Here is a 53,675-nt window from a genome sequence, read left to right as displayed (position 1 = left end):
GCTCCGGCGCTGCTCTGGATACACGGAGGCGGACTGATCTTCGGCGCACCCGAGCAGGACGACCGTACGAACATTGCCTTCGCCCGCGAGCTCGGCATCACCGTCGCCGCGGTTCGTTATCGACTGGGGCCGGACCATCCCGCGCCCGCCGCGGTCGAGGACGCCTACGCCGCGCTGCGTGGACTGGCCGAGCGCGCGGGCGACCTGCACATCGACATCGATCGCATCGCGATCGGCGGTGCCAGCGCGGGCGGCGGAATCGCCGCGGCCCTCGCGCTGCTCGCCCACGACCGGGCCGAGATCCGCCCAGTGTTCCAACTGCTCCTCTACCCCATGCTGGACGACCGCACGACGACGAGAACCGACCTGGACACCCTCAAGGTGCGCGTCTGGACGCCCAAGAGCAACCGATACGGCTGGTCGTCCTACCTCGGCGACGCCGTCGCGGGCCCGGACGTCTCCCCGTACGCGGCCGCAGCCCGCCGCGAGGATCTCACCGGTCTTCCTCCGGCCTGGATCGGCGTCGGCACCCTCGATCTCTTCCACGACGAAGACGTCGAGTACGCGCGCCGGCTGAGTGACAGCGGCGTCCCCTGCGACCTCGACGTCATCCCCGGCGCTTTCCACGGCTTCGACCTGGTATTTCCTAAGGCCGAGGTCTCGCGGGAGTTCTGGCGCCGGCAGGCACGAGCGCTGAAGGGCGCACTGTGAGGCCGACCGAAAGTGAAGGCAGATGGACATGCAGATCGCAGCGAAGGGAGGGGCGGTGCCGTTCCGAGACCCGCTGCAGTGCCGGGTCGGGACGGCCTAATATCGCCCTCACCAGCGAAGACGCAGTAGATCAAGCCGGTCGGATCAGACTCGCCCGCTCCTCAACCGCGCGCGGAGCTCGCCAACTCAGGCGCACATCCGCAGCGGCTCCATCTAGGGTTTTCTGAGGCGGCTCTCACCTGGGGCTCTGTCGGGCGGCGGAGGCGGGCGGGAAGAACAAGACTGTTGTCCGCGGATTTTTTCGTGCACGGTTGTCGGCGTCTCCACCCATGCCGATAGGAGTTCCAGCATGTCCGAAACCGTGCCTCTGCACCTCGCGGGCAACAACGCGCCGGTCGCCGAGGAGGTGACCCTGGAGCCGTCCAAGGTCGTCGGCGAGATCCCGGCCGAGCTGAGCGGGCAGTTCTTCCGCAACGGGCCCAACCCGCGTACCGGCTGGTCGCCGCACTCCTTTGCGGGCGACGGAATGATCCACACCATCGCGCTGGAGGGCGGCAGGGCCCGCTGGTACCGCAACCGGTACGTGCGCACGCCGCTGTACGAGCACCCCGGCCAGTCCCGCTTCGCCCTCGCCTTCGACCAGGAGACAGGCCGGATCGACTACCGGGTGACCACGGCCAACACCCACCTGATCGCGCACGCGGGCCGGCTGTTCGCCCTGGAAGAGGGCGGCTTCCCGTACGAGGTGACGCCGGACCTCGCCACGATCGGGGTGCACACCTTCGACGGGGTCCTGCAGACCCCGATGACCGCGCACCCGAAGACCTGCCCGATCACGGGTGAGCTGTTGTTCTTCGGCTATCAGCTGCGTCCGCCGTACCTGACCTGCTACCGCGTCTCGGCCGTCGGCGAGGTGGTGCAGACGCGGGTCGTGGACGTGCCGCGCGCGACGATGATGCACGACTTCGCCATCACCCGCAACCACGTGATCTTCATGGATCTGCCGGTCGTCTTCGACTACGTCCAGGCCGCGGCGGGCGGGCCGCCGTGGCGCTGGGATGACGCGCACCGCGCCCGGTTCGGCGTGCTGGCGCGTACGGCCGGCGACGACGCGCCCGTACGCTGGTTCGACGTCGCCCCGTGCTACGTGTGGCACACCATGAACGCTTTCGAGGACCCGCAGGGCGACACGATCACCGTCACCGGCACCCGCGTCCCCACGCTGTGGCGCGGCGGCGCCGACGACCTGGAGGGCGGGCTTCCGGTCGTGTACCGCTGGACGCTGGACCTGAGGTCGGGCGTGGTCGCCGAGGAACCGCTCGACGACGCGCCCAGCGAATACCCCCGTGTGGCCGACTCGATGCTCGGGCTGCCCCACCGTTACGGCTACACGACGAGCTTCTCCTTGGACGCCGAGCCTGAGCGGTCGGAGATCTACGCCTACGACCTCACCGGCGGCGGTGAACGGGTGGTGCACCGCCTCCCTCCAGGCCACACCTGCGGTGAGGCCGTCTTCGTACCCCGGGCCGGGACCGGTGAGAACGAGGGCTTCCTGATGACGTTCGCCCACGACCGCGGCGCCGGTACGAGCTACCTGGCCATCCTGGACGCCGCCGACCTGGCCGCGCCCCCGCTCGCCGAGATACACGTCCTGGTGCGCATCCCCACGGGCTTCCACGGCAACTGGATCCCGGTCTGAGCATCGAGGAAACCAGACCTGGTGCTCGTCCCCGTCCTGGCAAGTGATCCTGCCGATCTCACGGACAGCAGCGGGTGGTCAGCTGATTCCGATGACAAGAGCGTCGCGGGCGGCGTCGATGACCTCGAAGGTGATCGCGGAACGTGGTGGCGTCGAAGGCCGGAGCCTGGTCGAGGTCTTCTGCCGGAGCGACCTCGACCAGGTGGCAAGCAACCTCCAGTCCCCCTCACTGGCCGCACCGAGCGCGGCGCCGATGACTCGAATCATTTCCGTGGTCTGTGCTCGCCGCTTGCTAGGCATTGGTTCGCTACTTTGTGGTACCGTATAGTGGTACTCGGTGCTACAAAGTACCAGGAGATCGAAGAGGACCCACGATGGACGACCTGACGGAGATGCTGAAGGGCACGCTTGAGGGCTGCGTGCTGGAAATCATCGGCAGCGAGGAGACCTACGGGTACGCCATCACGCGTCGGCTGAACGAACTCGGCTTCGCCGACGTCGTCGAGGGGACGGTTTACACCATCCTGCTGCGACTGGAGAAGAACGGGCTCGTCCAGGTGACGAAACGACCGTCCGGGCTGGGCCCGCCGCGCAAGTTCTATGCGCTCAACGACGCGGGGCGCGGAGAACTCGCGAGGTTCTGGGCGAAATGGGAGTACGTCACATCACGGATCGACAAGCTCAAGGAGGGCGGGAGATGAACTTCTGGGAGACCATTACCGGCAGCGATCTCACCAGGGAATGGAAGGCGTTCGAAGCTCGGGCCGAGGCATTGCCGGCCGACTACCGGGCGGCGTGGGGAGAGATCATAGGTCATCTTTTTCCCTACGGGGACTTCACCGGTCGAAACCTGATGCCGATTCTCGACGGTGCTCTGGGGCTGCTCGAAGAGACAGCGTCCGACGGGCAGAGCATTCACGAGGTGCTGGGTGACGACATCGGGGGCTTCTGCGCGGCGCTGGCCGGCGGAGAAGGGGCTCGGAGCCATCTCGACCGGTGGCGCGAGCAGTTGAACAGGAACGTCGCAAGGAAATTGGGCCGGCTAGGAGGCTGACGTGGGCATCCAAGACATCATCGAGGGCAAGAAGCAGTGGCGCGCGCACATGGCCCGGGTCAAGGCGCTCCCGCCGGACTACCAGATCGTCTACAAGGAGATTCAGAGGTACCTCTTCAAGGTCGGACCGATCGACTTGCTTGACGGGTCCCTGCTCTCAGGGATCGTCGATTTCTTCGAGGAGGGCGCTGCGGCCGGCAAGGGAGTCCTGGAACTCCTCGGCAACGACGTCGCTGCCTTCTGCGACGACCTGGTCAAGGACTCGCGCACCTACGCGGACATCTATCAGGAGTCCATCAGCGGGGAACCCGGCACGGCCGGGAAGTAACACCCGTCGTCGACCCAAGGCACCGGCGGGCGCTGGGCTGTGCAGTGGAGCAGTCGGACCGGTAGCTGCTGAAGTCGGACCTTGGTTCGCGCCGCGGGGGCGATCGTGGAGCTCGAGCAGCCCGATGGCCACTTGCGCGTCTTCTGCGAGTAGGCGCCGTTCCGTTGGACGGACCCCGATGCGGTGCTTGAACACCCTCCCAAGGCCGCGCTTGCCGGAGCAGACGCGGCGAACGGACCTCGATCTGCGAAGACGTCGGGGAGGATCCTGTGGACGCCGAACCGCCCCCTGGGAGGCGTGCCAGGCCGGCGGATGTCCCGGCGGTGAGCAAGCCTGCTGCGGTGTCGTGTCAGCGGCCGTGTCAGCACGGCAACGGCCCGGTATCAGCGCTTTCGGTCATGGTGGATGCCATGAACCGTTCAGCGATTGCGCACTCGTGGTCGCGGGCGCTCCCGCCTCGTCCGCGACGATCGAACTCTCCAGTGGGCCGACGGAGCCCGTCTCGGCCTGAGGGATGACGGACTCGCTCACGAACAGCGATCAGGCCGCCCGCACCCACACGCTCAAGCTTCCGCTTTGCACCTCAGCTATTCGGTGTTGCTAAGTACTAGTAGTCAGTGCTACTTTGTACTGGTAGTCAGCAACACCAAGTAGCCGAAAGGGAGGCGTCCCATGGGCAAGCTCGTGACGGAGATGCTCAAAGGAACGCTGGAGGGCATCGTCCTGGCGATCCTGTCCGGCCGGCCCGCATACGGCTACGAGATCACGGCGTGGCTGCGCGATCAGGGCTTCTCCGACATCGCCGAGGGCACCATCTACGCGCTACTGGTCAGGATCGAGCAGCGCGGCCTCGTCGACGTGGAGAAGGTCCCGTCGGAGAAGGGACCGCCGCGCAAGGTGTACTCCCTCAACGACCAGGGACGGGAGTACCTCGAAGAGTTCTGGCGGACCTGGAGCTTCCTGGCCGACCGGCTCGAACAGCTCCGCAAGGGAGGCAAGTCGACATGACCACAGGATCAAACGAGCCGAAGAGCCGCTACCTGCAGTACCTGGAGATCGTCACCGGATCGCTGGAGGAGAAGAAGCGCTACCGGCAGTACAAGGCACGCATCAAGCAGCTTCCCGAGAACTACCGCATCGCGGTCGAAGCGCTGGAGCGGTACCTGATGCACTTCGGGCCGGCCGACGGCGCCGGTGCGATGGCGATGTACGACGACCTTGCCGAGCTGTTCGAGCAGGGCGCGGCGGACGGCACCCCGATCCGCGACATCTTCGGCGAGGACCCGGTGGAGTTCGTCGAGGCGTTCATGGCCAACTACCCCCTCGGCCAATACAGGACCCGGGAACGCAACCGCTTCACCAGCGCCATCGAGCGCGCCGCCGGCGAGAACACCACGACAAAGGACAGGACGGACTGATGACGACACAGCAAGCTGCGGCGATCCAGGTGCAGGGCCTGGAGAAGGCGTACAAGGAGCTGCGGGTGCTGCGCGGCGTGGACTTCACCGTGGCGCGGGGCAGCATCTTCGCCCTGCTCGGCTCCAACGGGGCGGGCAAGACCACGGCCGTGAAGATCCTGTCCACGCTGCTCAAGGCCGACGCGGGGACGGCACGGGTGAACGGCTTCGACGTCGCCACCCAGGCCGCGGACGTACGCGAATCGATCAGCCTCACGGGGCAGTTCGCAGCCGTCGATGAGATCCTCACCGGGCGGGAGAACCTCGTGCTGGTCGCCCGGTTGCGGCATCTCAAGAACCCCGGCGAGATCGCCGATGATCTGCTCGCCCGCTTCTCGCTCACCGACGCGGGCGGACGAAAGGTCGCGACGTACTCCGGCGGCATGCGCCGCCGCCTGGACATCGCGATGAGCCTCATCGGGAACCCGCCGATCATCTTCCTCGACGAGCCGACCACCGGCCTGGACCCCCAGGCCCGCATCGAGGTCTGGCAGGCCGTCAAGGAACTCGCCGGCCGCGGCACAACGGTGCTGCTCACCACGCAGTACCTGGACGAGGCCGAACAACTCGCCGACCGGATCGCGATCCTCCACGAGGGCCGGATCATCGTCAACGGCACCCTGGACGAGCTCAAGCAACTGCTCCCACCCGCCAAGGTCGAATACATCGAAAAGCAGCCGACCCTCGAGGACGTCTTCCTCACCCTCGTCGGCACGAAGGCATAAGGAACAACGATGAGCAAGCATTTCTTCACCGACACCGCCGTCCTGCTGGGACGCTCCCTGCGCCACATCACGCGCAGCCCGGACACCATCATCACCACCGCGATCATGCCGATCGCCATGATGCTGATGTTCGTCTACGTGTTCGGCGGCGCGATCAGAACAGGGTCGGATTCGTATGTGAACTACATGCTGCCCGGCATCCTGCTCATCACGGTCGCCTCGGGCATCGCCTACACCGCGTACCGGCTGTTCATGGACATGAAGGGCGGCATCTTCGAGCGCTTCCAGTCCATGCCGACCGCGCGGTCGTCGGTGCTGTGGGCGCACGTGCTGACCTCGCTGGTCGCCAATCTGATCTCGCTCGTGGTCGTGACGCTCGTGGCCCTGCTCATGGGTTTCCGCTCCTCGGCGGGAGTGCTGGCGTGGCTGTCGGTGGCGGGCATCCTGATCCTGTTCACCCTGGCGTTGACCTGGATCGCCGTCATCCCCGGCCTGTCCGCCAAGACCATGGAAGGCGCGAGCGCGTTCTCCTACCCGCTCATCTTCCTGCCCTTCCTCAGCTCGGCCTTCGTGCCCACCGACACCATGCCCGGCCCGCTGCGCGTCTTCGCCGAGAACCAGCCGGTGACTTCCATCGTCAACGCCATCCGCGCCCTGTTCACCGAGCAGCCGGTCGGCACCGACATCTGGATCGCCCTGGCCTGGTGCGTCGGCATCCTCATCGTCGCCTACGCCTTCGCCATGAACACCTACCGCCGCAAGATCTCCTAGGGCGTATCGATCGGGCACGTCTTGATCCCGATGAGCGTGTCGGACAGGCAGATCGCGGCGCGGTTGCCCTGAACAGAACAGCACCCCCTCGGCTCGTCTCGCGCCGCCGAGCGGAGGCTTCCAGGAGATTTGCGCGAGATAAAAATCGGGTTGTGAGCGGACCGCTCGGAGCACGTGCGGCAGCCGCTGATCCTTGCCCGTGCGAGTGACGAACGGCCTCCACCGTGGCCAGAGCAGGTGGCTCGCTGCCATTCCTGGCACGCACCCTTCGAGCTCCACACAACACCTCCTATCGCGAGACAAGGAAAGATCATGACTGAATCCCTCCACACCGTCACGACGATGCCGACCGAGCGTCAGCCCGGCTGCCCCTTCGACCCGCCCAAGGAGCTCATCGAGGCCCGCGAGCACGGCCCGATCAGCCGCTTCCCCTTCCCCGACGGGCACCAGGGCTGGCTGATCACCGGCTACGACCTGGTCCGGTCGGTCCTGGCCGACCCTCGGTTCAGCTCACGCAAGGAGCTCATGCGCCACCACCCGCTGATCGACTACGGCGACATCGAGGTCCCTCCGGCGCCGCCCGGCGAGTTCCTGCTGATGGACGAGCCTCAGCACGGCCGCTACCGCAAACCGCTGGTGGGCAAGTTCACCGTACGGCGGATGCGCCTGCTCACCGAGCGCGTCGAGCAGGTCACCGCCGACCACCTGGACGCCATGGAGAAGGCCGGGCCGTCGGCGGACCTGGTGACCGCGTTCGCCAAGCCGATCCCCGCCATCGTGATCTGTGAGCTGCTGGGGGTGCCGTACGAGGACCGGGGCTTCTTTCAGGAGAACATCGACAAGTTCCTCGGCGGAGAGGTCAGCGACGAGGAGCTGATGGCGGCCTACATCGCGACCCAGCAGTACCTCGCGGAGCTGGTGGCCGCCAAGCGCGCGAACCCCACCGACGACGTGCTCAGCGACCTGCTCGACAGCGACCTGACCGACGAGGAGCTGCAGGGGATGGCCCTGATCCTGCTGTCGGCCGGGTTCGACACCACCGCGAACATGCTGGCGCTGGGCACCTTCGCGCTGCTGCAGAACCCGGACCAGCTCGCCGCGCTGCGCGCCGAGCCCACGCTCACCGACCAGGCCGTGGAAGAGCTGCTGCGCTACCTGAGCGTCGCCAAGCAGTTCCACAGGGTCGCTCTGGAGGACATCGAGCTGGGCGGCCACACCATCACGGCCGGTACGACGGTCATCCTGTCCCTCAACACCGCCAACCGCGACCCCGAACGCTTCCCCAACCCCCACGCGCTCAACCTGCACAGGCAGGACGGCGGCCACCTGGCCTTCAGCCACGGCATCCACCAGTGCCTGGGCCAGCAGCTCGCCCGCGTCGAAATGCGCGTCGCGCTCCCCGCCCTGATCAACCGCTTCCCCACCCTACGCCTGGCCGTACCGGCTGAAGAGGTTGCCCTGCGCCCGGAGACCGCGGATATCTACGGGGTCAAGAGCCTCCCGGTCACCTGGGACGCATGACCCCGAGCCAGTGACGGGGGCGCGTACGGCCGCCCGCCACTCGCTGTGGCGGCTCGCCTGCGGCGATCGCGTCCGCGGCCCATTTCTGCCCGTATCCCGGTGGCACCGGGACGAGGGCGTCTCGGTCAGCGAAGCCGCCACCCTCGGTGTCACTCCAGCGGGACGGTCGCGGATGACGCGGGCGGGCTCAGGTCCTCCTTGGCGGGAAAGTAGGCGAATAGAGTGCGCCTGGACACCTGGGCCGCCTCGGCCACGTGAGTGATCGACACCTGGTCGAAGCGCGGAAGGCTCATGGGCGACGAGCATGCCGACCTGCGCCGGATGACCGATCGCCAGGTGAAGCCCGATGACCCCAGTTCGCGCTCGTAGTGCAGGCGAACCGCTTGAGGCAAGGCTCAGCACCACTGCACTACCGAAGCGCCGTCCCCTTCCAGCATGATGTGGCTGAGGCAAAGTGACCTGTCAAGAATGCATCAGGACGCATGATTCTCCCGGCGGGGCTCAGATCTCTTGGACCTGCGCGACCACGACGCACGCGGATGGAGCGGCAAGCGACGACCGCTGGCCTCACTTGGACACAACCGCACGAACACCGGCTCCCGCATCACCACCCACGGAGCCTCGGGGAGCTCCTCCAGGCGGCGTATGTCTTCGGCGTCACCGACGATCTCGGCCCAGCCGCTCAGCAGGACGCTCCAGCCGCGTGCAGGGTGCACTCCGTATCGTCCACCTCAAATGACAACGGCATGCCGTGCTCGATGGCCCTGAACTTGCCGCCCGCGTGGTCCTGAACACCACGTCGTCGCCGTCGAGCACGAAGTTCGCCGGCACGATCTCCAACCGGCCGTCGGGCTCCACCAAGGCGACACGTAGGTCTGGCGTTGTCCAAGCCGCCGCGGTTCGCGCCGGGGACGGACCAGAACTACTCCAACACCAACTACACGCTGGCCCTGCTGCTGATCGAGAAGGTCACCGGCCGCACCTACGCCGAACAGCTGCAGCGGCGGATCCTACGGCCGCTCGGGATGTCGGGCACCAGGGCGGCGGGCACCCGGACGCAACTCCCCGGGCCGCACGCCCACGGCTACTACCGCTACCAGGACGACGGTCAGCAGAAGGTGGTCGACATCTCCCGCCAGAACCTGTCCCTGCTGGCCGGCGCCGGCGACCTGATCGCGACCACCCAGGACCTGGCCACGTTCTTCTCCGCGCTGAACGGCGGCAAGCTCGTGCCGGCCACGCTGCTGGCCGAGATGCGCAAGCCGCACACGAAGATGGGCTACGGCCTCGGGCTGTTCGTACAGGACCTGGGCCCGAGTTGCGGCACCGTCTACCAGCACAACGGCAGCCCCCCGCACGGCTACGGGGCGCTGATGTACAGCTCACCCGACGGCAGTAAGACCCTGACCGGCTCGGTGACCTGGGTGGACGAGGCCACCAGGGGCCCGGCAAAGCATTTCCAGAAGCTGCTGGACGGGCTCGTGAAGCAGGTGTTCTGCGGCGGGCAGGCCGCGGGCTGACGGGGTTCAAGCCGGCTCAGCCGGCAGGTGCCTCGGCGCTGCTGGACAACGTCACCACCGTGTTGCTGATCGCCCCGGTGACGTTCTTGGTGTGCGAGCGGCTGGCGCTGCCGGCGGCATTCTGGCAGTTCACCCGGTACGGCCTTGTGGTCGCCGTAGTGACCATCGCGTTGCTCTTTCTGGCAGCCGGATTCGTGCTCGGCGACGGCGTGCTCGGCGTCGTGTCCGTGCAACCCGGCGACGAGCTGGTGGGGACGCTGGCCGAGCTGGCGCTGTTCGCCGTGCTGTTCACCGACGGCATGCGGGTCGGCTGGAGGGAACTGCGCAGCGCGTGGCGGTTGCCGGGCCGCGCCCTGGGCTAGGGCCTGCCGCTCACCCTGGGCATCACCGCCGTCGGCGCGCACTACCTGCTCGGCCTGGGCTGGATCGAGTCGCTGCTGATCGGTGCGATCCTGGCCCCGACCGATCCGGTGTTCGCCGCCGCGCTGGTCGGCAATGAGAAAGTGCCGCCCCGGCTGCGCCAACTCCTCAACGTGGAGTCGGGCGTCAACGACGGGCTGGCGCTGCCGTTCGTCATGCTGTTCCTGGCGATTGCCGCCGGCTCTGAGGACCTGCACCTGGACGCGCTCGGTATGGAGCTGGGACTCGGCGTGCTGATCGGCGTCGCGGTGCCGTGGGCGGCGATCAAACTGGAGCGGACTCGCTGGTTCTCCGCCTCCGGCATCGCCGCCGCTCAGGAGGTCTTTCAGCTGGTCGCGGTCACCATCGTGCTGTCGATCCTGCTGCATTCGTCCACCGACATCGTCATCGCCCGTGGCTTCGATGACGAGCGTGAGGTCCCGGCATGGTTCGGCGCCGCGCGCCGGTTGCGCGGACGGTCTCAAGGGGATTCGGCATCATGAGGCTCCGTACCAGGTCCTTCGCCTTCTCTTGACCTGGATGGCGCCGCACGGGCGCTCGACGGTTCTTCAAGGGGCAGGCGCCGCGACGGCCGGTCACGGCGCCCGCGTGATCGCCACCAGCCGGGCGCCGCGGGGGCCGGCTACGACGGCTACCAGCCCTATAGCGACGAGGTGATGCCGATGATCAAGGCCGGGGGCGGCAGGCTCACCGGCGAGGGTCAGGTCCCGTTCTTCGGCTGGTTCGCCTTGCCAGGGGCGCCGTCCTCCGGCGACACGGTCACCGTGATCACCCTGGGCGGGTTCGCGGGCACCGGCGAGCCGGAGGACAGCGTGTTCGTCGGCCGGGTCAAGGACGAGAGCAACTACGTCGGCGCCTGGTACAACGACACCCGCAAGGAGATCGGCATCGACGTGCGGGTCAACGGCGAGTTCCGCCACGCACCCAACAGCGCCGGCCTGTCGCTCGAGCCCGGAGACCGCCTCGCCCTGGTGCTGTCGGGCGGCACCACGATCACCTCGTACGCCGAGACCGGCGGCGTCTGGCGGCGCCTGACCACCGCAGACCTCGGCCTGGCGGCCACGCCGCAGGAGCAGACGCGGTGGCGCCACGGGTTCGCCCTGCGCGCCACGACCGGCACGATCGCCCTGGACGCCGCCGAGGGACACAGCGCCGCCGGGTGATCCTCGGACGTTCACCGTGGTGAACGGCATGGAGGAGTCGGCGGGCAGGTCGCGCGCCGAAGGCGAGACCCCGGCACCGACCCACCACGCCCCTGGAACCGCGCGTTCTCCCCGCCCCTGCTCAGGCTTGTAGCCGTCCGAGTCCGTCCGTGCTGCGCATGTCCTGCGTGCCGATGACGGACAGCAGTTCCAGCTGGGCGGAGCCTTCGCTGCCGGGCGGGGCGGTGAACCACAGCAGGCGCTGGCGTCCGTCCTCGCTGAAGAGACTGTGACAAGCCACCTCGATGACGCCCAGGGCGGGGTGGACGATGCGTTTGTGGTCAGTTCGCCGGAGGGCGACGTCGTGGACGTCCCAGAGGGTGGCGAACTCCTCACTGCGACGCCGGAGTACGGCGACCATCCGGGTCACCTCGGTGTCGCTTCCGCGCCGGGCGGCGACCGCCTGGAGGTCGGCGACGAAGGCCCGGGACTGGTGGGGGTGGTCCTCTGGCGGATAGAGGGTCCGGGCCTCGGGGTCGGTGAACCAGCGGTAGACGAAGCTCGCTTCAAGGCCGCGCAGCACCGGGTGTCGGCCGACGAGCACGATGGCCAACGGGTTCTGGACGAGCGTCTCGTGCAGGTCGGTGATGACCTGGGCAGGGGTGGCGGTGAGCTGGTCCAGAAGGGCCAGCAGACCGGGCTGGACATGAGCGGTGGGGCCGTGCGCCACCGGGGGGATCTGCCGGTCGGAGAGGTGGAACAAACGGTTGACGGATCACAGCGTCCCCGCCGAATATGCAGACCATTTGCTCGACTTCTTCGTCGCCAGCCGTGCCGCCGAATTCGCCACCGTCGATGCCGCCCTGGCCACCTTGCTGGGCCACGAACCCACCCCGCTGAGCACCGTCCTGCGCAAGCAACTGCCCAACACCTGATCCGGCGGTGCGCACTGCCCGTTGGCCAGCGTCGAAATGCGGCCCCTCGACGAAGCGTTGGCCCGCGGACCGGCCGTGCCCGAAGCCGTACCGACCTGCAGTCTCCCCTACCAGTTGTTCACCTTCGGTGTCGACGGCCCGGACGAGGCCGACAGCCTGCGTGGCCATCTGGCGCGATTGGTCCCCGGCCTGCGGCCGTGGGCGCACGAGGCCGCCACGCTGAACTTCCTGTTTCCGGACAAGGCACGCACAACATCGAGCCTGCGTGACAGCCTTACCTGTGGGCGGCTAGGCGGTCGAGCCACTCGCCGAGGAGATGCTGCTCTGCCTCGCTGAGCGTGGTCTGCTGGGATAGTACGGCCCGGAGTGCTCGGGCTGCGCCCGCGGGGCCCGGGTCCCGTACGGCCGGCCTGTCGGTGGTGACGGCGGTGACCATGGACTCGCGCATGGTGGTCAGCAAGGCCGGGTCGCGCCGGTCCTCGGGGAGTGACAGCCAGGTGAGCACGGCGCCGCGCGCCGTGGCGTGGATGACGGCTGCGGCGAGCGGTTCGTCGACGCGTAGCCTGCCCGCGGCGGCGAGGCGGCGAATGCGCCCGAGGAGGACCTCCATGCCGGTCTTGAACGCGGCCGAGTCCGTGCCGCGCCGGGGCTCGCCGTACATCATCGCGTAGAGCGCGGGGTTGTCGAGCCCGAATTCGACGGCGAGGTCCCAGCCCGCTCGCAGATCCTCGACGGGGTCGTCCGGCGCAGGGACGGCGTGCTTGGCCTCGAGGAACTTGGCGTAGCCGTGCTCGGCCACCGCGTCCAGTAGCCCGTCCATGTCGTCGAAGTGACGGTAGATCGCGGGGGGCTGCACCCCGGCCGCGGCCGCGACCGCTCGGGTGGTGACCGCCTCACGCCCCTCGCGCGCCAGGAGGTCGGCCGCGGCCTCGATCACCCGCTGGCGGGTCAGCTCTCGCCCGCCGACCGCCCCCTCCAGCATGGAGGCGGAGGAGGTGTCCGCCCTTGTTCTCCTAGGCATAGAGGCAATGATACGGCCAACACCGTATCGGTGTGAGTATCACTGATATCTTCGGCCAGGGCTCAGGCTTACCAGGGCAAGGGTCCCTCCGCGTCGAAGTAGCCTCCAGTGGGGCCGTCGGGGCCGACCTGCGCCATGCGGACGATGATCTCGGCTCCCTGCTCGACCGTCTGGACGCCGGTGTTCCCGTTGAGGTCCGTCTTGGTGAAACCGGGCTCCACCGCGTTGATACGCATGTTCGGGACCGCCTTCGCGTACTGCACGGTGATCATGTTGACCGCGGTCTTCGACGCCGGGTACGCGACGCCGGGGTAGGCGTGGGTCGGGGTGCCGGCGGCCGTCAGCCGGGTGAGGGAGGCCAGGCCGCTGCTGAGGTTGACCACGGCCGGGGAAGCGGCCCGCTGCAGCAGCGGCAGGAACGCGTGGATGACCCGCACCATGCCGAAGACGTTGGTCTCAAACACCTCCCGCATCATGTCGGCGGTGACGTCCGCGGCGCCGATCACGCCGTTGTCCTCGGTCCGTCCTTCGATACCGGCGTTGTTGATCAGCACGTCCAGCCCACCGTCGGCCTCGATGGTCTTGGCCGCGGCGGCGACAGAGGCGTCGTCGGTGACATCGAGCTGCACGGTCCGCGCCCCCAACTGTTCGGCGGCCAAGCGGCCGCGCTCGGGGTCCCGGCTGCCGATGTAGACGGTGTGGCCCGCGGCGACGAGACGGCGGGCGGTCTCGAAGCCGAGACCCTTGTTCGCTCCGGTGATCAGTGTTGTCGTCATGTCTCCACGGTGCGTCAGGAGCATTCGGTCAGCCAGGCGTCCGGCCTTCCTGGGACCGGCAGTACCAGGCAGGCCAGACGGTGGGCGGGCACGCTGGCAGGTATGACGACGGCAGGTGGTTTTCATGACGGCCGACCCCCGCCCTAAGCGGAGATCGATGACGTCAACGTCGGGTCACACGGTCTCGGCACGTGTCAGGTCGCTGATCGCGGCGAGACCTTCGCGTTGCAGTTCGACCAGAGCGCGGGTCTCATCGGGAGCGATCCACCGGGCGAAGGCCGTTTTGAACACTAGAACGACCAGTTCACCGGCAAGGCAAGCGGTCACATCGGCGATGCCGCGTGCGACGAGCGCGGCGGTCACGGCGTGGGAGAGCTTCGCCAGCTTGAGCAGCTCGCGCTCCCGCAACTGCTCGTTCGCCATGATGATCTCGTTTCGCACGCGGGCGAAATCCCGACCCCGCACGTCCTGCAGGGCCCGGCCCCCGGCATCGAGCGCCGCGACGAGCAGGCCGGCCAGGGACGCGTCCGCCGGCGCGTCGGCGATCGCGTCCACGAAGACCGCCTCGAGCTGCTCCTCGCCGGCGAACAACACCTCGCGCTTGTCCGCGAAATGCCGGAAGAACGTCCGCTCGGTCACCCCGGCCCGCCCGGCGATCCCGGCCACGGTCGTCGCCTCGAAGCCGTCCTCGGCGAACAGCTCCATCGCCGCCCGCTGCAGACGATCTGACGCCCCAGGTGCCCAACGTGCCATCTCTGGATCGTAACCGGAACCAGAGTGATGACATAGCCTGACATCAGCGCTATGCTGCTTGATGTCAGTCTCTGACATCAACAGTGGAAGCGAGCACACCATGCACGTCTTCATCACCGGAGCGTCCGGATTCATCGGCCGCGCCGTCGTCGCCGAGCTCATCGCCGCCGGTCACGAGGTGACCGGCCTGACCCGCTCCGAGGCATCGGCATCCGTCATCAAAGACCTCGGGGCGGACGTCCACCGCGGTGACCTCGACGACCTCGATCAGATCCGCCAGGGCGCGAACGCGGCCGACGGCGTGGTCCACCTCGCGAACAAGCACGATTGGGCCCACCCCGAGGTCTCCAACCGCGCCGAACGGGCCGCGGTCCAGACCATCAGCGACACGCTCGCGGGGTCTGATCGGCCGTTCGTGCTCGCGGCCGGCCTCGCTGTGCCCGGCCTCGGACGGCCCTTGACAGAGCGGGATCCCAATCCCGCCGTCGGCCCGGACTCACCGCGCGGCGGCGCCGAGAACCTCGCCCTGACCTACGCCGACCGTGGCGTACGCGTCATCCCTGTCCGCTTCGCGCCGACCGTCCACGGCGAGGGCGACCACGGCTTCGTCTCCATCGTCGCCCAAGCCGCCCGACGACGCGGAGCCTCCCTCTACGCAGGCGAGGGGCACAATCGCTGGCCTGCCGTCCACCGGTCCGACGCCGCACGCCTGGTCCGGCTCGGGCTCGAGAACGCCCCCGCAGGCACGATCCTGCACGCCGCCGCCGAAGAGGGCGTGCCCCTCCAGCGGATCGCCGAAGCACTCGCCGCCCGTCTCGGCGTGCCGGCGAAGTCCGCCCCGGCAGAGCAGATCGCCGACGAGATCCCGTTCATCGGCAGGTTCCTGGCCGCCGACTTCGTCGCCACGAGCAAGATCACGCGCGACTTGCTCGGCTGGCGCCCCACCGGCCCCACCCTCCTGGAGGACATCGCCGCGGGCCACTACGACCAGCCCTGAACCACCACCCCGCTTCGGAACACATTTCTCACGCACCGGAGGACGTCCACGACATGGGTAAGTACGACGGCATGAGCGCCGTGATCACGGGAGGCAGCAGCGGGTTCGGCCTGGCCACCGCGCGGCTTCTGGTCGACGGAGGCGCGCGCGTCCTGATCACCGGCCGCGACCAGGCCAGGCTGGACACCGCCCGCGAGCAGCTCGGTGACAACGCGATCGCCGTCAGCAGCGACGCGGCTTCGGCGCGCGACATCGACGCCCTGGCCGACCTGGTGAAGGCGGAGCTGGGCACCATCGACGCCCTGTTCGCCAACGCCGGCATCAACGGCTTCGCGCCATTCGAGGCGACCAGCGAGGAGCTGTACGACCAGCTGCTGACCACCAACGCCAAGGGCCCGTACTTCACAGTGCAAAAGCTGGCACCGCTGCTGGCGGACGGCGGCGCCGTGGTGATCACCACCTCGGTCGCCAACGTGAAGGGCATACCGATGCTCAGCGCGTACGCGGCGAGCAAGGCCGCGCTCCGCTCCATGACTCGCAGCCTCGCTCAGGAGCTGCTCCCACGAAACATCCGCGTCAACGCGGTCAGCCCCGGCCCCATCGACACCGGGATCTTGGAGAAATCCATGCCCAAGGAGGCCGCCGAGCAGACCAAGGCTCAGATGGCCGCCGCCAACCCCATGCTGCGCTTGGGCACACCCGACGAAGTCGCCAGAGCCATGGCGTTCCTCGCGTTCGACGCCACATACACCACTGGCGCCGAGCTTGTCGTCGACGGCGGGGGCTCGCAGCTCTGACGCCGCGCCAACGGGGCGGCACCCACTCCCGGACGAGGGTGCCGCCGCCCCTCGTCCCGCCTACGCGGTCCGAGCCGTCAGGCGTCGAAGCGGCGGCGGGCGCCCTCGATGTGACCGAAGTACTGGTAGGTCCAGCCGCAGATCAGATCGACCGTTGCTCGCAGGGCTTGGCCCGGCTCAGTGAGGGTGTACTCGACTCGCGGCGGCACGGTCGGGTGCACCTTTCGCTCGGCCAGGCCGTTGCGCTCCAGCATGCGCAGGTTCTGGGTGAGCATCTTGTGGCTGATGCCCTCGACCTCGTCCCGCAGCTCGCTGAAGCGCAGGGTGCGCTCACCGAGAGCCTCGATGATCAGCAACGCCCACTTGTTGGCGACATCCGAGAAGATCTCCCGCGCCAGGGAGTCCGCGCGCCTCAGGTCCGCTTCGTCGGACGAGCCTCTGAACTGCTTGGTCACCATCAGGTTCCCCAGTCACTGAAAGGTGCGTTCTTCCACGTCAGCGAATACTCTCTTATAGTTTCTGAGTAACTGCAAGAGAGCACGGGTGTCCTGGTCCGGCGGACGCAGGCCCACGGGCTCCCAGAGAAGGAGGCATGTGGCATGGCCATCACACTGGTGAACCCCAGCGGATTGCCCGAAATCGATGTCTACCGGCAGGTGTCGATCGCATCGGGGTCGAGACTGGTCTTCATCGCCGGGCAGGTCGCCTGGGACGCCGAGGGGATCACGGTCGGCGAAGGCGACCTCGCCGCGCAGGTCGAGCAGTGCTACCTCAACATCGCCACCGCCCTGGCCGAGGTCGGCGGTTCCTTCGACGACGTGGCGAAACTGACCGTCCACGTCGTCGACTGGACCCCCGACAAGATGCCCTCGCTCCTGGAGGGGATCTCGCGGGCTGCCGCGAAGCTGGGGGTCACTCCGGTCCCACCGGCCACGCTGCTGGGCGTTGCGGCACTGGACGTCCCCGACCATCTGGTCGAGATCGAAGCCATTGCAATCCTCGACTGAAGAGATGCTCTTGGCCACTGAGCGCCGATGTGACCAACTACCTCGCTCAGTGGCCGACCAGCGTGCTCGGTCGCCCAGCCGAGCCACGTGTCTGCCGGGTCACGACCAGGCGATCTCACCGGTTCGGTCGACGAAGCGTCCGGAGCCGGCACCAGACTTTTCGGTTGCGAGGCCGACGATCGCGTCCGTCCCTTCGGTGACGGTCTGGGGGCCGGCGTGGCCGTTGAGGTCGGTCGCCGTGTAGCCGGGATCGGCGGCATTGATGCGGATGTTTGGGAATGCTTTGGCGTATTGAGTGGTCAGCATCGTCAGGGCCGCCTTCGAGGCGGTGTAGAGCGGCGTGATGACCATAGACTCGGCCCGCGACGGGTCGTGGGTGTAGGCGAGCGAGCCCATTCCACTGCTGACATTGATGATGACCGGGTCTGATGATCGGCGCAGCAGCGGCAGGAACGCGGTAGTCGTTCGGACCACACCGGCGAGGTTGACGTCGAAGACAGCGAGGGCGTCGGCACCGGTGAGGGTGCTGGGATCTCCGAAGGGGCCGTGGATGCCGGCGTTGTTGATCAGAACATCGATCAAGCCCTCGTGCTCGGCGACATTCGCGGCCGCAGCGGTGACGGACGCGTCGTCGGTCACGTCGATGGGGACGAACCGCGCGCCGAGTGTGGCGGCGGCCTCCGCGCCCCGTTCTGGGTCGCGGGCTCCGACAAGCACGGTGTGACCAAGTTCGAGGAGGCGGCGGGCGGTCTCTCGGCCGAGCCCCTTGTTCGCTCCGGTGATGAAGATGATCGTCATGCGTTCATTGTTCGTCCACCGTGACACCCGGGCCAGGGACGCCTCAACGGTAGGAGGAGCAGTACCACCATCGACGCCACCTCTGACGACCCAGGATGCGGGAGAATGGGCATCATGACGGCGACACCCGGGGCCGGGCTAGGTGAGATGATCCGCACGTGGCGGGATCGGCTGCCCCCGTCGGCCGCGGCGCTGCCGGTAGGCCGGACACGCCGCGCGCTCGGGCTACGCCGCGAAGAGCTCGCCGAACTCGCCGGCGTGTCGGTCGACTACGTCGTGCGCCTGGAGCAGGGGCGGGCCACCACGCCCTCGGCGCAGGTGGTGGCGTCTCTGGCACGTGCCCTGCAGCTGTCCACCGCCGAGCGGGATCATCTCTACCGGCTGGCCCACCTCATCCCGCCGGCGGACGGCGCGATCTCCGACCACATCCCACCCGGCGTTCACCGTGTGCTCACCCGGCTCGGGGACGTCGCGGTCGCCGTGTTCGCGGCGGATTGGCAGCTGATCTGGTGGAACCGCAGCTGGGCTGCGCTGGTCGGCGATCCCTCCTCCTCGCCCCCGCCTCTGCGTAATTTCGCGCGCGACAGGTTCCCGGTCGATACCGGTCCCACGCGCCTCGCGCAATGGCCTGTGGCCGAACTCGACAGGGACGCCACCGACGCCGCAGTCGTGTCCGACCTGCGCCGCGCCACCGGCCGCTTCCCCAACGACCCGCGCCTGGCAAAGCTGGTCCTCATACTGAGTGCGGGCAACCAAAGGTTCGCCGAACTATGGGCGACCGGTACAGTCGCCACTCACCGCGAGGACCACAAAACGATCCAGCACCCCTCGGTGGGGCCGGTCACAGTGGACTGCGACGTGCTGACCGACGGTGACTCCGAGCTCAAGATCGTGATCATGACCGCCGTGCCCGGCAGCGCGGACGAGGACAAGCTGCGCCTCGCCGCGATCGCTGGTCCGCGCCATGGCGCCGCTGCGACCGGGCGAGCACCGGGCCGTCGGCCCTACCCGGGCGCGCGAGCCCTACCACCGTGAACGAACGCGACCGAGAGTGTGTCAGTCGGCCAGGGCGAGGCCGGCCGCCGCCTCCGCGTGCAGCCGAGCGCTCGGCAGCACCGGGATGGTGGTGTCTTTCTCACTGATCAGGAGCTCGATCTCCGTGCAGCCGAGGATGACGCCTTCGGCGCCGTCGTCTGCGAGATCGGCGATGATCTGGGCGTACGCGTCCCTGGACGATTCCCGGAGTACTCCGCGCACCAGTTCGTCGAAGATCACGCGATGGACCAGTTCCCGCTGCTCGCGCCGCGGGACGACCACGTCGAAGCCGTGGGCGGCCAGCCGATCCCGGTAGAAGGGCTGCTCCATGGTGAAGTGAGTGCCCAGCAGACCGACCTTGCGCATTCCCCTGGCGCGGACCTCGGCGCCGACGGCATCGGCGATGTGCAGCACGGGCACGCTCGCGGCCCCGGCCACGTCGTCGCTCACCCGGCTGAAGGTGTTGCTGCAGATGAGCAGGACCTCGGCGCCGAGATCCTCCAATTTCCTGCCCGCACCGGCCAGCAGCGTGCTCACCTCGTCCCAGCGGTCGGCGAAGATGAGGTCCTCGACGGTCGTGTAGTCGACCGACCAGATGAGGCTGTTGGCGGAATGGCTGCCGCCGAGTCGCTCGCGTACCCGCTGGTTGATGATCTGGTAGTAGATCACCGTCGATTCCCAGCTCAACCCGCCGATGAGACCGATAGTACGCATGGAACTCCGTTTCGCCAGCTTGTGCCGGCAGGCTAGACGAAGTGCCTGCTCATTTCGGAGACCAAAAGCTGTTCAATCGTCCGGATGCGGGCCACATGATCGTGTCGAACGACCTCGCGCTGTTCCTGCTCGACTGGGAACTCGAAGGCGCCGGCCCCGATGGCCGACACATCCACCTCAGAGGATCGGCCACCGACGTCGCCCGCCGGGGAGCGGACGGACTGTGAACTTGTCGTTTCAGAGCAGTCTCGGTCGGGGTCAGTCGGGGCGTTGACGTGCGGTGGCCGGTTGGTCCCCTCCGCGCGGTGCCGACCCGTAGAGCGCATGGTCGACCAGGCGCTCGACGATCGATTCGTCGAAGGGCACCCTGAGCACGAGTAACCGGTGATAGCAGGCGCCCCACAGCTGGTCCACGATGACGTCGAGGTCCGCGTCCTCGCGCAGCTGACCTTGCCGCTGAGCGATGCGCAGACGTTGCCGGGCGAGCTCGCGCCGGGGGAGCGCGTAACTCTCCGACCAAGCGTGGGCGAGGCTCTCGTCCATCTGGGCCGCGCCGACGAGCTCGGACACGGGCTTCTCCGCACCTTCGTCCTTCAGCCAGCGGACGAACGCGCCGAGCTGAGTGATCAGATCGGCACGCACGTCACCGGTATCGGGAAAGTCCAGCACCCGTTGGCTCTGGGCGAAGTAAGCCTCGGCCGCGAGCGCACCCGGCGACGGCCACCACTTGTAGAGGGTCGTCTTGCTCGATCCCGCTTCCATCGCCACGCGGTCGAACGTGACCGCTTGCACGCCGTCTCGCAGCAGGATGTGCCCGGCCGCCGTCAGCACCGCAGCGCGCACCTCTGCGGCCGGCCGGCGACCTCGCCCGCGTCGGTCGGCAATGCTCTCGGACATCGTCACCTCACTTATGGACTATCTGTTCATTTCCATGTATCGTCATATGTGAACAACTTGTTCATATCCTATCGGAGGCTCAGACATGGTGAACAACGCAGAGCGCGTCGCGCTCGTCACCGGCGGATCCGGCGGTATCGGCAGGGCGAGCGCGGAGCGTCTGGCCGCCGACGGCTTTGCCGTCGTCGTGCACTACGCAGGCAGCAGGGACCGCGCCGAGGACACGGCGAAAGCGGTGACCCGCGCCGGGGGCCGCGCGGTCGTCGCGGGTGCGGACGTGGCGGACGAGACGGCGATGGCTGCAGTGTTCGACGTCGCGGATCGCGAGTTCGGCGGACTCGACGTCGTCGTCCACACCGCGGGCATCATGCCGCTCGCACCTGTCGCGCAGATGGATCTCGACACCTTTGACCGCATCCAGCGCACCAACGTCCGCGGGACGTTCGTCGTCGACCAGCTTGCCGCCCAACGTCTGCGCGGCAGGGGCGCGATCATCAACTTCTCCACGTCGGTCACCCGGCTGCAGATCCCGAGCTACGGCGCGTATGCCGCGTCCAAGGGAGCCGTAGAGGCGCTGACGCTGATCCTCGCGCGCGAGCTGCGCGGCCGGGACATCACGGTCAACGCCGTCGCGCCCGGCCCCACCGCGACGCCCCTGTTCTTCGAGGGCAAGAGCCAGGAGACGATCGACCAGATCGCCTCGATGAACCCGATGGGACGGCTCGGCACCCCGGAGGACATCGCCGAGACCGTCGCCTTCCTCGCGGGGCCCGCGCGCTGGGTGAACGGCCAGGTTCTCTACGTCAACGGCGGCGCTGCCTGAGAAGGGAGCCGGACATGTCCATCGTGCTGATCACCGGCGCGTCCACCGGCATTGGACGCTCGACGGCCGAGACGCTCGCCGCGGCGGGACATACCGTCTATGCGACGATGCGCGACCCAGGGGGCCGCGACGCCGCCGCCGCGTCCGAGCTCGACGCCCTCGCTCACTCTGCTGCCCGTGACCTGCGCGTCGTCGAGCTCGACGTGACGTCGCAGGCATCGGCCGACGACGCCGTGCAGCGCATCCTCGCGGAGGCGGGCGCGGTGGACGTCGTCGTGCACAACGCCGGGCACCTGTTCATCGGGTACGTCGAGGCGTTCACCGACGACGACATCGCCCATCTGCTCGACGTCAACGCGATCGGGGCGCACCGGGTGAACCGTGCGGTGCTGCCGCACATGCGGCAGCGCCGTTCCGGGACCCTCCTCTACGTCGGCAGCACCATCCTCGTGACCACTCCGCCCTTCCTCGGCCCTTACGTGGCCTCGAAGGCGGCGTTCGACGCGCTCGCTGTGGTGACCTCCTACGAGGTGTCGCAGTTCGGCATCGAGACGTCGATCGTGATGCCCGGCGCGATCACGAAGGGCACGCAGCACTTTGCGAACGCCTCGAGAGCCACGGACCAGCGCGTGGCCGGGCAGTACTCGGAGCTCGACCCGCTCGTCGAGCGAACCCACGACGCGCACGAGCGGCTCTTCGCGCCGGGGACGACCGCCGACCCGCAGGACGTGGCCGACGAGATCCGGCGCATCCTCTCCCTCCCGGTCGGCGACATGCCGTTCCGGTCCGTGGTGGATGCCGCTCGTGCAGGGGTCGATCACGTCATGGCCTTCAGCGACCTGACGCGAGAGGCCTTCGTACGGCGCCTGGGCTTCGCCGAGACGCTGGAGCCGCCCTTCCGGCGTCGCGTACGCCGAGGGGTCGCTGTGGATCGGTGCCCTGGGCGGCCGCCGGCTCTGGCAGCTTCCCGTCGAGGGCGGCGCCGCGGTGGCCGCCCCGATCGACCACTTCGTCGGCGACTACGGCCGGATCCGCACCGTCGAGGTCGCCCCCGACGGAGCCCTGTGGCTCGTCACGTCGAACACCGACCGCGCCACCTGGGGCGGTACCGACCCGCGCCCGGGCGACGACCGGATCCTCCGCGTCGAGGTGAAGGAGCGCTGACAGATCCGTGAGTAGGGGTGCCCAACCGCGTTTCGGCCGCCTCCCGGCCGTCCGCATTCTGGACCGGCTCGATCAGGTCCTCTATCGTGCAGCCGAGAACGTCCAGCAGGGCCATCAGAATGCGCAGATTCAGCCGTTCCGGCCGCTCGGCGACCAGCCGGTAGACCTGGCTCGCGACAGCTGGAAACCCCGTTCGGCCAGGAGCGGTCGTAGGTCGGCGGTGGCGTACATGCCGCGGCTGGCCATCACGGCGCGGCGACGCCAGCGGTAGTCGAACGCCGCCGCCACGCCGTTCCCTCCGCCGAACGGACGCAGGTCCCGGTAAGCCGCGAACCGCCCCTCGATCTGCCTGAGCCCCTTGTGGCCCTGGCGCATGGCCACCTCGGCGATGCGCCAACGGTCAGGCGCCGGCCAGCGCACGGGCGCAGGCACTGAGCCCGATCTCGCTGGAGGCCTTGACGAGCACCACGTCTCCCGGTTCGAGCAGCGCGGTGGCCAGCCTGAGGGCCCCGGCCACGTCCTCGACGGTGTGGACGGCCACGCCCTGGTTCGAGGACTCCGCCGCCTCCGCCATCGCGAGCGGATCCCCTGCTCCGACCGCGATCAGCACGTCGAAGCGGAGGTTGGCCACGAGCCGGCCCATCTCCGCGTGCCGGGCGCGCGAGGCGTCCGCCTGCTGCCCCATCGCGCCGAGCACGGCGACGGTACGACGGGTGCCGGCCAGGGCCTTCACCACCCGCAGCCCGGCCCGCATGGATTCGGGGTTGGCGTTGTAGGCGTCGTTGACGATGGTGATGCCGTCAGGTCGTTCGACGATCTCCAGTCGGCCCGCGGAGCGCCGCCGTGCGGCATTCAGCCCATCGGCGATCTCGGCGACGCCCAGGCCGAGTGCGACGGCGACGGCGGCGGCGGCCAGTGCGTTGCTCACCTGGTGCTCGCCTATGAGGTCGAGCTCGACCGGGGCCCGGCCGGAGGGTGTCACCAGCTCGAACGCGGTTCGCGCGCGGTCGTCCATCCGCACGTCTTCGGCTCGCACCGCTGCCTTCGCCGACCTGCCGTACAACAGGATCTGGGCCTTGGTGCGGCCGACCATGCCCAGGACGTACGGGTCGTCGGCGTTGAGCAGTGCGAACCCGTCCGCCGCAAGTGCCTCGACCAGCTCGCCTTTGGCCTCGGCCACGTCCGCCAGCCCGCTTCCCATACGTTCTACGTGTGCGGTGCCGACATTGAGCACCAGCCCGACCTGGGGCGGCGCGAGCCCGGTCAGATACGTCAGGTCGCCCTTCCGGCCTGCACCCATCTCCAGCACCAGGTATCGGGTGGTGGCATCGGCACGCAGCACGGTGAGCGGCAGCCCGAGCTCGTTGTTGAACGACCTGTCGGTGGCGACCGTCGCCGCGTGCCGTTCGAGCACCTGGGCCAGCAGGTCCTTGGTCGTGGTCTTGCCCACGGAGCCGGTCAGGCCGATCACGGTCGGGCTGATGTGTTCGAGCAGGTGCTTGGCCAGCAGGCCGAGCGCGAGCTGGACGTCCTCGACCACCAGGGCGGGCACGCCGACGGGCCTTGAGGCCAGCACGGCGACGGCGCCGCCCGCGATGGCACCGGCCGCGTAGTCGTGACCGTCGACGTTGGCGCCGACCGTCGCGGCGAACAGGCCGCCAGGCACCACCTCGCGGGAGTCGACCGCTGAGGGCGCCGTCACCAGCACCTGCGCGTCGCGCACGTCATGCAGCCTTGCGCCGACGACCCGCGCGATCTCGTTCAGCGTCATGGGGATCACGAGCTGCTCCTGGCGAACGCGAGGTCGATGAGGCGGCGCAGCAGGTCCGGGTACGGGACACCGCTTGCGGCCCAGGCCCTGGCGTAGACGGAACGGGAGGTGAAACCGGGCATGGTGTTGATCTCCAGCACGTACAGGCGCCCCGTGTCCTCCTCATAGAGGAAGTCGACACGGGACAGGCCGTAGCCACCGATCGCCCAGAATGCGCGCACGGCCAGCTCGCGTACGTCCTCGGCCACCCGTTCCGGCAGCACGGCAGGGATGGTGGCGATCTCGGCCTGGCTGAGGTACTTGGCCTCATAGTCGAGCCAGTCGCCTGGCACGATGAGCTCGCCGGGCACCGAAGCATCCGGCGTGTCATAGCCGCCGAGCACGCCGCAGATGACCTCGCGCGCGGTCACGCCCTGCTCGACGACGACCACCCGGTCATGGGCCAGAGCCAGATCCACGCCCGCGCGCAGTTCCTCCATGGAGGTGGCACGTGTGATGCCGATGGAGGAGCCCATGTTGGCCGGTTTGACGTACATCGGCCAGTCGAGCGACTTGACCAGACCCCAGTGGTCGGTGGTGGTGCGCCACTCGTGCTCGGTGAACCACACATGTGGGGTGACGGGAATGTTCTCCGCCAGGAACGTGCGCCGCATCGCGACCTTGTCCATGGCCACGGCCGAGGCCAGGACGCCGCAGCCCACGTACGGGATACCCAGCGTCTCCAGGTGGCCCTGGACGACGCCGTCCTCACCGTACGGACCGTGCAGCACAGGGAAGACCACGTCCGCCAGATCGCGTCGCAGCTCCACCGGCCACCTGCCCTGCCTGTCGATGATGACCGCGACCGGCTCGTACAGATCCCTCGGCAGAGCATCGAGCACGGCCTGCGCCGACTGCAGCGACACCTCATGCTCGGCGGACGGCCCACCTGCCAGCACCGCCACCCGCACGCGTTCAGTCACGATCGATCAGCCTTCCTCAGTGGCACGGAGACAGCGCCGCTGGCGGCACGGTGTTCGCCGTCGCAGGACCAGCCTGTCGAGTGTCGGCTCTTCGCCTGACCAGTTCCCAGGCCATTCACTGTCCAGTTCCTGACCAAAGCGCACCCGCTGTGTGCCCACGCACAACGCGCTGACCGTCGAGGGTCCCAGGCCAGTGTCGCCGGATCGGTCATCCCTGTGCCTCGTGCGCCAGTCGCTCCCACTGCTTCCATTCCGTCAGCCGCCGCTCGTAGATGCCGGTGACGATTCCCGGCGCGGCGGCCCCGAAAAGCACCCGCAGCGGTGGTTCGTCCGCATCCACCACCTCCAGCAGGGCCCCAGCCGCCGCATCCGGGCTGCCCGGTGGTTGCGCGCTTCGGCGGGCGGCGGCGGCCTCACGTACGCCGTCGTATTCGGGCAGCGCCTGCGAACGGCGGGCTGACGCACCCGCCCAGTCGGTGGCGAAGCCGCCCGGCTCGACCAGGGTGACCTTGATGCCGAAGGCTGCTACTTCCAGTGCGAGCGACTCGCTGATCCCCTCGAGCGCCCACTTGGAGGCGTGGTACGCGCCCAGGTTCGTGAATGCGCCCACGCCGCCGATGGAGGATAGCTGCACGATGTGGCCGCTTCCCTGGGCACGCATCAGTGGCACCGCCGCCTGAGTCACCCAGACCGCCCCGAACAGATTGGCCTCAACCTGATCGCGGAGATCGTCTTCGGAGAGCTCCTCCACCATGCCGAAATGGCCGTATCCGGCGTTGTTGACGACCACGTCGAGCCGGCCGAACTCGACGTGGGCACGCCGGATCGCCTGGGTGGCGGCCGCGCGGGAGGTTACGTCGAGCTGGAGCGGGAGTAGGTCCGCTCCGTACTTCGCCGCCAGGTCGTCGAGCGTTGTGAGGTTCCGCGCGGTCGCCGCTACGCGGTCTCCGCGTTCCAGGGCGGCGGCGGTGAACGCGCGTCCGAAGCCGCGGGACGCGCCGGTGATGAACCACGTCTTGCTCATTTGCCGTCCTTCACAGAGTCCGTCAGCGTTGGGCGGACGGGCGGAGGATGATCTCGTTGACGTCGACGTCAGCGGGCTGGTTGAGGGCGTAGGCGACGGCGTTCCCGATGTCCTCGGGGCGGATCAAGGCGGATCGGTACTCTCGCATGGCCTCGGCGGCGAACGGGTCGGTGATGTGGTCGGCCAACTCGGTGTCAACGACGCCCGGTGAAATCGTGGTGACCCGGATGTTCGGCTCCGATTCCAGGCGCAGCCCTTCGGTGAGAGCCCAGGCGGCGTACTTCGTCGCGGAGTAGATCGCCGAGGTCTCCACGACCTGGTGGGCGCCGATCGAGGCGACCGTGACGAAGTGGCCGCCGCCTTGGCGGCGGAAGATCGGCAGGACGGCGGCGATCCCATTGAACAGGCCGCGGACGTTGACATCCAGCATCCGATCCCACTCCTCGACCAGGAGCGCGTCCAGCCGGGACAGGAGCATGACCCCCGCGTTGCCGACCAGCACGTCCAGCCGCCCGTAGGAGTTCACCACCTCCTCGGCCACTTCGTGGAATCGGCCACCGTCGGTGACGTCGAGCGGGCGGGCCTCGGCGGAGTGACCGTCCGCGGTCAGGTCCGCGGCGAGCGCCTTGATTCGGTCGGTTCGGCGGGCGGTGAGGATCACGTGGTGACCGGCGGTCGCGAGCGTGCGGGCAGTGGCCGCCCCGATGCCGCTGCTGGCGCCGGTCACCAAGACGACTTTCCGTTCCTGTGTCTGTGCCATGTTCCGAGACTCGGGCATACGCTTGCGTCCCGGCAGGCCGCCGTGTGCATGGGAGTCCCGCACCCACCTTTGGCCGCTCGTTCCCGCCTACCCTGGAAGCATGACCGAGCGGCCCTTGGGGGACTTCCTGCGCAGCAGACGGGCGCACGTACGCCCCGAAGACGCCGGCCTGCTCGCTGGACCACGCCGGCGCGTGACGGGCCTGCGGCGTGAAGAGGTTGCCCTGCTGGCAGGTGTCAGCGTGGACTACTACGTGCGACTGGAGCAGGGGCGGGAGCGGAATCCGTCACCACAGGTACTCGACGCGCTGGGGAGCGTACTCCGCCTCGACGACGACGCCCGCTCGCACCTCTTCCGGCTCGCCGGCCTGACCCCACGGCCTGCCCTATCCGCCCCTGAGCGGGTGGATCCCGAGCTGCTGCAACTCCTGGACGGCTGGCCGGACACCCCGGCGCTCGTGCTCGGTAGAGCGTACGACGTCTTGGCCGGGAACCGGCTCGGTTATGCGCTCTTTGAAGGGTTCCGTGGCGGGGCGAACCTGCTGGTCAAGCTGTTCCTCGACCCGGAGGCGCGATCGTTTTACGCGGACTGGGAGGCCGCCGCGGTCAACACGGTGGCCGGCTTCCGGCTGCTGCATGGGCAGGACCCGCACCATCCGCGCGTGCGAGAGGTGCTCGGTTCGATGCTGGAACACAGTCCGGAGTTCGCCGCCCTTTGGTCGCGGAACGACGCCCGCGGCAAGCGAGCCGAGGTGAAGACCTTCCGCCACCGCGACGTCGGCGAACTCACGCTGCGCATGCAGGCCTTCGACGTACGGGCCGCGCCCGGGCAGCAGCTCGTTGTCTACCACGCCGAGCCCGGCTCCGTGAGCGCGGACGCGATCGCGCTGCTCGGCACGCTCGCCGCGACCGCCGACCGGTAGCGCACCCCCTGGAGCACGGTGCGGCGACGGCGCGGCTTCGGCCTGCCCGGCACCACCGGGACGATCTGCATCACCCGGATGGAAGGCCGCAGCGTCCCGAGCTGATCAGGTGGGACAGAGGGACAGAGAGCCCCTTCAAGAATGTCTGACAGGGCTCGCCAGTGCTCAAGGTGAATGCCGTGTGGGACGGTCGCTGTGGCGAACCTCCACGGCGTACCGATAATTTCTGCACTCAACCTCCCCGAAATCCAGTCAACCTCGGCGCAGTTCGGGCGATCGGATAAAGGTGTGAGGTTCTTTGTCGCCCAGATGTTCCGCTTCGCGTGGGCCGAGGCGAAGGCGTGCGCGTTCGCGGTCGCCCTGTTTGCGGGCCTGGCGGCTTCGTCGGTCCTGCCGCTGCCGATCCCGCGCTATGACGCGCTGCTGGTCTATGCCGTGGCAGTGACGGTGATCTTCCGGGCGCTGCGGTGGGAAAGCAATCAGGAGACAGCCGTCATCGCCGGGTTCCATGTGATCGGGCTGGCCTTTGAGATGATCAAGGTACGGCTCGGGTCGTGGAGCTATCCCGAGGATGCCTATACCAAGGTCGGCGGGGTGCCGCTGTACAGCGGGTTTCTCTACGCCGCGGTGGGCAGTTACGTCTGCTCGGCCTGGCGGATCTTCTCGTTGCGCCTGGTGGCCTACCGGACCGTGCCGGTGACCCTGGTGGCGCTGGCGATCTACATCAACTTCGTCAGCCAGCACTGGTGGATCGACCTGCGGATCCCGCTGGCCCTCGTGCTCGTCCTGGTCACGTGGGGGACGGTGGTGCACTTCACCGTGGGCGAGCACCGCTACCAGATGCCGCTGGCGCTGTCGTTCATCCTCATCGGGTTCTTCTTGTGGGTGGCCGAGAACATCGCGACCTACCTCGGCGCCTGGCGGTACCCCTACCAGCGGGAGACCTGGCAGTTGGTCCACCCCGCCAAGTTCGGGGCCTGGGCGCTGCTGGTCAGCGTCACTTTCGTGATGGTCGCTTCCTGGCAGGCGAGCAGGGGACGGCTGCACCTGCCGACGACCTCCCGGGGCTGCTCCCGTGGCTGGGCGCTGCCGCTGCGCCGCGTCCCTACAGATCGGGTCGGCGGCTTGTTCTGGATGTGTGGGACTGATCACCTCCGATGTGTGGACTCCTGCACAGAGAGCCGCGCGGGATCTCCGTAATGTCCCTGCTGCCGGATCAACCGGCGCACACATCCGAGAACGGGGAGGCACCCATCATGCGTAAGACCCTTGCCGCCGTCACGCTCGCCGGCTCCATGGCCGTCACCGCGCTCGCGCTGACCCCCGCGGCCCAGGCCGCCACCCACAGCGCCAGCACCACCACGGTCAGCTGGGGCAAGTTCTTCTCCAGCGACCACAAGGCCTACACCTTCGGCAAGACGTTCAACCACGGCGGCGCCGTGCACACCACCTGGTACGGCGTCGACAAGGTCGGCGGGAAGAAGGGCTGGGTGTGGTTCGAGTACTACAAGAACGGCTCCTGGCACCGCTTCAACCACTCCTGGGACGGCAAGGCCACCGGCAGCTGGAAGGGCCACGGGATCAAGAAGATCTACACCTTCACCTGCTGGGCCGGCAAGTTCGACAACTGCGGCAAGAAGTACCGCATCTACTGATGCTGCCCGGTGCCGCGTTAGCGCCGTCGGTTCTGGCGTACGCGCGGGATGGATCGTCGTCTTCTCAGGCGATCCGGCGGCTGTCAGAGTTGCCCATGGCAGATGAGCCCGACGACTTACCAGGCCTCCGTCCCACGCATCGCCCGCGATCGCTTCCCATGTGGATCAATCTGGTAGTGATCGGCTTTGGCCGGCTTGTCACCGTCAGCTACACACGCAGGCAGTTCGAGGGAAGGGGCCCGTCCGACTTCGAGTGGTTGTTCGGCTGGGACATGGGCTCACGGCGGTGTGCGGGGCAACTCGTCGTCATCCTGGGGTGGTCGCGAGCGAGCCGACGGCCAGCAGCAGGAACAGGGTCGGGTAGGGCAGGTGGGAGTACCAGCGGGCGCGTGCGACCATGACGACGGCGCCGATGAAGTACAGGACGAGGCCGGCGGCCGCCGCGACCCCGATCGCGCGGACGGCAAGGCCGGCCAGCACACCGAGCGCACCCACCGCCTTGGCCACGCCCAAGGCATAGATCCAGGAGTGCGGCACTCCGTACTTGGACATGTTGCCGAGAATCCATTTGACGCGAAGAAAGTCGGCAATGGCCGCCGCGATATTGCTCACGCCCGTCGCGACGACCACGACGACATAGGTGGTGAACACCCGGAGTCCTCCTTCCTCCTGGACTCGTGTTCAAGTCTGGTCGGAGGAGTGACTGAGCGTCTAATACCTGCATCTATAACCGGATGGAATGGAACCGCGGGCGCCTATTCCAAGGGGAGCAGACCGCGTTGGAAGGCGACGGCGACTGCCGCCGCGCGGTCATTGACGCCGAGTTTGGCGTAAATGTGCAGCACGTGTGTCTTGACCGTGGCCTCGCTGATGAACAGGCGGGCGGCCGCCTCGCGGTTGGTGGTGCCCTGGGCGATCAGGTTGAGGACCTCCAGCTCCCGCGCGCTCAGCGGGTCGACCGGGGTGCGGACCTGGCCGAGCAGACGGGTGGCGACCGACGGGGCGAGCGCGGCCTCGCCGCGTGCCGCCGCCGCCACGGCGCGCACGAGCTCGTCGCGCAGGGCGTCCTTGAGCAGGTAGCCCGTGGCGCCGGCCTCGATCGCGGGCAGCACGTCACTGTCGGTGTCGTACGTCGTCAAGACCAGCACGCGGGCCCTGAGGCCCAGCCTGGCCAGCTCCCTGATGGCGGTCACCCCGTCCATCCTCGGCATACGCAGGTCCATGAGGATGACGTCGGGGTCCAGCGCCCGGGCGAGCTCGACTGCTTGGGCTCCGTCGCCGGCCTCGGCCAGCACCTCGAAGCCGGGGTCGCCGGTGAACATGCCGCGCAGGCCGTCACGGACGATGGGGTGATCGTCGGCGATCAGCAGCCGGATGGGGGCCTCAGGCACTCTGGGTCTCCTCGAACGTCTCCTCGAACGTCTCCTTGGAGCGCTCCCCTGAGGGCTCCGAGGAGGGCTCCTTCAGTATGGCGGGGACCGCAGCGGAGATCGCCGTGCCCGCGCCCGGCTCGGATTCGATCTCGAAGCGGCCGGCCAGGCGGGTGACCCGCTTATGCATCGACGCCAGGCCGAAGCCGCCACCGTCCAGCGCCCGGGCCAGGTCGAAGCCAACGCCGTCGTCGCGTACGTCCAGGGTGATCACGTCCTCCATGTACGACAAGGTGACCCCGGCACGAGAAGCTCGGGCGTGCTTGGCGATGTTGGCGAGGGCCTCCTGCGTGATGCGGAGCAGGGTCGCCTCCACCTCCGGATGAAGGGCGCGGACCGTACCGGTCGTGGTCACCGCCGCACGTACGCCGTTCAACTCCGACCATCCGGCGGCGATCTCCGCGAGGGCGTCGGGCAGCGGCGTCGTCTCCAGCGGCCCGGGTCCTACGGCATGCACGGACCGGCGGGCCTCGGCGAGGCTCTCGCGGGCCAGCCGGGTCGCGTTGTCGATGTGCCGCCGCCACGCGGAGGGCTCGGCCTCGGCGCGCACGGCCGCCTGGAGCTGGGTGATGATGCCGGTCAGTCCCTGGGCGAGGGTGTCGTGGATCTCCCCCGCCATGCGCCGGCGCTCGTCCAGCACGCCTGCCTCACGGGCCTGGACGAGGAGCTGGGCGTGCAGGCCGGCGTTCTCCCGCATCGTCTCCTCCAGCTGCGCCACCATCCTCTTGCGCTCGGCGCTGCGCTCGGCCGTGACCTCGCCGACGAAGCTGAACAGGCTGACCACGGCCACGATCGCGGCGGTGAAGAACACGTGGGTGAGGATCCCTGCCGGGGTGGGCTCGGGCAGCCCGCCGGTGTAGGCCGTGATGCTGATCGCGGCCGTGGCCGCCACCCCGGCGAACCTCCACTTCCCGTTCAGCAGGTGCCAGGAGTGGAGGTAGCCGGTGAAGGAGAAGAAGCCGGCGAACCAGATTCCACGCGTGCACAACACTGCGATCAGGATGATCAGGCCGGCGACGTACACGGCCGGGTGGCGGGCCACCATAAGCCGGATCCAGGCCGCGGCGAGCGCGGCCAGGCCGAGCGTGATCAGATGGTACGTCCACGTACGGTCGTCGGTGAGCCAGGCGAGCACCGTGGAGATCGCCAGCAGCAGGTAGGGGACGGCAGCCATGAGGCGCTCGAGGAGCCGCTCCCATCGGTCCAGGCGTGTGTCCGCCACCCTCGACACCCCTCATTCCCAGCGGAAGAACTTGGCTGCGGCGAGGCTGACGAGCACCGCGTACGCGGCCATGACACCCAGCAGCAGGAGGTCAGGCGACACACCCGCCCAGACGTCCTGAAGAGTCCGCCGAAAAGCGCCCAAGGGGGTGAATTCACCGATACGGGCCAGGATAACGGGCATCTGACCGACGGGCTGGATCAAACCGGCCAGGTACGCCATCGGGAAGTACAGCATCACGCCCACCCCGTTGGCGCTGCGCCCGTTCGCCGCCAGAGCCGCGATCAGCAGGCCGATGGCGAACATCGCGGCCGTGCCCAGCAGGAAGACGACGGCGAACGGCACCGCCTGGGTGGGCACGTGCGCGCTCAGGACAGTGCCCGCGACGGCGAGCAGCAGGGCGCAGGCGGTCAATGCGAGGACGAACTGGAGGATGAGCTGCACCCCCAGCATGCTCCCCGGGCGTACCGGAGTGGTGGAGAGGCGGCGCAGGATGCCCCGTTCCCGGTACGTGGCCAGGGTGGTCGGCACCTGGTAAAGGCCCACGAGGCCCACGGCGATCGCCAGGGTCATCGGCAGGAGCACCGTGTCTCCCGGCGCGATCGAGCTGCCGAAGACGATCAGGATGAACAGCGGGATGAGGATCGTGAAGATCGAGCCGGGCTCGCGTGCCAGCAGCTTGAGCTCGACGGTGGTGAGCTTGGCGATGACGGTCATGTCGGGATCTCCTCAGAGGTGGAACGAGCGGCCGGTCAGGGCGAGGAACGCGTCGTCGAGCGTGCGCTTGTCGATGCGCAGGTCGGCGACGGGGATGAGGTTGCGGGCCAGGGCCGAGGTGACGGCGGTGGCGAAATCGCCCCGGCCGCTGACGGTCACCTGGGTGCCGTCACGGGTCACGCTCGACACGCCGGGAAGGCCGGCCAGCAGGGCGGCCGGGTCGCTGGTGTCCCCGGCCATCAGCGTGAACCGCATCTGGTGTTCGGCGTCAACGCCGTCGATCAGCTCTGCCGGGGTGCCGGTCGCCACGATGCGTCCCCGGTCGAAGACCGCGACGCGATCGCAGAGCTCCTCCACCTCGTCCATGAAGTGGCTGACCAGGACCACGGTCACGCCGGACGCCCGTACCTTCTTGATCAGCTCCCAGGTGGCTCGGCGCGCCTGCGGGTCGAGCCCGGTGGTGAGCTCGTCGAGGAACGCCACCCGCGGGTTCCCCACCAGGGCTAGCGCGATGAACAGCCGCTGCTTCTGGCCGCCCGACAGCTTGCCGAAGCGGGCGTTGCGCTTGTCGGCCAGGCCCCACTCCTCCAGCAGCTCCTGCCAGTCGCGCGGCTTGGCGTAGAAGGAGGCGTACAGGTCGAGCGCTTCCCAGACCTTGATGTTCTCGGGCAGCTGGGTGTGCTGGAGTTGCACCCCGATGCGCTCGCGCAGCTCGCGGCCGTCCCTGACGGGGTCGAGGCCGAGCACCCGGATCGAACCGCTGTCGGCGCGTCGCAAGCCCTCCACACATTCCACGGTGGTGGTCTTGCCGGTGCCGTTGGGGCCGAGGAGGCCGAAGATCTCGCCTTCTTCGACGGAGAACGAGATGCCGTTCAGTACGGTGTGGCCCGCGTACCTCTTGGTGAGGTCGGTGACGTCGATGACTGCCATGGATCAATCATGATTTTCCAGCTCACGATGGGGATCGCCCGCTCGGCCGGGATTCGCGGTGGATGTGGTTGATCCGAAAATCCACCAAATGGTGGATGGCAGACCTCTTCTGATAGGGAGCGGCCTACGGGGCGGCCGCGCTGCCACAGTCGTTGAAAGTTTCAGCCGTCGTCGCAGATCACCGGATCGCGCCCGGCACAATGATTGAGCTTGGGCCGTCCGCATGCCTACGGTGCTGACATCCGCCCACGGCGATCCGGTCAAGGAGTCCGTCATGCGCGCCCGTGTCGTTCCGGCTCTGATCTTGGCGCTGCTCGCACTGTTCATCAACGTTCCCGAGGCACGCGCCCAGGTGGTGGGCGGCTTCGACTTCTCCCGGGCCGAGGTCTCCGTCACGGGCCTGCAGGTTCCGTGGGCGCTGGCGTTTCTGCCGGACGGCAGCGCGCTGGCCTCCGAGCGGAACACCGGCCGCATCGTCCAGGTACGTCCCGGCCAGACGCCCACCACGGTGGCCACGATCAGCGGGGTGAGCGCCTCGGGTGAGAGCGGCCTGCTCGGCATCGCCGTGTCGCCTTCCTACGCTCAGGACGGCTGGGTGTACGCGTACTTCACCAGCACCAGCGGCGACAACCGCCTGGTCAGGCTCCAGCTGAGCGCCCCTCAGACGCAGACGGTGATCTTCTCCGGGGTCCCGAGCGCCGCCATCCACGACGGCGGCCGCATCGCGTTCGGCCCGGACGGCATGCTGTACGTGGCGACCGGCGACGCCAGCAACACCGCCAACGCCCAGAACCTCAACAGCCCGGCCGGGAAGATCCTGCGCATGACGCCCACCGGCGGGATCCCGTCGGGCAACCCGTTCTCCGGCTCCCGCGTCTGGAGCTACGGCCACCGCAACGTGCAGGGCCTGGCCTGGGACTCCCAAGGCAGGATGTACGCCACCGAGTTCGGCCAGAACACCTGGGACGAGATCAACCAGATCGTCGCGGGCGGCAACTACGGCTGGCCCACGTGCGAGGGCACCTGCGGCAACACGTCCTTCCGCAACCCGATCGTCACGTGGACGACGGCGGAGGCGTCGCCGAGCGGGCTGGCGTACGCCAACAACACGCTCTTCGCGGCGGCGCTGCGCGGCCAGCGGCTGTGGACGGTGCCGCTGACCAGCAGCGGCGGCGCGGGCACCCCGCTGGCCGAGCTCCAGTCCGCCTACGGGCGGCTGCGCGCGGTCGCGGTCGGACCGGACGGCTGGCTCTGGGTGGCGACCAGCAACCGCGACGGCCGCGGCACTCCGGTGGCCCAGGACGACCGCATCATCCGCATCCCGCCGGCCACGAGCGGAACCGACACCACCGCGCCGACCGCCCCGGGCAACCTGGCCGCGTCCGGAACGACCGGCACCAGCGCCACCCTGTCGTGGACCGCCTCGACCGACAACGTCGGCGTGACCGGCTACGACATCCTGCGCGCTCCCGGTTCGTCCGGCGGCGCCTTCGCCCAGACAGGCACCTCGGCGACCACGTCGTTCACCGACACCGGACTGACCGCGAACACCACCTACCGCTACCAGGTCCGCGCCCGCGACGCGGCAGGCAACCTCTCCCCCGTGTCCAACACGATCACGGTCACCACGTCGGGCGGCACCACCACCGGCGGATGCACGGCGACGCCGGCCACCCAGTCCCAGTGGGGCACCGGCTACGTGATCCAGCCCGTCACGGTCGGCAACACCGGCACGTCCACGATCAACGGCTGGACGGTGACGTTCACGCTGCCCGCCGGCCACACCATCACGGGATCGTGGAACGCCACGCTGAGCGTCAGCGGGCAGACCGTCACAGCGCGGAACGCCGGGCACAACGGCACGCTCGCGGCGAGCCAGAGCACGACGTTCGGCTTCCAAGCCTCCCGCCCCAACGGGAACACGCAGGTGCCCTCCGGCTACCAGTGCACGAGCCCCTGACGATAGGCCGCGGGTCCAAGGTGTGATTGGGACCCGCGGCCCATGGTCAGACAGTCGGTGCGATCGAGCGCCTGCTCCGCGCCGGGGCCTGAGAAAATGCCGTGCGCCTGCCGCAGCCACTGAAGTAGCGTCCGACCCCATGACCATTCCTCGCGTACGCCCTCCCCTCGTAGCAGACGAGCGCACCCAGCTCGTCGGCTGGCTCGGCATGCAACGCGCCATCATCCAGTGGAAATGCGAAGGCCTGTCGGAGGAGGACGCCCACCGCCCGGTCCTGCCCGCCTCGCCCCTCATGACGATGGCGGGCCTGGTCTCCCACATGCGCTGGACCGAGCACAGCTGGTTCGAGGTGCTGTTCCTGGGCCGCGACCAGGCCGGCAACCCGGGGTTCGACGATACGGTCGAGGACGCCGACATGAGGGTCGAGGGTGTCCCGCTCGCCCGGCTCCTCGACGAGTACGAGCGCCAGTGCGCCGTCTCCAACGAGATCGTGGCCGCGCACTCGCTGGACGACGTGGGCAAACACCCCGACTTCAAGTCGGCAGGCGGCACCTTGCGCTGGATGCTCATCCACATGGTCGAGGAGACCGCCAGGCACGCCGGCCACGCCGACATCATCAGGGAGCTGCTGGACGGCGAGAAGGGCTACTACTGAGCCAGTGCCTTCTGGTAGCAGCGGGTCAGCGGCGCGTCCACGTACTTGCCGTACGGCTCGGTGAGCGTGTACGCGCACCGCTCGTACAGCGCGATGGCCTCCGGCTGCCGCACGCCCGTCGCCAGCCGCAGCCGGCGATAGCCCAGCCCGCGGGCCAGCTCCTCCAGCGCCGACAACAATGACGTGGCGATGCCTTGCCCGCGGTGGCCGGGGACCACGTACATCCGCTTGAGCTCCCCGGTCACGGCGTCCACTGGCTGGACGGCGCCGCACCCGACGGCGTCGCCGCCTATGGACGCCACGAGATAGCGGGCCCCGGCCCGCACCTGTGAACGGCCCTCACGCCCGTAGCGGACCACCAGCTCCTCGAACGCCGCGTCCAGCAACGCGGCCAGCTCGTCGTCCTCGATGGTGCGCTCCTCGATGACCAGCATGGCGACATGTTAAAGGCCGAGGACCTGGGCCGGGTCGGCGAGGATGCGCTGGATGACCAGCCCGGCGGCCCCCAGCACCGCCGCGTCCGCGCCGGTCTCCGAGACCACCAGGTGCGGTGGCGCGCCGCGCATCTGCCCGAGCCGGGCGGCCATCCCGTCCGCCACCGGCCCTTCGAGCCACGGGAAGAGTCGCGCGAAGATCCCGCCGAGCACGATCCTGCCGGGGTCGAGCAGGTGGACCGCCGAGGTGAGCGCCACGCCGAGCGCGTGCCCGGCCCGCCGGCACGCATCCTGCGCCCGCGCGTCGCCCGACTCCAGCCGCGCCACCAGAGTGGCCACCGAGTCCAGTGGACCGAGCAGGGCGTCCTGGCCGGCGTACACCTCCAGGCAGCCCCGGCCGCCGCATCGGCACGTGGGCCCGTCGGGCACGACGACGACGTGGCCCAGCTCGCCGGCCAGCCCGAACGTGCCGCGGAACACCGTGCCGCCGACGACGAGGCCGGCGCCGATGCCGATCTCGCCGGACACGTACAGAAAGTCTGGAGTACCTGAGCCGAACCAGAGCTCGCCCAACGCCGCCAGGTTTGCCTCGTTGTCGATCGCCAGCGACAGGTCGATCACGTCCTCCACGCGCACGTCCCGCCACCCGAGATGCGGCGCGCTCCGCAGCACCCCGCCCTCCACGGTGCCCGGCACGGCCAGGGCTGCGCCGATGATCCGCAACCCCGCCGACTCGGCCTCGACGGTGATCTCCTTCACCAGGTCACGCAGCTGCTCCAGGATCTCGGCCGGGTTGGAGTTGCGGTTGTCGGCCGCTCTTGTGTGGCGCAGCCGCACGGTGCGGGTGAGGTCGACCACGCAGGCGGCGAGATAGTCGATGTTGATCTCCAGCCCCAGCGTGGCCACCCGGTGGCCGCTCAGGCTCACCGCCACGCCCGGCCGGCCGCGCTCGCCGCCGCGCACCGCGCCGCTCTCGGTCACCACCCCCGCCTCCAGCAGGTCCGCGACCAGACTCGACACGGTGGTCTTGGTCAATCCGGTCATCTCAGCGAGCGCGGCCCGGGTGTGAGGTCCTGTTCGGTGGATGGCGTCGAGTACTACGGCCAAGTTACGGGCACGCATGGAATCATGCCGGACACCTCTTGACGACACCCCATCCACCTCCTCAGGATTATGTACAGATTATGGACTAATATCAGGGAGCGCACGCAAATGACCGCATTCACCCCGACCCCGGACGACCGCTTCTCCTTCGGTCTGTGGACCGTGGGCTGGCAGGCCCGCGACCCGTTCGGCGACGCCTCCCGTCCCGCGCTCGACCCGGTGGAGACCGTGCACCGCCTGGCCGAGCTGGGCGCCTACGGCGTCAGCTTCCACGACGACGACCTGCTCGCCGTCGAGCCCGACAGGGACAAGGCCATCGCCGCCTTCAGGAAGGCCCTGGACGAGACCGGCATGAAGGTTCCCGCGGCCACCACGAACCTGTTCACCCACCCGGTGTTCAAGGACGGCGCCTTCACCAGCAACGACCGCGACGTGCGCCGCTACGCCCTGCGCAAGGTCATGCGCAACCTCGACCTGGCCGCCTCGCTGGGCGCGAAGACGTACGTGTGCTGGGGCGGGCGCGAGGGCGCCGAATCCGACGCCGCCAAGGACGTCAAGGCCGCCATGGACCGCTACAAGGAGGGCCTGGACCTCATCTGCCAGTACGTCATCGACAAGGGCTACGACATCCGCTTCGCCATCGAGCCCAAGCCGAACGAGCCCCGCGGCGACATCCTCCTGCCCACGATCGGCCACGCCCTGGCCCTGATCAACGAGCTTGAGCACCCCGAGATGGTGGGCGTCAACCCCGAGGTCGGCCACGAGCAGATGGCCGGGCTCAACTTCGTGCACGGCATCGCCCAGGCCCTGTGGCGCGGCAAGCTCTTCCACATCGACCTCAACGGCCAGCACGGCCCGAAGTACGACCAGGACCTGATCTTCGGGCACGGCGATCTGAAGAGCGCGTTCTTCCTGGTGGACCTGCTGGAGAGCCACGGTTACGACGGCCCGCTCGTCTTCGACTACAAGCCGCTGCGTACCGATGACCCCGAGGACGTGTGGGTCTCGGCCGCGGCGAACATGCGCACGTACCTGATCCTCAAGGACAAGGCCGCCAAGTTCCGCCAGGACCCCGAGGTCCAGGAGGCCATCCGCGCCTCGCGCGTGGACGAGCTGGCCCAGCCCACGCTGGCGGCGGGCGAGACCTGGCAGGACCTGGCCAAGGACGACTTCGACGTCGAGGCGGCGGCCCTGCGCGGCTTCCACTTCACCCGGCTCAACCAGCTCGCGCTCGAGCACCTCATGGGGGTACGCGGATGAGCAAACCCATCAGCGTCCAGCTCTACACGGTCAGGGAGGCGATGGCCGCCGACCGCGACGCCGTGTTACGGCGCATCGCGGAGATCGGGTACCGGGCGGTGGAGCCCTACGACCCGACGGCCGACCCCAAGGGCTTCCGTCAGGTGGCCGACGACCTGGGGTTGAGCGTGTCGAGCACGCACGCGTACGCGCTTCTCAGCCGGGAACCCGCAGAGGTCTTCGACGCGATCGCCACGATCGGCACGGACCTGGCGATTCTCCCCGGCGGCATCGCCGAGGAGGAGTTCACCACGCGCGACGGCCTCCAGCGCACCGCCGACCTGCTGAACGGCCTGGCCGAGCAGGCGGCGGGGCACGGGATGCGGATCGGCTACCACAACCACTGGTGGGAGATCGAGCCGCGGGTCGACGGCCGGCACGCCATCGAGGTGCTGGCCGACCTGCTCGCCCCCGAGGTGTTCCTGGAGATCGACACCTATTGGGCGGCCGTGGGCGGAGCCGACGTGCCCGCCCTGCTCGGCCGCCTGGCCGAGCGCACGCTGGCGCTGCACGTCAAGGACGGGCCGGTGGTCAAGGGCGAGCCGCACGTCGCGGTGGGCCAGGGCGTCATGCCCGTGCCCGGCATCCTTGCCGCCGCGCCCGGCGCCTGGCGCATCGTCGAGCTCGACGAGTGCGCGACCGACATCTTCGCCGCTCTCGCGGACAGCCACGCCTACCTCACCTCCTTGGAGAGCTCTTGAGTCATGGCCCCGTCGGCGTCGCCCTGGTCGGCGCCGGAAACATCAGTGGCCAGTACCTCCGCAATCTCACTGCCTTCCCCGACGTACGCGTGCTCGGCATCGCGGACCTCGACGCCGAGCGTGCCGCCGAGGTCGCGCGCGAGTACGACGTCCCCCTGTCGGGTGACCTCGGGACGGTGCTCGCCGTGCCCGAGGTCGAGCTCGTCGTCAACCTCACCATCCCGTCGGCGCACGCGGCCGTCGCGTTGGAGTCGCTGCGCGCGGGCAAGCACATCTACGGCGAGAAGCCCCTCGCCATGAACACCGACGAAGGCACGAAGATCATGGCCGAGGCCGCCAACCTCGGCCTCCGGGTCGGCGGCGCCCCCGACACCTTCCTCGGCGCCGGGCTCCAGTCCACGGTGCACGCCCTGCGCTCGGGCCTCATCGGCGAGCCGGTCGCCGTCACGGCGGCCACGCAGAGCCTCGGCCCGGAGTCCTGGCATCCCAACCCCGAGTTCTTCTACCAGCCCGGCGGCGGCCCGCTGTTCGACCTCGGTCCCTACTACCTGACCGCCCTGGTGTCCCTGCTCGGCCCCGTCGCCCGGGTGGCGGCGGACAGCCGCAGGGCCCGTGACCAGCGGGTCGTCGGCTCGGGGCCCAAGGCCGGGAAGATCTTCCCGGTGGACGTGCCGACCCATGTCAACGCCCTGCTCGACTTCCCGGGCACGGCCACGGCAGCGGCCACGTTCAGCTTCGACTCGGCCGTCAACCGCAGGATGATCGAGATCATCGGCACCGAGGGCGCGTTGTCGCTCCCCGACCCGAACACCTTCGAAGGCCCGCTGCTGGCCCGCGGCCTGCACGATACGGACTGGCGGGAGCTGCCGCTGTCCGGCACCACGGCCGGGCGCGGCATCGGCGTCCTTGACATGGCCAGGTCGATCCGCGCGGGGACCCCGCATCGGGCGTCCGGTGAGCTGGCCTACCACGTGCTGGAGCTCATGGTCGCCATCACGGATTCCGGCGAGCGCTCGGAGTTCCGTCCCATCATCTCGAGCCTGACCGCGCCGGAGCCGCTTCCGGCCGGCTGGGACCCGTACGCGGTGACCCTGTCCTGATCCGCGGTTCCGTTGGCCTTAGCTGCCGGGAACCGCGAGAATGGCCCGATGGCTACGAGTGGCGAGACCGATTGGGTGTCCAGGTTCGCGGACCAAGTGATCTCCGAGGCGGAGAAACGCGCACCTGGCGCCCCCATCGTCTGCGCCTCCGGCCTGAGCCCGTCCGGACCGATCCACCTGGGCAACCTGCGTGAGATCATGACGCCCCACCTCGTCGCCGACGAGATCAGGCGGCGTGGGGTCGCGTGCACGCACCTGCTGTCCTGGGATGACTACGACCGCTTCCGCAGGGTGCCCGCGGGCATCGACCCGTCGTGGGCCGAGCACATCGGCAAGCCGCTGACGTCGGTGCCCGCCCCGCCGGGCAGCACACACGCCAACTGGGCCGAGCACTTCAAGGCGCCCATGATCGAGGCCATGGCCGAGCTGGGCGTGCAGTGCCGGATGATCAGCCAGACCGAGCAATACACCTCGGGGGTCTACCGGGAGCAGATCCTGCTGGCGGTGCGCGAGCGGGCCGCGATCGACGCCGTGTTGTCGCGTCACCGGTCGAAGCAGGTGGAGGACTACTTCCCGTACAAGCCGTACTGCGACCTGTGCGGGCGCGACCTCACGACGGTCACCGCCTACGACGACGCCACCACGGAGCTGGCCTACACCTGCGAGTGCGGCTTCGGCGAGACCGTCCGGCTGGCCGAGCACGACCGCGGCAAGCTGGTGTGGAAGGTCGACTGGCCGATGCGGTGGGCGTACGAGGGTGTGATCTTCGAGCCGTCCGGCGTCGACCACCACTCCCCTGGCTCGGCGTGGACGGTCGGCGGCCGGATCGTGTCCGACGTGTTCGACGGGAAGCAGCCGATCGGCCCCATGTACGCGTTCGTCGGGATCACCGGCATGGCCAAGATGAGCAGCTCCAAGGGTGACGTGCCGACGCCGGCCGACGCCCTGGAGATCATGGAGGCGCCCGTGCTGCGCTGGCTGTACGCCCGCCGCAAGCCGGCCCAGTCCTTCAAGATCGCCTTCGACCAGGAGATCCACCGGCTCTACGACGAGTGGGACGCCCTGGGCCGCAAGGTGGCCGCGGGCCAGGCCCAGCCCGCCGAGCTGGCGGCGTACGACCGGGCGGTGCACACGGCCGAGGGCCCGCTGCCCGTCACCCCGCGCCCCGTCCCGTACCGGACGCTGGCCTCCATCGTGGACATCACGACCGGCCACACCGAGCAGACCCTGCGGATCCTGCGCGACCTCGACGGGATCGGCGACCTCGACGCGGCCCGCCCCCGCCTGGACCGGGCGCAGCACTGGGTCGACGCCCACCTGCCCGCCGACCAGCGCACGCGGGTGCGGGAGTCGCCGGACGAGCAGCTGCTCGACTCGCTCGGCGCGAGCGAGCGGGAGTCGCTGCGGCTGCTGGCCGACGGCCTCGACGACTGGTCACTCGACGGGCTGACCACGCTCGTGTATGGAGTGCCGAAGCTCCAGGCGGGGCTGCCCGCCGACGCCGATCCCACCCCGGAGCTGAAGGCCGCGCAACGGGCCTTCTTCGCCCTGCTCTACAAGCTGCTGGTCGGCCGCGACACCGGCCCGCGGCTCCCCACGCTCCTGCTCGCCGTCGGCGCCGACCGGGTGAGGAAGCTCGTCGGCGCGTGACCGGCGCCGTGCTGATCACCGGCATCTCCGCCTCGGGAAAGTCCACTGTGGCCCAGGCCCTGGCGGAGCGGCTGCCCCGGGCCGCCCATGTACGCGGGGACACCTTCCGGCGCATGGTGGTCTCCGGCCGGGCCGAGATGACCCCGCAGCTCGCCGACGAGGCGACGCGCCAGCTCCACCTGCGCTACCGGATCGCGGCCGCCGTGGCCGACCAGTACGCCGAGGCAGGCTTCACCGCGATCGTGCAGGACGTCGTGCTCGGCGCGGATCTGGAGCGCTTCGTGACATGGATCCGGACTCGGCCCCTGCAGGTGGTGGTGCTCGCCCCCGACCAGGCCGCGGTGGAGCGCCGCGAGGGGGAGCGTGCCAAGACCGGCTACGGGGACTGGACCGTGGCAGCGCTCGACCAGGCGCTCCGCCGCGAGACCCCGCGCATCGGCCTGTGGTTGGACACCTCGCGGCAGACGCCGGACGAGACCGTGGCCGAGATCATCGCACGGGCGGAAGAGGCCAGAATCGCATGAGGTAGACCAATGCAAGGGGACTTCAAGTGCGTTGCATGTATGTAGGAGGACCTTGTTCTCATGAACAAGCAGCTTTCCGCCGCCAGCGTCAGTGTCATCGTTCCCGCGATGAACGAGGCCGAGAACCTTCCCCATGTGTTCGCCACGCTGCCCGACTGGATCGACGAGGTGATCCTGGTCGACGGCAATTCGACCGACGACACCATCGCCGTGGCGCGGAGGCTGCGCCCCGACCTGCGGGTCGTCGTACAGACCCGGCGCGGCAAGGGCAACGCGCTCATCGAGGGCTTCCAAGCCGCCAGGGGCGACATCATCGTGATGATCGACGCCGACGGCTCCACGGACGGCCGTGAGATCCGCTCCTTCGTCGACACGTTGCTCGCCGGCGCCGACTTCGCCAAGGGCTCCAGGTACGCGCCCGGCGGCGGCTCCGACGACCTCAGCCCGTGGCGCTCGCTCGGCAACAAGGTGCTCACCGGGCTGACCAACCTGCTCTACGGCACCCGCTACACCGACCTCTGCTATGGCTACAACGCCTTCTGGACGCGCCACCTGGAGGCCCTTGACCTCGATTGCGACGGTTTCGAAATCGAGACGCTGATGAACGTCCGCGCCGCCCAGGCCGGGCTCGTCATCCGCGAGGTCCCCAGCCACGAGCGCTCCCGCATCTACGGCGTCAGCAACCTGAACGCCGTCCGCGACGGCTGGCGCGTCCTCAAGACGATCATGCGGGAACGTACGCGCGGCACCGCCGTGACGACGCAGACCCAGGTAGCACTTGCCAAATGAGGGATGACATCCTCGGACAATGCGCTACATAGTGATCGGAGCAGGAGCCGTTGGTGGAACCATTGGTGCCCGCCTGTACCAAGGCGGGCACGACGTTCTCCTCATCGCGAGAGGCGCGCACTACGAGGCGCTGAAGAGCGACGGCCTGCGCCTGATCACCCCTGAGACCACCGAGACCCTCGACATCCCCGCCGCCGACGGCCCCGTGCCGGCCCGCGACAACGACGTGCTGATCCTGGCCACCAAGTCCCAGGACACGATCGCCGCGCTGGCCGATTGGCCGACGGACCTGCCCGTGGTGTGCGCCCAGAACGGCGTCGACAACGAGCGCACGGTCCTACGGCGGTTTTCCCGCGTTTACGGCATGTGCGTGTGGCTGCCCGCCCAGCACCTGGAGCCCGGCGTGATCGCCGCCCACGCCCACCCCTACTCGGGCATGCTGCACGTCGGACGCTATCCACAAGGTGTGGACGACCTCGCTGCGCAGATCGTCACGGACCTCGGCAAGCACGGCCTCCTGGCCCGTACGGTCCCCGACGTGATGCGCTGGAAGCACGGCAAGCTGCTCGGCAACCTCGCCAACGCCGTGGAGGCTCTTGTCGGCCACCCCGACGGTATGGCGGCGGTCGTGAACCGGGTCCGTGCCGAGGCCATGGACGTGCTGGACAAGGCCGGCATCGCCTACTCCACCCCCGAGGACGAGGCCCAGGTACGCGGCCACCAGGTGGACGTGCGTCCCATCGAAGGCGTCGCCCGCGGCGGCGGCTCGTCCTGGCAGAGCCTGGCCAGGGCCAGCGGCTCCATCGAGGCCGACTACCTCAACGGCGAGATCGTCCTGCTCGGCCGCCTGCACGGCATGCCCACCCCGGTCAACGAGGTGCTGCGGCGCGAGGCGAACCGGCACGCCCGCGAGAAGCTCCCGCCCGCCTCGATGCCGCTGGAGACGCTGGTGACGCTCATCGACGAGCGTTGCGCAGCCGAATCCCGCTGAACTCCAGCGTGCTCTCGATCACCTCCTGCCAGAACGCCCACAGGTTGGGCAGCACCCGCAGCTGAATCCCCGCCTCTTCGTGCAGCTCGAACAGGTCGCCGACGCGCTCGGGCGGGCCCAGCGGCTCGAGCGGCACCTTCGCGACCACCGCGCTCGGCGGGTCGCCGATGGGCAAGAAGTCATCGGCAGGCAGGCGGTAGGCGTACAGCTTGACGTCCCTGAGGGCGTCGAGCCAGCCGTATTCGATCGCGTGCACCCGCTCACCGCAGCCCAGTCCGATGATCCGGGCCTTGTCCTCCTCTGTGGTGCGGGGACCCACCCACGCCATCGCCCGCGGGCAGGCACGGGGGAACCAGTAGTCGGGGCAGCGGTCGTGGTCGACCGCCCACACGTACGGCTCGGTCAGCGCGCTCGTGGGCGCCACATGCGGGACGAACCGCTCGATCGTCGGGTCCTCGGAGAAGTGCAGCACCTGTCCGGGCTCGGGTCTCATGAACGTCATCCTCGCGCATACCCCGGCGCCTTCGGGGAAGGTGAACCGCGCTCTGACGACAAGGGGTGAGTTGGATGATTCTTTTGGGTCTTCTCCTGGTCCTGCTCGCCGGCGGCGCGGTTGCCCTGGTCCTCTCCGAGGAGAGCTCCAGGTACATCCTGTTCGGATACACCTTCGAGCTCAACCACCTGGAGATGTTCCTGGCGGGCGCGGTCACCATGGCCGTCCTGGCGCTGGGACTCTGGATGCTGGGCTCGGGTTCGCGCCGGACGGCCAGGCAACGCCGCAGGCTGCGCAGCGCCAGGGCCGAGGCCTCCAGCGAGGTGGCCCGGCTGGAGGACGAGAAACGCGATCTGGAACGGCGGCTGGAACGCGAGAGCACGACCGGCGACCGTCTCGTGGCCCGCGGCCCCGACAACCCGTGATCAGGCCGCCTGGCGCGAGGGCATCAGCTTGCCCTCGCGCCAGAGCGCGAACCCCGTGATCAACGCCCCCAGCCCCTCCCACAGCCCGACGCCGAAGAACCCCGACGGCGCCGTCCCTGTCACCACCAGCGTGGTGAAGACGGTGAACGTCACGAGCCTGAACGGCACGGTCCAACGGAAGAACGGCGTGTAGTCCGCCGACGCCGCGAACATGTAGTAGACGCCCATGTTCACCGCCGCCATCGAGGAAGCGGCCATGAAAACCGCCGTATAGTCGCCGGCCGGCCGTACTTCGAGCACCTCGAAACCCAGCATGGACAGCTGCGTGCCAGGCGAGATCAGCCCGAGCAGCCCCAAGGCGAAGGCGAGGAATCCGAAGACCGCGATGGTCCAGCCGGAGAAAGAACGCGGAAGACGCACAGAAATCCTTCCAAAGGGGGGTGTAATCTGCGAGGCGATCTCATCATGCACCCGGAGGTCGCATGCCCCCCAAGCGTGGCCGTCCCATTGCTGTGAAGCTCCTCATCCTGCTGCTCGTCCCGCTGCTGTCCCTCGTCGGGCTGTGGGCGTTCGCGGCCGGCCTGACCGGCGCGGACGGTGTCCGCCTGCTCTCGATCAACGATTTGGTCACGAACCTGGCCACGCCGTCGGAGCAGGTCAACATCGCGCTGCAGGAGGAGCGGCTGTCCTCCGTGGAGCTGCTGGTCAGCGGGCGGGGCGCGGACGCGCTCGCCAAGCGGCGCGGCCAGACCGACCGGGCCGTGGTGACGTTCCGCAGCCTGATCAAGAACCTGCGCGACCTGTCGCCCGAGATGACCGCGCAGCTCAACGCGCTGAACGGCAAGCTCGACCAGCTCGCTCAGGTCCGCAAGGACGTGGACGGCGCGAGCGTCGCGCCGCTCGACGTGATCGACGGCTACAGCCAGATCGTGGACGCGTCCTTCCGCATGTACGACGCCATGGTGCTGGTCCCCGACATGGCGCTCTATCAGCAGGCCAAGGCCATCACCATGCTGGGCGAGGCCAAGGACGTGCTGTCCAGGGAACGGGCGATGATCGCCGTGGTGCTGGCCAAGGGCCAGGTGGATCCCAGGGATCGGGAGGCGTTCACGGGGATGGCCGCGACCAGGCGGCTGCTGTTCGCGCAGGCGCTCTCGTACCTGGACTCCGGCCTGCGGGGGCCGTACGAGACGTTGTCCGCCTCGCCCGTCTACCAGGAGTTCCTGCAGGCGGAGGACGCCATCAGGGGGCAGGCTGCCGCGAACGGCCTGCCTGCGACGGCCGCCACCTGGCCCGTGGACGCCGAGAACCTGTGGCGGGCCGTCGAGCGCAACCAGGCCGCGGCCGTGGCCGGCATCACGGAGCGGGTCACCCCGACGGCCATCGGCATGCTGGTCAAGATCGGCGTGGCGGGCGGCGTGGGCCTGGTCGCCGTCATCGCCTCGATCATGCTCTCGTTCCGCTTCCGCAAGCGCCTGGTGCGCGAGCTGGCCGGGCTCCGCGACGCCGCCACCGAGCTGGCCGAGGTACGGCTGCCCGGGCTGGTCAAGCGGCTGCGTACGAACACGGCCGCGCCCACGCCGGCCGAGATCGCGCCACTCGAGGTCAGGACGCACAGCGCCGAGGTCGACGACATTGTCCAGGCGTTCAACCACGTGCAGTCCACGGCCGTCGAGGCCGCGGTGGACCAGGCCAGGCTGCGGCACGGCGTCAGCCAGGTCTTCGTGAACCTGGCCAGGCGCAACCAGTCACTGCTGCACCGGCAGCTGCTCCAGCTCGACAGCATGGAGCGGGCGGCCGAGCAGCCGGAGCTGCTGGCGGATCTGTTCAAGCTGGACCACCTCACGACCCGCATGCGCCGGCACGCCGAGAGCCTGATCATCCTCTCCGACCAGGTCCCGGGCCGCGGCTGGCGCAACCCGGTGCCGATCCACGACGTGCTGCGCGCGGCCGTGGCCGAGGTGGAGGAGTACGAGCGGGTCGAGGTGCTCCAGACGCCGCCGGTCTCGCTGCTGGGCTCGGCGGTCACGGACGTGGCCCACCTGATGGCCGAGCTGATCGAGAACGCCACGCTGTTCTCCCCGCCCCAGACCAGGGTGGACCTGCGGAGCACGGCGACCTCGCACGGCCTGATGGTCGAGGTCGAGGACCGGGGGCTCGGTCTGCCCCGCGCCGAGCTCGACGAGCTGAACGACCGGCTGACGACGACGCCGGAGTTCGACCTGGCGCAGAGCGACCGGCTCGGCTTGTTCGTGGTCGGCAGGCTGGCGGCCCGGCACGGCATCAAGGTCACCCTGTCGCCCTCGCCCTACGGCGGCCTGACCGCGATGGTGGGCCTGCCCTCCGCGCTCCTATCCGGCCAGCCGGTCATGACTGGGCGCTAGATACGACATCCCGCCGGACTCCCGGGCGGCCGCGGCGGCCAGCAGTCGCTTGTGGGCGTGGCTCCGCAGCAGCCGCGCGGCTTCCTCGGCGGTGAAGAACCCGTAGCCGTCCAGTTCCTCGGTCTGCAGCGTGATCGGCGTGTCGGAGGCCACCTCGCCGCAGTCGAACAGGAAGGTGACCACCGGGTACGGCACGTTCGGCACCCCGTCCACCCAGTCCACGGTCAGCAGCCTGCCGACCTCCACCTCGAGCCCGACCTCCTCGGCCACCTCCCTGGCGCACGCCTGCGCCGGATGCTCGCCCGCGTCGATCATGCCGCCGGGGAAGGACCAGTATTCGCGGTAGTTGGGATCGACCAGCAGGACCCGGCCTCGTTCGTCGGTGATGTACGCCGCCGCCCCTGCGATCACGCGGTTGATCGTGGCCCAGAAATCATTCACACCGGCACTATGGCAGAACCTGAAGCAGTGCTTGGTCCTTCTCAGAGACGCAAGAAAGGCTCGCTGAAGTGGGCGGTGGCGAGAATGGCCCGCTCGGCCCTGAGCGCGTCGAGCACCTCGGCGCGGGTGCGTGCGGCCGCCTCCTGGTCGTCGTCGTAGAGGTAACGCACGCCGGGGTCGTCGAGCTGCACGGGATGAAGGACGAGGTCGCCTGTCATGGCCACGTCGCCGGCCCGGACGATCTGATGGCCGGGCGTGTGCCCCGCCGTGAGGTGCACGTGGACTCCGGGCGCGACCTCGGCCTGGCCCTCCACAACGTGCAGTTGCCCCTTGATCGGGGCGAGCAGCCGGTCGAACACGGGCCCCGCCGCGGCGTCCAGCTCGGCCTGCTGGAGCACATGGCGCGCGTTCTCGAACGCCGGCCTGCCGTCGTCGGTCACCACGCCGCTGGCGTGGTCGCTGTGCAGGTGGGTGAGGACGACGGTGTCGATGTCAGCGGGCGTGACTCCGGTCGCGGCCAGCTCGCCGGCCATCGTTCCTGGAACCGGCGCCCAGCTCGACGCCAGGGAGTCGGCGCCGCCGATGCCGGTGTCGACCAGGGTGAGGCGGCCTGCCGCCGAACGCAGCAGATAGCAGTGGAAGTGCAGGACCCACGGCTCGTCCCGGAGCCCCGAACCGGGGAACATCTCGGCGAGCGGGCGGCGGATCGCCGACCCCATCGGGCCCACGGCGTCGCAGAGCGGTGTCACCTCGACGCCGGACACGTTTATCGATTGATGCGGCACGCGCCCAAGACTAGGCGGCGACAGGCTCGCGGTGGTGGTGCGGTGCGTACTCGTTCTCGAGGTCGGCGGCGTAGACGGCGCGGCGGCAGTTCGAGCACCGGTACATGATCGGGCCCTCGTCGAGCTCGTGGTGGCATCGCGGGCAGTGGTTGATGGTCTTCATGGTGCGCTCCCCCAAGGAGTTGCTGTCGGTCCTATGGAACCCTCACCGAGTTGCAGGGGTCCTGCATGTCACTTGACACGATGACGCTGCGCTGATGGGGGCTCTGTGCCCTTCGATACACCGGCCGCGGTAATTTTCCGCGCAGTACGGTGTCGAGAAGAACATTGTCACGCGGCGTGTCCCGTGCTTGTGCGCGAAGACCCAAGAATCGCCCGGGAATAGCCCAAGAGGGCTAGGCGTTTAGTGGGTCAGATCGTGTGGTATGTTCCAACCAGCGTTGAGCTACAGCTCCGCTGATCTTCGATCTCAGCCTCGCCTCCCGTTGAGGGGCTCGGCTTCCTTTCACCACTCGCCGGCCTTCACGGGTCCGGCGCATTCCCCCAAAGGGGTTTCACCATGTCTGTGCACACCATTCCTGAACAGCGCGCGGACGCGCCCGTGCGGCAGGTGAGCGGCCTCCTGGACATACGCGACAAATCCGCGTTCCTCCGGGCCGGGCACCTGCCGGAGCCGGGTGACGTGCGCGTTACTCCCGAGAAAATCAAGCAGTTCGACCTGCGGCCGGGCGACCACGTTGTCGCCTCGTTCGCCGGCAACAAGCTCGCCCGCGTGGAGTCGGTCAACGGCGACACGCAGTGGCGCGAGCGGCCCAGGTTCGCCGACCTGACGCCTGTGCACCCCACCGAGCGGCTCACCATCGAGACCGAGTCGCTCAGCACGCGCGTCATCGATTTGTTCGCACCCATCGGCAAGGGACAGCGCGGCCTCATCGTCGCGCCACCCAAGGCCGGCAAGACCATGGTCCTGCAGGCGATGGCCGCCGGGATCACCCGTAACCACCCCGAGGTGCACCTCATGGTGGTGCTCGTGGGCGAGCGGCCCGAGGAGGTCACCGAGATGCGGGCCACCATCGCGGGCGAGATCTTCTCCTCGACCTTCGACCACCCCGACCACAACCACGCCGCCGTCGCCGAACTGGCCATCGAGCGGGCCAAGCGGCTCGTCGAGTCCGGGCGGGACGTCGTGGTGCTGCTCGACTCGCTGACCCGGCTGGGGCGGGCGTACAACAATCTGGCGCCCGGCGGCGGGCGCGTGCTCACCGGCGGCATCGACGCCCGCGCGCTCTACCCGCCCAAGCGCTTCTTCGGCGCCGCCCGCAACGTCGAGGGCGGCGGCTCGCTCACGATCCTCGCCACCGCGCTCGTCGACACGGGGTCGCGGATGGACAACAACCTGTACGAGGAGTTCAAGGGGACGGGCAACATGGAGCTGCACCTCGCCCGCGAGCTGGCCGAGCGGCGGCTGTTCCCGGCCGTGGACCTGGAGACCTCGGGCACGCGGCGGGAGGAGATCCTGCTGCACGCGGAGGAGCGGAAGGTGGTCTGGCGGCTGCGGCGCATGCTCGTCGGGCTGGAGAAGCAGCAAGGACTGCAGGTCCTCGTCGACAAGCTCCGCTCCACGTCTTCCAACGCCGCCTTCCTCCTCGAAGCGGCAGCCGCCTGACCCCCGTGTCGGCCGCCCCGCGTCGCAGAGCCACACCGCAACAAGCCGGCGCCACTCGCCGGGCCTGCGCCCGCCCAGCGGACCAGCGTCACCCGTCGGGCCCGGTGCACCAGAATGGGCCGCATGCTGGCTGACATCGTCGAATACCTCATCTGCCCCGTTTGCCGCGCCGGCGTGCGGCTGGACGAAGAGGCGTTGCGGTGTGCCAACGGGCACGCGTTCGACGTGGCCAGGCAGGGGTACGTCAGCCTGCTCGTCGGGTCGAGGCCGCCCGGGACGGCGGACAGCGCGGCGATGGTGGCCGCGAGGGCGGAGTTCCTCGACGCCGGCCACTACGCCCCGCTCGCCGACGCCGTCGCGGAGACCGTACGGGAACACCGCAGAGCGGTACGGGAGCGCATCGGAGGCGAGAACGTTCCACTAGAACGTGAGTCTCCTACCGAAACGGATGACGGCGGGGAGCTGAGGGCGTACCGTGGGGCGGGAATGGAGGCCGGTTACGGCGTGGGACCAGCAGGAGGTCCTGTGTCTGACCGGGACGTCGAGGGTCGCCGCGCGGAGGGCAGGACCGCACCGGTGATCGTCGACGCCGGCGCGGGAACCGGGCACTACCTGGCGACCGTGCTCAATGCCGTGAGCGATGGCATCGGGATGGCGTTCGATGTGTCGAAGCACGCTGTACGCCGGGCGGCGCGGGTGCATCCGAGGGCGGGAGCCTTCGTGGCCGACGTGTGGCGGCCGCTCCCCATCCGAGATGGGGTGGCCGACGTGGTGATCGACGTTTTCGCGCCCAGAAACGGGCCCGAGTTCAAGAGGATCCTGCGGTCGGACGGCGTCGTGGTGGTCGTCACGCCCGCGCGGACGCATCTGAGCCCGCTGGTCGAGGAGCTGGGACTGCTTTCTGTGGACGAGGAGAAGGACCGCAGGGTCGCGCGCAGCATGGAGGGCTTCGCGGAGACCGGGCGGCGCTCGATCGAGTTCGACATGGAGCTGAGCCCCGGCGACATCGCCCAGGTGGTCGGGATGGGCCCGAGTGCCTGGCACACCGACGTGGCCGACCTTGAGGAGCGCATCGCAGGATATGTCTCCCGAAATGCCACAAAGGACCCGAAAGTCGCGGAAGTCACGAAAAGTCAGCAGAAAGTAGTAACGCACGCGGCTTTTCACCTATCTACCTTCGAGCCCGCACCCCGATCAAGTCCTGCTCCTTGACGGGCATGTGCGACTGGTGTTACTGATGGGGTATTTAGACCGAAATTCCCCCACATTCCCTGAGTATTTCCCCGGCGCAGGCGCAATACTGGACGGCATCCCGGGCCGGGACACGCGGGATATCAACGGGAGGGGGCGCGCGGAATGAAGGCGGAGGAACGCTGGCAGGCCAGGTTCCGGGCCTCGCGCATGACGCTGCCCTCCTGGGCGCGTCAGGCACCGAACCGCTCCATCTACCGATCCAACGCCACGGGAAAGTGGGAGGTCTACGCCTGGGATCGGGTGACGGGCACCATCCGGCAGGTGACCGACCGGCCCAAGGGCACTGCGCACGCCGCCATCGACCCCACCGGCCAGTGGATCTACTGGTTCGCCGACACCGAGGGCGACGAGTTCGGCGGATGGATGCGCCAGCCGTTCACCGGCGGCCCCGACGAGCCGGTGGCCCCGAGCCTGCCGCTCGGCCAGCCCGGCGGCATCGCGCTGTCCACGACCGGCGTCGCGGCGATCAGCCTCGCCAGCGACGGCACGTTCCGCATTCACCTGGTACGCGAGGGCGAGCCGGACCGGCTGCTCTACGAGCACACCGAGGCGGCATGGGTGT

At 68.8% G+C, this 53,675-nt stretch carries 67 protein-coding genes (2 of these 67 running past the window's edge); 39 read left to right on the top strand and 28 right to left on the bottom strand.

Annotated features, from left to right (window positions below; genetic code table 11):
* Together ACTWPT_RS36110 and ACTWPT_RS36105 are read left to right on the top strand one after the other, a co-directional pair.
* On the top strand, positions 1–711 hold the 3' portion of the coding sequence (locus ACTWPT_RS36110; protein WP_443181998.1) for an alpha/beta hydrolase. 501 nt of this gene lie to the left of the window's left edge; only the last 711 of its 1,212 coding nucleotides appear in the window; its start codon lies off the left edge, out of view; its stop codon occupies positions 709–711.
* A 349-nt stretch (positions 712–1,060) separates the two neighbouring features.
* Positions 1,061–2,410, top strand: a complete 1,350-nt coding sequence (locus ACTWPT_RS36105) for a carotenoid oxygenase family protein (protein ID WP_443181997.1) — start codon at positions 1,061–1,063, stop codon at positions 2,408–2,410.
* A gap of 78 nt (positions 2,411–2,488) precedes the next feature.
* Here ACTWPT_RS36105 and ACTWPT_RS36100 read toward each other — a convergent pair whose 3' ends face one another.
* Positions 2,489–2,677, bottom strand: a complete 189-nt coding sequence (locus tag ACTWPT_RS36100) for a hypothetical protein (protein WP_443181996.1) — start codon at positions 2,675–2,677, stop codon at positions 2,489–2,491.
* A gap of 107 nt (positions 2,678–2,784) precedes the next feature.
* Between ACTWPT_RS36100 and ACTWPT_RS36095 the strand changes: the two genes are divergently transcribed.
* From ACTWPT_RS36095 to ACTWPT_RS36060, 8 genes are all read left to right on the top strand, one after another.
* On the top strand, positions 2,785–3,111 hold the full coding sequence (locus tag ACTWPT_RS36095; RefSeq protein WP_443181995.1) for a PadR family transcriptional regulator: 327 nt from the start codon (positions 2,785–2,787) through the stop codon (positions 3,109–3,111).
* A complete protein-coding gene (locus tag ACTWPT_RS36090; protein WP_443181994.1) occupies positions 3,108–3,464 on the top strand; it encodes a DUF1048 domain-containing protein in 357 nt (118 codons plus the stop codon). Before ACTWPT_RS36095 ends, ACTWPT_RS36090 begins: the two co-directional genes overlap by 4 nt.
* 1 nt (position 3,465) lies before the next feature.
* Complete coding sequence (locus tag ACTWPT_RS36085) at positions 3,466–3,792, top strand: DUF1048 domain-containing protein (RefSeq protein WP_443181993.1); 327 nt, start codon at positions 3,466–3,468, stop codon at positions 3,790–3,792.
* 672 nt (positions 3,793–4,464) lie between these two features.
* Positions 4,465–4,800, top strand: a complete 336-nt coding sequence (locus ACTWPT_RS36080) for a PadR family transcriptional regulator (RefSeq protein WP_443181992.1) — start codon at positions 4,465–4,467, stop codon at positions 4,798–4,800.
* The gene (locus tag ACTWPT_RS36075) at positions 4,797–5,210 is read left to right on the top strand and encodes a DUF1048 domain-containing protein (protein ID WP_441118176.1); all 414 of its coding nucleotides are present in this window, start codon (positions 4,797–4,799) and stop codon (positions 5,208–5,210) included. The genes ACTWPT_RS36080 and ACTWPT_RS36075 overlap by 4 nt, the downstream gene beginning before the upstream one ends.
* Positions 5,210–5,974 (top strand): ABC transporter ATP-binding protein, encoded by a 765-nt coding sequence (locus tag ACTWPT_RS36070; protein WP_443181991.1) that lies wholly within the window; start codon positions 5,210–5,212, stop codon positions 5,972–5,974. The genes ACTWPT_RS36075 and ACTWPT_RS36070 overlap by 1 nt, the downstream gene beginning before the upstream one ends.
* Positions 5,975–5,983: 9 nt before the next feature.
* Positions 5,984–6,745, top strand: a complete 762-nt coding sequence (locus tag ACTWPT_RS36065; RefSeq protein ID WP_443181990.1) for an ABC transporter permease — start codon at positions 5,984–5,986, stop codon at positions 6,743–6,745.
* A 312-nt stretch (positions 6,746–7,057) separates the two neighbouring features.
* Complete coding sequence (locus ACTWPT_RS36060; RefSeq protein WP_443181989.1) at positions 7,058–8,266, top strand: cytochrome P450; 1,209 nt, start codon at positions 7,058–7,060, stop codon at positions 8,264–8,266.
* A gap of 149 nt (positions 8,267–8,415) precedes the next feature.
* Here the strand turns inward: ACTWPT_RS36060 and ACTWPT_RS36055 are convergent, their stop codons facing one another.
* Complete coding sequence (locus tag ACTWPT_RS36055; protein ID WP_443181988.1) at positions 8,416–8,559, bottom strand: TetR family transcriptional regulator; 144 nt, start codon at positions 8,557–8,559, stop codon at positions 8,416–8,418.
* Positions 8,560–9,147: 588 nt separating this feature from the next.
* Here ACTWPT_RS36055 and ACTWPT_RS36050 point away from each other — a divergent pair.
* From ACTWPT_RS36050 to ACTWPT_RS36035, 4 genes are all read left to right on the top strand, one after another.
* Positions 9,148–9,786, top strand: coding sequence for a serine hydrolase domain-containing protein (locus tag ACTWPT_RS36050; RefSeq protein ID WP_443181987.1), 639 nt, complete (start codon positions 9,148–9,150; stop codon positions 9,784–9,786).
* A gap of 59 nt (positions 9,787–9,845) precedes the next feature.
* Positions 9,846–10,148, top strand: coding sequence for a hypothetical protein (locus tag ACTWPT_RS36045; protein WP_443181986.1), 303 nt, complete (start codon positions 9,846–9,848; stop codon positions 10,146–10,148).
* A 3-nt stretch (positions 10,149–10,151) separates the two neighbouring features.
* Positions 10,152–10,688, top strand: a complete 537-nt coding sequence (locus tag ACTWPT_RS36040; protein ID WP_443182022.1) for a cation:proton antiporter domain-containing protein — start codon at positions 10,152–10,154, stop codon at positions 10,686–10,688.
* A 180-nt stretch (positions 10,689–10,868) separates the two neighbouring features.
* Positions 10,869–11,369, top strand: coding sequence for a hypothetical protein (locus tag ACTWPT_RS36035; protein WP_443181985.1), 501 nt, complete (start codon positions 10,869–10,871; stop codon positions 11,367–11,369).
* Positions 11,370–11,490: 121 nt separating this feature from the next.
* Here the strand turns inward: ACTWPT_RS36035 and ACTWPT_RS36030 are convergent, their stop codons facing one another.
* Positions 11,491–12,111: an MmyB family transcriptional regulator gene (locus ACTWPT_RS36030; protein WP_443181984.1), complete on the bottom strand. Its 621-nt coding sequence runs from the start codon at positions 12,109–12,111 to the stop codon at positions 11,491–11,493.
* A 4-nt stretch (positions 12,112–12,115) separates the two neighbouring features.
* Between ACTWPT_RS36030 and ACTWPT_RS36025 the strand changes: the two genes are divergently transcribed.
* A complete protein-coding gene (locus ACTWPT_RS36025) occupies positions 12,116–12,283 on the top strand; it encodes a hypothetical protein (protein WP_443181983.1) in 168 nt (55 codons plus the stop codon).
* Positions 12,284–12,557: 274 nt separating this feature from the next.
* Here the strand turns inward: ACTWPT_RS36025 and ACTWPT_RS36020 are convergent, their stop codons facing one another.
* The 3 genes from ACTWPT_RS36020 to ACTWPT_RS36010 all read right to left on the bottom strand — a co-directional run bounded on the left by ACTWPT_RS36020 (position 12,558) and on the right by ACTWPT_RS36010 (position 14,833).
* Positions 12,558–13,304, bottom strand: coding sequence for a TetR/AcrR family transcriptional regulator (locus ACTWPT_RS36020; RefSeq protein WP_443181982.1), 747 nt, complete (start codon positions 13,302–13,304; stop codon positions 12,558–12,560).
* Positions 13,305–13,372: 68 nt separating this feature from the next.
* Complete coding sequence (locus ACTWPT_RS36015) at positions 13,373–14,080, bottom strand: SDR family NAD(P)-dependent oxidoreductase (protein ID WP_443181981.1); 708 nt, start codon at positions 14,078–14,080, stop codon at positions 13,373–13,375.
* A 174-nt stretch (positions 14,081–14,254) separates the two neighbouring features.
* A complete protein-coding gene (locus ACTWPT_RS36010; RefSeq protein ID WP_443181980.1) occupies positions 14,255–14,833 on the bottom strand; it encodes a helix-turn-helix domain-containing protein in 579 nt (192 codons plus the stop codon).
* Between the two features lie 61 nt (positions 14,834–14,894).
* Between ACTWPT_RS36010 and ACTWPT_RS36005 the strand changes: the two genes are divergently transcribed.
* Both ACTWPT_RS36005 and ACTWPT_RS36000 read left to right on the top strand, forming a co-directional pair.
* Positions 14,895–15,830, top strand: coding sequence for an SDR family oxidoreductase (locus ACTWPT_RS36005; RefSeq protein WP_443181979.1), 936 nt, complete (start codon positions 14,895–14,897; stop codon positions 15,828–15,830).
* Between the two features lie 53 nt (positions 15,831–15,883).
* A complete protein-coding gene (locus ACTWPT_RS36000) occupies positions 15,884–16,627 on the top strand; it encodes an SDR family oxidoreductase (protein ID WP_443181978.1) in 744 nt (247 codons plus the stop codon).
* A 77-nt stretch (positions 16,628–16,704) separates the two neighbouring features.
* Here the strand turns inward: ACTWPT_RS36000 and ACTWPT_RS35995 are convergent, their stop codons facing one another.
* Positions 16,705–17,085, bottom strand: a complete 381-nt coding sequence (locus ACTWPT_RS35995) for a winged helix-turn-helix transcriptional regulator (protein WP_443181977.1) — start codon at positions 17,083–17,085, stop codon at positions 16,705–16,707.
* A 141-nt stretch (positions 17,086–17,226) separates the two neighbouring features.
* Here ACTWPT_RS35995 and ACTWPT_RS35990 point away from each other — a divergent pair, with 141 nt between their 5' ends.
* Positions 17,227–17,634, top strand: a complete 408-nt coding sequence (locus ACTWPT_RS35990; RefSeq protein ID WP_443181976.1) for a RidA family protein — start codon at positions 17,227–17,229, stop codon at positions 17,632–17,634.
* A 99-nt stretch (positions 17,635–17,733) separates the two neighbouring features.
* Here the strand turns inward: ACTWPT_RS35990 and ACTWPT_RS35985 are convergent, their stop codons facing one another.
* A complete protein-coding gene (locus tag ACTWPT_RS35985) occupies positions 17,734–18,432 on the bottom strand; it encodes an SDR family NAD(P)-dependent oxidoreductase (RefSeq protein ID WP_443181975.1) in 699 nt (232 codons plus the stop codon).
* A gap of 114 nt (positions 18,433–18,546) precedes the next feature.
* Between ACTWPT_RS35985 and ACTWPT_RS35980 the strand changes: the two genes are divergently transcribed.
* Entirely contained in the window at positions 18,547–19,467 is a 921-nt protein-coding gene (locus ACTWPT_RS35980; RefSeq protein WP_443181974.1) for a helix-turn-helix transcriptional regulator, read from the top strand.
* Positions 19,468–19,488: 21 nt separating this feature from the next.
* Here ACTWPT_RS35980 and ACTWPT_RS35975 read toward each other — a convergent pair whose 3' ends face one another.
* On the bottom strand, positions 19,489–20,181 hold the full coding sequence (locus tag ACTWPT_RS35975) for an aspartate/glutamate racemase family protein (protein ID WP_443181973.1): 693 nt from the start codon (positions 20,179–20,181) through the stop codon (positions 19,489–19,491).
* Positions 20,182–20,276: 95 nt separating this feature from the next.
* On the opposite strand from ACTWPT_RS35975, the gene ACTWPT_RS35970 reads away from it, so the two are divergent.
* Complete coding sequence (locus ACTWPT_RS35970; RefSeq protein ID WP_443181972.1) at positions 20,277–20,408, top strand: hypothetical protein; 132 nt, start codon at positions 20,277–20,279, stop codon at positions 20,406–20,408.
* A gap of 31 nt (positions 20,409–20,439) precedes the next feature.
* Here the strand turns inward: ACTWPT_RS35970 and ACTWPT_RS35965 are convergent, their stop codons facing one another.
* Entirely contained in the window at positions 20,440–21,012 is a 573-nt protein-coding gene (locus ACTWPT_RS35965; RefSeq protein WP_443181971.1) for a TetR-like C-terminal domain-containing protein, read from the bottom strand.
* Between the two features lie 151 nt (positions 21,013–21,163).
* On the opposite strand from ACTWPT_RS35965, the gene ACTWPT_RS35960 reads away from it, so the two are divergent.
* Positions 21,164–21,901, top strand: coding sequence for an SDR family oxidoreductase (locus ACTWPT_RS35960; RefSeq protein ID WP_443181970.1), 738 nt, complete (start codon positions 21,164–21,166; stop codon positions 21,899–21,901).
* Positions 21,902–21,915: 14 nt separating this feature from the next.
* Complete coding sequence (locus tag ACTWPT_RS35955; protein WP_443181969.1) at positions 21,916–23,076, top strand: SDR family oxidoreductase; 1,161 nt, start codon at positions 21,916–21,918, stop codon at positions 23,074–23,076.
* Here the strand turns inward: ACTWPT_RS35955 and ACTWPT_RS35950 are convergent.
* From ACTWPT_RS35950 to ACTWPT_RS35925, 6 genes are all read right to left on the bottom strand, one after another.
* Positions 22,974–23,186, bottom strand: coding sequence for a hypothetical protein (locus tag ACTWPT_RS35950; protein WP_443182021.1), 213 nt, complete (start codon positions 23,184–23,186; stop codon positions 22,974–22,976). The two genes, ACTWPT_RS35955 and ACTWPT_RS35950, sit on opposite strands and share 103 nt — an antisense overlap.
* 8 nt (positions 23,187–23,194) lie before the next feature.
* A complete protein-coding gene (locus ACTWPT_RS35945; RefSeq protein WP_443182024.1) occupies positions 23,195–23,440 on the bottom strand; it encodes a hypothetical protein in 246 nt (81 codons plus the stop codon).
* A gap of 25 nt (positions 23,441–23,465) precedes the next feature.
* Positions 23,466–24,836, bottom strand: a complete 1,371-nt coding sequence (locus ACTWPT_RS35940; RefSeq protein WP_443182020.1) for a UDP-N-acetylmuramoyl-tripeptide--D-alanyl-D-alanine ligase — start codon at positions 24,834–24,836, stop codon at positions 23,466–23,468.
* 5 nt (positions 24,837–24,841) lie between these two features.
* Positions 24,842–25,798, bottom strand: a complete 957-nt coding sequence (locus ACTWPT_RS35935; RefSeq protein WP_443181968.1) for a D-alanine--D-alanine ligase family protein — start codon at positions 25,796–25,798, stop codon at positions 24,842–24,844.
* Between the two features lie 208 nt (positions 25,799–26,006).
* Positions 26,007–26,822 (bottom strand): SDR family NAD(P)-dependent oxidoreductase, encoded by an 816-nt coding sequence (locus ACTWPT_RS35930; RefSeq protein ID WP_443181967.1) that lies wholly within the window; start codon positions 26,820–26,822, stop codon positions 26,007–26,009.
* A gap of 22 nt (positions 26,823–26,844) precedes the next feature.
* Positions 26,845–27,582, bottom strand: a complete 738-nt coding sequence (locus ACTWPT_RS35925; protein ID WP_443181966.1) for an SDR family oxidoreductase — start codon at positions 27,580–27,582, stop codon at positions 26,845–26,847.
* 100 nt (positions 27,583–27,682) lie between these two features.
* Here ACTWPT_RS35925 and ACTWPT_RS35920 point away from each other — a divergent pair, with 100 nt between their 5' ends.
* The 3 genes from ACTWPT_RS35920 to ACTWPT_RS35910 all read left to right on the top strand — a co-directional run bounded on the left by ACTWPT_RS35920 (position 27,683) and on the right by ACTWPT_RS35910 (position 30,159).
* Positions 27,683–28,504, top strand: coding sequence for a helix-turn-helix transcriptional regulator (locus tag ACTWPT_RS35920; protein WP_443181965.1), 822 nt, complete (start codon positions 27,683–27,685; stop codon positions 28,502–28,504).
* 288 nt (positions 28,505–28,792) lie between these two features.
* Complete coding sequence (locus tag ACTWPT_RS35915) at positions 28,793–29,704, top strand: DUF817 domain-containing protein (protein ID WP_443181964.1); 912 nt, start codon at positions 28,793–28,795, stop codon at positions 29,702–29,704.
* 56 nt (positions 29,705–29,760) lie between these two features.
* Positions 29,761–30,159, top strand: coding sequence for a hypothetical protein (locus ACTWPT_RS35910; protein ID WP_443181307.1), 399 nt, complete (start codon positions 29,761–29,763; stop codon positions 30,157–30,159).
* Between the two features lie 306 nt (positions 30,160–30,465).
* On the opposite strand, the gene ACTWPT_RS35905 is transcribed toward ACTWPT_RS35910, so the two are convergent.
* From ACTWPT_RS35905 to ACTWPT_RS35885, 5 genes are all read right to left on the bottom strand, one after another.
* Complete coding sequence (locus ACTWPT_RS35905) at positions 30,466–30,810, bottom strand: DoxX family protein (RefSeq protein WP_443181963.1); 345 nt, start codon at positions 30,808–30,810, stop codon at positions 30,466–30,468.
* A gap of 104 nt (positions 30,811–30,914) precedes the next feature.
* A complete protein-coding gene (locus tag ACTWPT_RS35900; protein ID WP_443181962.1) occupies positions 30,915–31,550 on the bottom strand; it encodes a response regulator in 636 nt (211 codons plus the stop codon).
* Positions 31,543–32,811: a sensor histidine kinase gene (locus tag ACTWPT_RS35895; protein WP_443181961.1), complete on the bottom strand. Its 1,269-nt coding sequence runs from the start codon at positions 32,809–32,811 to the stop codon at positions 31,543–31,545. Before ACTWPT_RS35895 ends, ACTWPT_RS35900 begins: the two co-directional genes overlap by 8 nt.
* Positions 32,812–32,823: 12 nt before the next feature.
* Positions 32,824–33,528, bottom strand: coding sequence for an ABC transporter permease (locus ACTWPT_RS35890; protein WP_443181960.1), 705 nt, complete (start codon positions 33,526–33,528; stop codon positions 32,824–32,826).
* Positions 33,529–33,540: 12 nt separating this feature from the next.
* Positions 33,541–34,458 carry an ABC transporter ATP-binding protein gene (locus ACTWPT_RS35885; protein ID WP_443181959.1) on the bottom strand — a complete coding sequence of 306 codons (918 nt, stop codon included), beginning with the start codon at positions 34,456–34,458 and terminating at the stop codon, positions 33,541–33,543.
* A gap of 274 nt (positions 34,459–34,732) precedes the next feature.
* Between ACTWPT_RS35885 and ACTWPT_RS35880 the strand changes: the two genes are divergently transcribed.
* Both ACTWPT_RS35880 and ACTWPT_RS35875 read left to right on the top strand, forming a co-directional pair.
* Positions 34,733–36,418 (top strand): PQQ-dependent sugar dehydrogenase, encoded by a 1,686-nt coding sequence (locus tag ACTWPT_RS35880; protein ID WP_443181958.1) that lies wholly within the window; start codon positions 34,733–34,735, stop codon positions 36,416–36,418.
* A 139-nt stretch (positions 36,419–36,557) separates the two neighbouring features.
* Entirely contained in the window at positions 36,558–37,073 is a 516-nt protein-coding gene (locus tag ACTWPT_RS35875) for a DinB family protein (RefSeq protein WP_443181957.1), read from the top strand.
* Here the strand turns inward: ACTWPT_RS35875 and ACTWPT_RS35870 are convergent.
* Both ACTWPT_RS35870 and ACTWPT_RS35865 read right to left on the bottom strand, forming a co-directional pair.
* Complete coding sequence (locus tag ACTWPT_RS35870) at positions 37,067–37,507, bottom strand: GNAT family N-acetyltransferase (RefSeq protein ID WP_443181956.1); 441 nt, start codon at positions 37,505–37,507, stop codon at positions 37,067–37,069. The genes ACTWPT_RS35875 and ACTWPT_RS35870 overlap by 7 nt on opposite strands.
* A 9-nt stretch (positions 37,508–37,516) precedes the next feature.
* A complete protein-coding gene (locus ACTWPT_RS35865) occupies positions 37,517–38,629 on the bottom strand; it encodes an ROK family protein (protein ID WP_443181955.1) in 1,113 nt (370 codons plus the stop codon).
* A gap of 90 nt (positions 38,630–38,719) precedes the next feature.
* On the opposite strand from ACTWPT_RS35865, the gene xylA reads away from it, so the two are divergent.
* The 7 genes from xylA to ACTWPT_RS35830 are packed head-to-tail and all read left to right on the top strand — an operon-like array spanning position 38,720 to position 45,665.
* Complete coding sequence (gene xylA / locus ACTWPT_RS35860; protein ID WP_327586473.1) at positions 38,720–39,871, top strand: xylose isomerase; 1,152 nt, start codon at positions 38,720–38,722, stop codon at positions 39,869–39,871.
* The gene (locus ACTWPT_RS35855; RefSeq protein WP_443181954.1) at positions 39,868–40,611 is read left to right on the top strand and encodes a sugar phosphate isomerase/epimerase family protein; all 744 of its coding nucleotides are present in this window, start codon (positions 39,868–39,870) and stop codon (positions 40,609–40,611) included. The genes xylA and ACTWPT_RS35855 overlap by 4 nt, the downstream gene beginning before the upstream one ends.
* A complete protein-coding gene (locus ACTWPT_RS35850) occupies positions 40,608–41,711 on the top strand; it encodes a Gfo/Idh/MocA family protein (RefSeq protein ID WP_443181953.1) in 1,104 nt (367 codons plus the stop codon). Before ACTWPT_RS35855 ends, ACTWPT_RS35850 begins: the two co-directional genes overlap by 4 nt.
* 48 nt (positions 41,712–41,759) lie before the next feature.
* On the top strand, positions 41,760–43,361 hold the full coding sequence (gene lysS / locus ACTWPT_RS35845; protein WP_443181952.1) for a lysine--tRNA ligase: 1,602 nt from the start codon (positions 41,760–41,762) through the stop codon (positions 43,359–43,361).
* Positions 43,358–43,885: an AAA family ATPase gene (locus ACTWPT_RS35840; RefSeq protein ID WP_443181951.1), complete on the top strand. Its 528-nt coding sequence runs from the start codon at positions 43,358–43,360 to the stop codon at positions 43,883–43,885. Before lysS ends, ACTWPT_RS35840 begins: the two co-directional genes overlap by 4 nt.
* 60 nt (positions 43,886–43,945) lie before the next feature.
* Positions 43,946–44,674 (top strand): glycosyltransferase family 2 protein, encoded by a 729-nt coding sequence (locus tag ACTWPT_RS35835; protein ID WP_443181950.1) that lies wholly within the window; start codon positions 43,946–43,948, stop codon positions 44,672–44,674.
* Positions 44,675–44,693: 19 nt separating this feature from the next.
* Positions 44,694–45,665 carry a ketopantoate reductase family protein gene (locus ACTWPT_RS35830; protein WP_443181949.1) on the top strand — a complete coding sequence of 324 codons (972 nt, stop codon included), beginning with the start codon at positions 44,694–44,696 and terminating at the stop codon, positions 45,663–45,665.
* On the opposite strand, the gene ACTWPT_RS35825 is transcribed toward ACTWPT_RS35830, so the two are convergent.
* Entirely contained in the window at positions 45,631–46,158 is a 528-nt protein-coding gene (locus ACTWPT_RS35825; protein WP_443181948.1) for a DUF6886 family protein, read from the bottom strand. The two genes, ACTWPT_RS35830 and ACTWPT_RS35825, sit on opposite strands and share 35 nt — an antisense overlap.
* Before the next feature lie 74 nt (positions 46,159–46,232).
* Between ACTWPT_RS35825 and ACTWPT_RS35820 the strand changes: the two genes are divergently transcribed.
* On the top strand, positions 46,233–46,583 hold the full coding sequence (locus ACTWPT_RS35820) for a hypothetical protein (protein ID WP_443181947.1): 351 nt from the start codon (positions 46,233–46,235) through the stop codon (positions 46,581–46,583).
* Here ACTWPT_RS35820 and ACTWPT_RS35815 read toward each other — a convergent pair whose 3' ends face one another.
* Positions 46,584–47,003 carry a hypothetical protein gene (locus ACTWPT_RS35815; RefSeq protein ID WP_443181946.1) on the bottom strand — a complete coding sequence of 140 codons (420 nt, stop codon included), beginning with the start codon at positions 47,001–47,003 and terminating at the stop codon, positions 46,584–46,586.
* Between the two features lie 62 nt (positions 47,004–47,065).
* Here ACTWPT_RS35815 and ACTWPT_RS35810 point away from each other — a divergent pair, with 62 nt between their 5' ends.
* Entirely contained in the window at positions 47,066–48,967 is a 1,902-nt protein-coding gene (locus ACTWPT_RS35810) for a sensor histidine kinase (protein ID WP_443181945.1), read from the top strand.
* Here ACTWPT_RS35810 and ACTWPT_RS35805 read toward each other — a convergent pair.
* Genes ACTWPT_RS35805 through ACTWPT_RS35795 form a run of 3 tightly spaced genes read right to left on the bottom strand, consistent with a single transcriptional unit; the run spans position 48,935 to position 50,356 of the window.
* Complete coding sequence (locus ACTWPT_RS35805; protein WP_443181944.1) at positions 48,935–49,408, bottom strand: NUDIX domain-containing protein; 474 nt, start codon at positions 49,406–49,408, stop codon at positions 48,935–48,937. The genes ACTWPT_RS35810 and ACTWPT_RS35805 overlap by 33 nt on opposite strands.
* 41 nt (positions 49,409–49,449) lie before the next feature.
* Complete coding sequence (locus ACTWPT_RS35800) at positions 49,450–50,193, bottom strand: MBL fold metallo-hydrolase (RefSeq protein ID WP_443181943.1); 744 nt, start codon at positions 50,191–50,193, stop codon at positions 49,450–49,452.
* 10 nt (positions 50,194–50,203) lie between these two features.
* Positions 50,204–50,356: a hypothetical protein gene (locus tag ACTWPT_RS35795; RefSeq protein WP_443181942.1), complete on the bottom strand. Its 153-nt coding sequence runs from the start codon at positions 50,354–50,356 to the stop codon at positions 50,204–50,206.
* A 396-nt stretch (positions 50,357–50,752) separates the two neighbouring features.
* On the opposite strand from ACTWPT_RS35795, the gene rho reads away from it, so the two are divergent.
* The 3 genes from rho to ACTWPT_RS35780 all read left to right on the top strand — a co-directional run.
* A complete protein-coding gene (gene rho / locus ACTWPT_RS35790; RefSeq protein ID WP_443181941.1) occupies positions 50,753–51,859 on the top strand; it encodes a transcription termination factor Rho in 1,107 nt (368 codons plus the stop codon).
* Positions 51,860–51,982: 123 nt separating this feature from the next.
* The gene (locus ACTWPT_RS35785; protein ID WP_443181940.1) at positions 51,983–53,071 is read left to right on the top strand and encodes a putative RNA methyltransferase; all 1,089 of its coding nucleotides are present in this window, start codon (positions 51,983–51,985) and stop codon (positions 53,069–53,071) included.
* Between the two features lie 144 nt (positions 53,072–53,215).
* Positions 53,216–53,675, top strand: the beginning of a protein-coding gene (locus ACTWPT_RS35780) for a prolyl oligopeptidase family serine peptidase (RefSeq protein WP_443181939.1). Its footprint extends 1,307 nt past the window's final position; only the first 460 of its 1,767 coding nucleotides appear in the window; it begins with the start codon at positions 53,216–53,218; its stop codon lies off the right edge, out of view.

Source organism: Nonomuraea sp. 3N208 (assembly GCF_052245935.1).
Taxonomy (GTDB): Bacteria; Actinomycetota; Actinomycetes; order Streptosporangiales; family Streptosporangiaceae; genus Nonomuraea.
The sequence above is the reverse complement of the archived record's forward strand: the minus strand, read 5'-3'. Positions and strand labels throughout refer to the sequence as shown.

Coding starts and splice junctions, on each gene's coding strand:
- ACTWPT_RS36065 (WP_443181990.1), top strand. CDS start 5,984: ATGAGCAAGCATTTCTTCACCGACACCGCCGTCCTGCTGGGACGCTCC.
- ACTWPT_RS35830 (WP_443181949.1), top strand. CDS start 44,694: ATGCGCTACATAGTGATCGGAGCAGGAGCCGTTGGTGGAACCATTGGT.
- ACTWPT_RS36055 (WP_443181988.1), bottom strand. CDS start 8,559: ATGAGCCTTCCGCGCTTCGACCAGGTGTCGATCACTCACGTGGCCGAG.
- ACTWPT_RS35820 (WP_443181947.1), top strand. CDS start 46,233: ATGATTCTTTTGGGTCTTCTCCTGGTCCTGCTCGCCGGCGGCGCGGTT.
- ACTWPT_RS36020 (WP_443181982.1), bottom strand. CDS start 13,304: ATGCCTAGGAGAACAAGGGCGGACACCTCCTCCGCCTCCATGCTGGAG.
- ACTWPT_RS35795 (WP_443181942.1), bottom strand. CDS start 50,356: ATGAAGACCATCAACCACTGCCCGCGATGCCACCACGAGCTCGACGAG.
- ACTWPT_RS35825 (WP_443181948.1), bottom strand. CDS start 46,158: ATGAGACCCGAGCCCGGACAGGTGCTGCACTTCTCCGAGGACCCGACG.
- ACTWPT_RS36095 (WP_443181995.1), top strand. CDS start 2,785: ATGGACGACCTGACGGAGATGCTGAAGGGCACGCTTGAGGGCTGCGTG.
- ACTWPT_RS36105 (WP_443181997.1), top strand. CDS start 1,061: ATGTCCGAAACCGTGCCTCTGCACCTCGCGGGCAACAACGCGCCGGTC.
- ACTWPT_RS35880 (WP_443181958.1), top strand. CDS start 34,733: ATGCGCGCCCGTGTCGTTCCGGCTCTGATCTTGGCGCTGCTCGCACTG.
- ACTWPT_RS35925 (WP_443181966.1), bottom strand. CDS start 27,582: ATGGCACAGACACAGGAACGGAAAGTCGTCTTGGTGACCGGCGCCAGC.
- ACTWPT_RS35855 (WP_443181954.1), top strand. CDS start 39,868: ATGAGCAAACCCATCAGCGTCCAGCTCTACACGGTCAGGGAGGCGATG.
- ACTWPT_RS35985 (WP_443181975.1), bottom strand. CDS start 18,432: ATGACGATCATCTTCATCACCGGAGCGAACAAGGGGCTCGGCCGAGAG.
- ACTWPT_RS35890 (WP_443181960.1), bottom strand. CDS start 33,528: ATGACCGTCATCGCCAAGCTCACCACCGTCGAGCTCAAGCTGCTGGCA.
- ACTWPT_RS35910 (WP_443181307.1), top strand. CDS start 29,761: ATGCGTAAGACCCTTGCCGCCGTCACGCTCGCCGGCTCCATGGCCGTC.
- rho (WP_443181941.1), top strand. CDS start 50,753: ATGTCTGTGCACACCATTCCTGAACAGCGCGCGGACGCGCCCGTGCGG.
- lysS (WP_443181952.1), top strand. CDS start 41,760: ATGGCTACGAGTGGCGAGACCGATTGGGTGTCCAGGTTCGCGGACCAA.
- ACTWPT_RS36005 (WP_443181979.1), top strand. CDS start 14,895: ATGTCAGTCTCTGACATCAACAGTGGAAGCGAGCACACCATGCACGTC.
- ACTWPT_RS36000 (WP_443181978.1), top strand. CDS start 15,884: ATGGGTAAGTACGACGGCATGAGCGCCGTGATCACGGGAGGCAGCAGC.
- ACTWPT_RS36090 (WP_443181994.1), top strand. CDS start 3,108: ATGAACTTCTGGGAGACCATTACCGGCAGCGATCTCACCAGGGAATGG.
- ACTWPT_RS35930 (WP_443181967.1), bottom strand. CDS start 26,822: ATGAGCAAGACGTGGTTCATCACCGGCGCGTCCCGCGGCTTCGGACGC.
- ACTWPT_RS36010 (WP_443181980.1), bottom strand. CDS start 14,833: ATGGCACGTTGGGCACCTGGGGCGTCAGATCGTCTGCAGCGGGCGGCG.
- ACTWPT_RS35920 (WP_443181965.1), top strand. CDS start 27,683: ATGACCGAGCGGCCCTTGGGGGACTTCCTGCGCAGCAGACGGGCGCAC.
- ACTWPT_RS36080 (WP_443181992.1), top strand. CDS start 4,465: ATGGGCAAGCTCGTGACGGAGATGCTCAAAGGAACGCTGGAGGGCATC.
- ACTWPT_RS35970 (WP_443181972.1), top strand. CDS start 20,277: ATGATCGTGTCGAACGACCTCGCGCTGTTCCTGCTCGACTGGGAACTC.
- ACTWPT_RS35885 (WP_443181959.1), bottom strand. CDS start 34,458: ATGGCAGTCATCGACGTCACCGACCTCACCAAGAGGTACGCGGGCCAC.
- ACTWPT_RS35875 (WP_443181957.1), top strand. CDS start 36,558: ATGACCATTCCTCGCGTACGCCCTCCCCTCGTAGCAGACGAGCGCACC.
- ACTWPT_RS36070 (WP_443181991.1), top strand. CDS start 5,210: ATGACGACACAGCAAGCTGCGGCGATCCAGGTGCAGGGCCTGGAGAAG.
- ACTWPT_RS36015 (WP_443181981.1), bottom strand. CDS start 14,080: ATGACGACAACACTGATCACCGGAGCGAACAAGGGTCTCGGCTTCGAG.
- ACTWPT_RS35960 (WP_443181970.1), top strand. CDS start 21,164: ATGGTGAACAACGCAGAGCGCGTCGCGCTCGTCACCGGCGGATCCGGC.
- ACTWPT_RS35940 (WP_443182020.1), bottom strand. CDS start 24,836: ATGACGCTGAACGAGATCGCGCGGGTCGTCGGCGCAAGGCTGCATGAC.
- ACTWPT_RS36060 (WP_443181989.1), top strand. CDS start 7,058: ATGACTGAATCCCTCCACACCGTCACGACGATGCCGACCGAGCGTCAG.
- ACTWPT_RS35975 (WP_443181973.1), bottom strand. CDS start 20,181: ATGCGTACTATCGGTCTCATCGGCGGGTTGAGCTGGGAATCGACGGTG.
- ACTWPT_RS36035 (WP_443181985.1), top strand. CDS start 10,869: ATGATCAAGGCCGGGGGCGGCAGGCTCACCGGCGAGGGTCAGGTCCCG.
- ACTWPT_RS35990 (WP_443181976.1), top strand. CDS start 17,227: ATGGCCATCACACTGGTGAACCCCAGCGGATTGCCCGAAATCGATGTC.
- xylA (WP_327586473.1), top strand. CDS start 38,720: ATGACCGCATTCACCCCGACCCCGGACGACCGCTTCTCCTTCGGTCTG.
- ACTWPT_RS36075 (WP_441118176.1), top strand. CDS start 4,797: ATGACCACAGGATCAAACGAGCCGAAGAGCCGCTACCTGCAGTACCTG.
- ACTWPT_RS35865 (WP_443181955.1), bottom strand. CDS start 38,629: ATGCGTGCCCGTAACTTGGCCGTAGTACTCGACGCCATCCACCGAACA.
- ACTWPT_RS35785 (WP_443181940.1), top strand. CDS start 51,983: ATGCTGGCTGACATCGTCGAATACCTCATCTGCCCCGTTTGCCGCGCC.
- ACTWPT_RS35945 (WP_443182024.1), bottom strand. CDS start 23,440: ATGCGCCAGGGCCACAAGGGGCTCAGGCAGATCGAGGGGCGGTTCGCG.
- ACTWPT_RS35995 (WP_443181977.1), bottom strand. CDS start 17,085: ATGGTGACCAAGCAGTTCAGAGGCTCGTCCGACGAAGCGGACCTGAGG.
- ACTWPT_RS35980 (WP_443181974.1), top strand. CDS start 18,547: ATGACGGCGACACCCGGGGCCGGGCTAGGTGAGATGATCCGCACGTGG.
- ACTWPT_RS35810 (WP_443181945.1), top strand. CDS start 47,066: ATGCCCCCCAAGCGTGGCCGTCCCATTGCTGTGAAGCTCCTCATCCTG.
- ACTWPT_RS35870 (WP_443181956.1), bottom strand. CDS start 37,507: ATGCTGGTCATCGAGGAGCGCACCATCGAGGACGACGAGCTGGCCGCG.
- ACTWPT_RS36100 (WP_443181996.1), bottom strand. CDS start 2,677: ATGATTCGAGTCATCGGCGCCGCGCTCGGTGCGGCCAGTGAGGGGGAC.
- ACTWPT_RS35835 (WP_443181950.1), top strand. CDS start 43,946: ATGAACAAGCAGCTTTCCGCCGCCAGCGTCAGTGTCATCGTTCCCGCG.
- ACTWPT_RS35955 (WP_443181969.1), top strand. CDS start 21,916: ATGTCCATCGTGCTGATCACCGGCGCGTCCACCGGCATTGGACGCTCG.